Genomic DNA, 45,027 nt, shown 5'->3' with positions numbered 1-45,027 from the left:
CTCTCCAACCGCGTCTTCATCGACTACGACGATATCGTCGCCCATTGCTGCGAGGCCTGGAACAAGCTCGTCAATCAGCCCTGGAAAATCATCTCCATCGGCATGCGAGACTGGGCACATCGGTTCTGATCAGTGCCCGTTGGTATCAGATCATAAAGATAGATCCTCAAACGCTAAGAATTTGTCGCAAAACAAACAGTATTTTACACTCCTCAAAGATACAACTTCCAAGTAAAAAATCTTCCGAAAAGTTACATCTCGCAGCCTTCGGCAGAGCGGTCGGGGGGACGCGAAATCCTCTTCGCGCTGTCGATGGTTTGAAAAAGTGTCACGAACGCCACATTTGACAGGCATGGGCATGAGGAGAACCGAATCGCCCGGCCCTTTGCGCTGACGACGGGAGGCTTGCGCCCTCCCCGAAAAGCGGCGAAGCGACAGGGCACGACCGAAGAGCTCGGGTGGTGCGCCTCCCGTCGAACGCAGATCATGGAGTTGAGATTTCATGCCGACGATTGCGCTGGTGGATGACGACCGGAACATCCTGACGTCGGTCTCGATCGCGCTCGAGAACGAGGGCTACCGGGTCGAGACCTACACCGACGGCGCGTCGGCGCTGGAGGGCCTCTCGGCGCATCCCCCGCATCTGGCGATCTTCGACATCAAGATGCCGCGCATGGACGGCATGGAGCTTCTGCGCCGCCTGCGCCAGAAGTCGGATCTGCCGGTGATCTTCCTCACTTCGAAGGACGAGGAGATCGACGAGTTGTTCGGCCTCAAGATGGGTGCCGACGATTATATTCGAAAGCCTTTCTCGCAGCGCCTTCTGGTGGAGCGGGTGCGCGCCATTCTGCGGCGGGGCCAGCCGCGCGACGCATCCGCCCCCGGCGCCGCGGGCAAGACCGGCCCCTCGCCCGAATCCTCGCTGGAGCGCGGCCAGCTCGTGATGGATCAGGAGCGCCACACCTGCACCTGGATGGGCCAGCCGGTGACGCTGACCGTCACCGAATTCCTGATCCTGCATTCGCTGGCGCAGCGGCCGGGCGTCGTGAAAAGCCGCGACGCGCTGATGGACGCGGCCTATGACGAGCAGGTCTATGTCGACGATCGCACGATCGACAGCCACATCAAGCGTCTGCGCAAGAAGTTCAAAGCCATCGACGACGATTTCGACATGATCGAAACGCTCTACGGCGTCGGCTATCGCTTCCGCGAAGCCTGAGCGACAGTGTAGCGGGAGCCTTCTTGGCCGACAGCACGACAGACACCCAGGACGAGAGCCCGCCCGCGCGGCGGGTCGCCTCGTCGCGCCCGCGCTGGCGGCGCGTGCCCTTCGTGCGCCGCAGCCTGATCCGGCTGCGCTGGCTGCTTGGCCATTCCATCTTCTCGTCGCTGACGCGGCGCATCGTCTTTCTCAATCTGGTCGCGCTGATCGTCCTCGTTTCGGGCATTCTCTATCTCAACCAATTCCGCGCCGGGCTGATCGACGCGCGCGTGGAAAGCCTGCTGACGCAGGGCGAAATCATCGCCGGGGCCATCGCCTCCTCGGCCACGGTGGATACCAATTCCATCACGCTCGACCCGGAGCGGCTTCTGGAAATGCAGGCGGGCTCGACGCTTCAGCCCAACCCCGACCTGTCGGAATCTCTTGATTTTCCGATCAACCCGGAGCGCGTGGCCCCGCTTCTGCGCCGCCTGATCTCGCCGACGCGCACCCGCGCCCGGCTCTACGACCGGGACGCCAATCTCATTCTCGACTCGCGCCATCTCTACTCGCGCGGCCAGATCCTGCGCTACAGCCTGCCGCCGGTCGAGAAGGAGGACGAGGACTTTTTCGAATGGCTGGGCTCGCGCACCGCCCGCCTGTTCGGCCATGGCGACCTGCCGATCTACAAGGAAACGCCGGGCGGCTCCGGCGCGACCTATCCCGAGGTCATGAGCGCCCTGACGGGCGGTCCCTCGACGGTCGTGCGCTCCACCGAGAATGGCGAGTTGATCGTCTCCGTCGCCGTGCCGATCCAGCGGTTCCGCGCCGTGCTCGGCGTTCTGCTCCTGTCCACGCAGGGCGGCGACATCGACAAGATCGTGCAGGCCGAGCGCATGGCGATCGTGCGCACCTTCGCGGTCGCAGCCCTCGTCACCGTGGTCCTGTCGATCCTTCTTGCCTCCACCATCGCGACGCCGCTGCGCCGCTTGTCGGCCGCCGCGATCCGCGTGCGCCGGGGCGTCAACGCGCGCGAGGAGATTCCCGATTTCGGCGACCGCGCCGACGAGGTCGGCCATCTCGCCTCCGCCATCCGCGACATGACCAACGCGCTCTATGCCCGCATGGACGCGATCGAGAGCTTCGCGGCCGATGTCAGCCACGAGTTGAAGAACCCGCTGACCTCGCTGCGCTCGGCCGTCGAGACGCTGCCGCTGGCGCGCAACGAGAATTCGCGTGAGCGACTGCTCGCCGTGATCCAGCACGATGTGAAGCGCCTCGACCGGCTCATCACCGATATTGCCGACGCTTCGCGGCTCGACGCGGAACTCGCGCGCGAAGTCGCCGGGCGCGTCGATCTCTCACCGCTGATCGGCTCGGTGGTGGACGGCGCGCGCGCGCATCTGAAGGCCGGGCGCGACACGCGGATCGAGTATCACGTGGCGGCCCTGCCGCCGGGCAAGAGCTACAAGACCGCCGGGCACGATCTGCGCCTCAGCCAGGTCTTCACCAATCTGATCGACAATGCCCGCTCCTTCGTGCCGGAAACGGGCGGTGAGATCACCATTCGGCTGCGCCGCCAGAACCGGCGCATTATCACCACGGTCGAGGACAATGGGCCGGGCATCCAGGCCGAGAAGATCGACCGCATTTTCGAGCGCTTCTACACGGACCGACCGGGCGCGGAATCCTTCGGCCAGAATTCGGGCCTCGGCCTGTCCATCTCGCGCCAGATCGTCGAAGCGCATGGCGGCGAGATTTCGGCCGAGAACCTGACGCGTCCAGACGGCACGCTCGCGGGCGCGCGCTTCACCGTGTCGCTTCCGGCCGAAGACTGATGCCGGCCCATCTCCACGCCACGCTGGTGGTGATCGACGGCGCCGGCATCCTGATCCGGGGCGCATCGGGCGGCGGCAAGTCCTCGCTCGCCATATCGCTCCTGCGTCGGGCGGAGGCCGCCGGCCACCATGCAAGGCTCGTCGCGGACGATCAGGTCTTCGTGGAAGCGCGCGGGGAGGATGTGTTCGGCCACGCCCCGCCCGCCATCGCCGGCCTCATCGAAATCCGGGGCGTCGGCATCCTCCAGCAGCCCTTCGCGGGCGAAGCGCGCGTGGCGCTCGTGGTGGACCTCTCTGGTCGCGAGGCGCTGGAGCGCCTGCCCGAGCCCTCCTTCGTGCCGATCGCCGGCCTTTCCGTGCGCCGCATCCATCTGCCCGAGCGCGATCCGGCCTTCGGCGCGGACGTGGTGCTGACCGTTCTTGCGGCCTCCCTCCAACGCGAAAAGGGCGAGCCGAAGGTTTGATCCCTCGGCCCACCCCTTGGCCGGCGGTCCCGATCCGCCGGGCGCTATCGTTCCCTCCAGATCAGATGTTGCGCTCGATCGCGCCTTCGATGCTGCCGAGCACGCCCGTCGTGCCGGATTTCGAGGTCTGGGCCACCTGCGCGCCGCCATCGGGCCGCGCGGGGGCGAGCGACGGCTTGCCGCCCATGGGCTCGGAGCGCATGGCGGTGAACTCGCCCTTGCCGTCCATCGACGGGCCGGCCGTCCAGCGGCCTTCCGGGATGGAGCCGTCCACCATGTGGCCGAAATAGGCATAGGAGTATGTCTGGTTTTCCTTCTCCTGCGGGAAGGAATTGGGGATCGGCAGGTTCATTTCGTCTCCGCCCATGTCTTCCAGCGCGGCCAGCCATTGCTGCTGGTGCATCGTGTCGCGCGCGATCATGAAGGCCAGCATCTCCTTCATGCCGGGATCGTCGGTCATGTTGTAGAGCCGCACCGCGAGCGCCCGGCCCGTCGATTCCGCGCAGACATTGGAATACATGTCGGCCGCCAGATTGCCCGAAGCGTAGATATGCGACATGTCGAAAGGCACGCCATTGGCGTCCACCGGCATGGCCGCGAGACCGGCCGAGAGGACATGGCGCATGTCCATGCCGTTCAGGACGGCGCCGGCCGCCGTATCGGCCGAGATGTCCTCCTGTATCGACAGCGGGGCCTTTTCGAGATTGAGCGCGACGGCCGTCGCCAGCATCTCGATATGGCCGAGTTCTTCGGTCGCCGTGTTCAGCAGCATGTCGCGATATTTGGCCGGCCCGCGCGCTCCGAAGGCCTGAAACATATATTGCATGGCGACGCGAATCTCGCCTTCGACGCCGCCGATCGCCTGTTGCAGAGCCTTGGCGAACAGCGGATTGGGCCGTTCGACTCGAACCGGAAACTGAAGTTTTCCGTCGGTATAGAACATGCTCTCGCCCTCTTCGATTTGGATGAAATCTCCAAGAGAGGAAGAAATTCTGGAGCGCGCCGTTCCGGTTCAGAACAATACTTTTCAAGAGACGCGAAACGTTGCCAAACTATTGTTAGCTCGACAAAAAACTCGCCCGTTCTCGCAGAACGGACGGGCTGTCTTTCGAACGCAGCGTGATGGATCAGGCGGCTTCCGGGCGGGCGTAGTCGAGTTGGTCGGCAATGGCCGTCAGCTTCTCGTCGGTCGCCTTTTCCTCCTGGAGCGTCTCGTCCAGGAGCTTGGCGGCGTCGTCATAGCCGAGCTTGGTCGCCCAGGTCTTGAGCAGGCCGTACCGCGCGATCTCGTAATGCTCGATCGCTTGCGCACAGCCGATCAGCACCTGATCGGCGGCGTCGGTCTGGCCGAAATCCTCCAGATCCTCCTCCATCTCGGAGGTCAGGCCCTGCATGGCCTCGCAGGTCTTGGCGCGCGCGCTGCGGCCGATCATCTCGAAGACCTGCTGCAAGCGCTCCACCTGCCCCTGGCTTTCCTCGGCATGGGCCTCGAAGGCCTCGCGCAGCTCCTCGGCCTGCGCCGACTTGGCGGACTTCTTGAGCGCGCGCACCGACTGCTTCTCGGCGTAGTACACGTCCTTCAGGGTCTCGTAGAAAGCGTCTTCGAGGGTCTTGGGCTTGGCCATCTTGGGTCACGTCCTTTTCCGGTCGAAACGGGCCGCGCAGCCGTGCCGCCCCGTCTGTTACGATCGCACCAGCAATCGCCGCGCCGCCGGGCCGTTCCCGGAAATGACGGTAGCGCCCTAAGCACAGCCGGCTGACCATGCCGCCGTCCGTGGGGCGCCGGCCTTACGCGATCAGGATCGCTCGGATGTCGTTGACATTGGTCAGCGTCGGGCCGGTGCGCAGGAGATCGCCCAGCCGGTCGAACAGCGTGTAGCTGTCATGGCCGGCAAGAAACGCGGCCGGGTCGAGCCCTATGCCGTGAGCCCGCGCCAGCGTGTCGGGCGCGACGAAGGCCCCTGCCGCGTCCTCCGTGCCGTCGATCCCGTCCGTGTCGCCGGCCAAGGCGTAGATACCGGCTTCCCCCTTCAGCGCCACGGCGAGCGACAGGAGAAACTCCGTGTTGCGCCCGCCCCGGCCGGGTTTGCCGGCACCGATCGTCACCGTCGTCTCACCACCCGACAAGAGAAGGAGCGGGGCGGGCGCGGGGTGACCGTGGCGGCGGACCGAGCGCGCGATGCAGGCCATGAGGATGCCGGCCTCGCGCGCTTCGCCCTCCAGCGCATCGCCCAGAAGAAGCGGCGTGACGCCGGCTTTGCGCGCGTGCGAGGCGGCCGCTTCCAGCGCCATCTGCGGGGTCGCGATCAGGCGATAGTCGGCTTCGAAGGGTTCCGATGCCGGCTGTGGACTCGTTAGAAGCCGGCGCGCGGCCTCGGGCAGATCGGGGCCAAGACGCCGGGCGAGGTCGCTGAGATCGTCGGCCGCTTCCGGGTCGAACACGGTCGGCCCCGAGGCGATGGCGCGCGGATCGTCGCCCGGCACGTCGGAGATCGCGAGCGTCACGAGGCGCGCCGGCCGCGCCGCCAGCGCCAGCCGCCCGCCCTTGATCGCCGACAGGCGACGGCGCACGCGGTTCATGTCGTTGATGCCCGCGCCCGAGGCGAGAAGCAGGCGGTTCACGATCATCTTATCCGCGAGCGTCAGCCCGTCCGCCGGCAGGGCGAGCAGCGCCGAGCCCCCGCCCGAGATCAGCGCTAGAACGAGATCGTCCGGCGTCAACCCGTGGAGGCGCGCGAGGATGCGCCGCGCCGCCTGCTCGCTCGCCGCGTCCGGCACGGGATGGGCCGCTTCCAGCACCTCGATCCGCCGGGTCGGCACGCTGTGGCCGTAGCGCGTGACGACCGTGCCTTCGAGCGGGACATCGGGCCAGGCGTCCTCCAAAGCCGCCGCCATCAGGGCCGCCGCCTTGCCAGCGCCCACCACGACGCAGCGCCCCTTCGGCTTTTCAGGTAGGAAACCTTCGAGAACACTGCGCGGATCGGCGCTCCGCACCGCCGCGCCGAACATGTCTGTCAAAAAGCTCTTGGCTCCGTCTCGCGTCCCGTCGAACATGCCTTCTGGCATCACAACCTCCCCTGTTCCCGCCCTTCATAACAGGCCGGAGCCTGCGTCAAAGAGGCATGAAATCGCTCACGAGCCTCTTCCCTTCCCCAGCGGATACGCCATCCTCCCACCATGGGAACCGAGATCGAACGCAAGTTTCTCTTGAGCGGCGACGGATGGCGCGCTGCGGCCGACGAGGGAACCGACATCCGCCAGTTCTATCTGGCGATTCGCGAGGGGCTAACGGTTCGCGCGCGCATCAAGGGCGAGGCAAAAGCCCTTCTGACGATCAAGAGCGGCGTGGGCATGACGCGCGGCGAATATGAATACGAGATCCCGCTGGCCGATGCGCGGGAGCTTGAGGCCGTGCGCGTCGGCTCGCTCATCGCCAAGCGCCGCTTTCGCGTGCCGCTGGGCGCGCTGGTGGTGGAAGTGGACTGTTTCTCCGACGATCTCGCCCCGCTCGTCCTGGCCGAGATCGAACTGCCGGCGGAAGATCACGCCGTCGATCTGCCGGACTGGCTGGGCGAGGAGGTGACGGAGGACGGCCGCTACACCAACGCCGCGCTCGCCATGGTCGGGCGGCCGCCGCCCCGCTGACGCGGCCCGCCTTGCAACCTGTTTCACCCTCGCGCGCTTCCCCCGACGCCACCTCAACCGACAAAAGGGCACGAGCAGACCCCGATGGCCTATCGCTTCAATCCCCGCCACCTTCTCGACGCCAATCTGCGCCGCATCGCGGGCGAGCAGATCGAGAAGGCGATCCGCGACCTGACCGACCGGGAAGGCGATCGGCACGAGGGCATTCACGAGGCGCGCAAGCGCCTCAAGAAGCTGCGCGGCTTGTTGCGGCTGGTGCGCACGGGCGCGCCGGCTTTCGCGCGAAACGAGAATGTCCGCTACCGCGACGCCGCGCGCCATCTCTCGGGCGTGCGCGACCGCACGGCGCTGATCGAGGCGCTGGACGGCTTGCAGGAGCGCTTCCACGACGAGGTGGAAACGCAGTCCTTCGCCGTGGTGCGCACCGCGCTGGAGCTGAAGCGCGAAGCCGCGCAGGAGGCTTTGGGCGACGGGACCGATCACCTGTCGCAGACGCTCTCGGCACTGGAAGAGGCCAAGGGCGCGGCCGAGGCGTTCCGGCTGCCGGCCAAGCGGCAGGACGCCATTCTGCGCCGGGGGCTTCGGGCCAATTACGCGCGCGCCGTCGCCGATCTGGACACGGCGCTCTCGACCGGCGAGTCGGAGGCGTTTCACGATCTGCGCAAGCGGGTCAAATATCTCTCCATGCATTTCAAGCTTCTGGAGCCGGCCTGGCCCGAGGCTCTGGCCCCCTTGCGCGAGGAGGCCGAACAGGCCGCCGAGGAACTGGGCCGCGATCACGATTATGCGGTGCTCCGCGCGGAAATGGCCGCCGAGCCCGAAAGCTTCGGTGCGCGGGCCGATCTCGACGTGGTTCTGGCGCTTCTCGACCGGCATCAGAGCGAGCTGCGCGCCAGCGCCATCCGCCGCTGCGAGCGTCTTCTGGCGGAAAGCCCCAAGGCCTTCGCCAAGCGCATCCAGTCGCTTCTGGCCCTGAGCGCCGACGAGCCGAACGGCGCCGCGCCTCCCGAACCGCCCGAAGCCGAGCGCCGCCGCGCGGAGGTGTAAAAACGGACAGGTGGCAAGAACTGGCACGGTGGGCCTCGCCGCGCTACGAAGCCTCATGTCGCTGATTCGCAGCCTTTCATGAAGCGCCCTCGCTCGCCCCAGGCCGCCTCGCCCAGCCCCTCTCGTCCGCCCAAACCGGCGGCGAAGGTCGGACACGGGCTGGCGCGGGTTCTATCCAAGCTCGGCTATTGCTCGCGCAGCCAGGGCGAGGCGCTGGTGCGCGAGGGGCGCGTCTGCGTGGACGGGCGCGTCATCCGCGACCCCGAACACCGCACCGACGCCGCCACGATGAGGCTGACCGTGGACGGGCACCCCGTTCTGGCGGAGCGACACGTCGTGCTGATGCTCAACAAGCCGCGCGGGCTCGTGACGACGCGGGACGACCCGGAAGGCCGCGACACGGTGTTTCGCTGCCTCGAAGGGCTGGACCTGCCCCACATCTCGCCGGTCGGCCGGCTCGACAAGGCGAGCGAGGGGCTGCTTCTCTTCACCAACGACACGACCTTCGCGCAGGCGCTTCTCGACCCCGGCCAGCACGCGCCCAAGACCTATCACGTGCAGGTGGACGGCCTGCCCGACGAGGCGCTTCTCACGCGCATCGCGGGCGGCGTGGAAGATCGCGGCGAATGGCTCGGCACGCTCTCGGTTCGCCTCCTGCGGCAGGGCGACAAGACGGCCTGGCTGGAGATCGTGCTCGGCGAAGGGCGCAACCGCCATATTCGCCGGCTTCTCGCCGCCTTCGGGCTGGAAACGCTGCGCCTCGTGCGCGTGGCGATCGGCGGTCTCGAACTCGGCGACCTCGCCAAGGGCCAAACGCGGGAACTCTCCGCAGATGAAATCCGCCGCCTCGCCATCCGCAGGGATTGAGGGCATCGGCGCGCGGCCTTCCGGGATTGGCTCCAGGATGGTGGCCCGACCTCCAGCCTTTACCGCCCGGCCCGCCATGGTCCTCGTGTCGAAGCGCTCGTGCCAAGCCCCGCCCCCAGCGTGCCGCTCGGAGCTATACCCAGCGGCATCGATGCGGGCGAATGCACTCGCCCGCATCCTGCGGAACAGGATTTCGCCGTCACTCTGATGGACGATCACCGCGACCCATTTGCAATCGAATGTTGGAACGGCGTTCTTTGCCGGGTCGAAACCGGAAGCTTAGCTTACGAATAACGATCCGTCCCCTATCCCAAAGGAGGCCCGGCATGAGCCGCGCACTCTCCGCTCCCGCCCTGCCCGCACCGAAAATCCAGCCTCCGGCACTTCTGGCGGCTCTTGCGCTCCTTCTCGGCACGGGGGCGATCGGGGCTGCCGTCAGTCCGAGACAGGGCGCGCTGTTTCTTCTGGGCGGCGCTCTCGGCCTTGTTCTCTACCATGCCTCCTTCGGCTTCACCTCCGCCTGGCGCGTCTTCATCGCGGAAGGACGCGGCCGGGGGCTGCGCGCGCAGATGGTGATGCTGGCGCTCGCCGTTCTCCTGTTCTTTCCGGTTCTCGCCTCCGGCGCGCTGTTCGGCATGCCGGTGAAGGGCTCGCTCGCGCCACTCTCCACCGGCGTCGTGTTCGGCGCCTTCATCTTCGGCATTGGGATGCAGATGGGGGGCGGCTGCGCCTCCGGCACGCTCTTTACGGCGGGCGGCGGCAATGCGCGCATGTTGGTGACGCTTCTGTTCTTCGTCATCGGCTCGGTGCTCGGCACCGTCCATTTCGACTGGTGGCTGTCGCTGCCCGCGCTCCCGCCCGTTTCGCTGGTGCAAAGCTTCGGTGCGGCCGGCGGCATCGCCCTGTCGCTGGCACTGTTCGCCGCCATTGCCGCGATCACCGTTTGGGTCGAGCGACGCCGCCATGGCGCGCTGGAGCGCGAGGCTCCCTCGCCCACGCAAGGGTTCGCCCGTTTCGCGCGCGGCCCCTGGCCGGTGGTGGCGGGCGCCATCGCTCTGGCCCTCCTGAACTTCGTCACCCTCGCGCTCGCCGGCCGCCCCTGGGGTATCACCTCCGCCTTCGCGCTCTGGGGCGCCAAGGGTGCCGCCGCTCTCGGCTTCGATCCGACCTCCTGGAGCTATTGGCAGACGCCGGCCAATGCGCAGGCACTCTCGAGCAGCGTGTTCACCGACGTCACCTCGGTGATGAATTTCGGCATCATCGCCGGGGCGATGCTGGCGGCAGGACTGGCCGGGCGATTCGCACCGAGCCTGCGAATTCCCTTGCGATCTTTGGTCGCGGCGGTGATCGGCGGCCTTTTGCTCGGCTATGGTGCGCGCATTGCCTATGGCTGCAATATCGGAGCCTATTTTTCCGGAATTTCGTCTGGAAGTCTCCATGGTTGGCTCTGGCTGGTCGCCGCCTTTGCCGGCAATGTCGCGGGCGTTCGGCTGCGCCCCCTCTTCTTCCGCTGAGATAGGCACCTCAGGAATCGTTGACCGGCCATTAATCCGTACTGGGCTTAATATCTGCAGTTGCAGCCATTGCGTGCCGCAGATCGTTTTTCAACCCAGGCGGTATCTCACCGTGTCCCTCGACAGCACGACGCTCCATGTCTGCAATGCCCTTTTGAGCGCCACCTATGGGCTCATGTTCCTGGGCGCATGGAGCGTTCAACGAAGCGAACGGCATTTCCTGTTCTGGGCCGCCAGCCTTCTCGTGAACGCGATCTGCGTCGCCGGGTTCGCCTATGCACCGCGCGCTTATCCAGGCGTCGTCAGCCTGCTGATCCTGGGCGTTGTCGTGGCCATTCAATGTCTTTGGATGGGGATGCGCAGCTTCGATGGCCGCCGACCGTTCAAGCCGCCCCTTTTGTGGCTGCCTCTGATAAGCTTCCCGGCCCATCTTCTGGTCATCGAGACGCTGCCGGCCAATCTGGCCGCGGCCTTCGGGTTTCTGGCTTTGACGCTGATGGCCGGCGGGGCATCGCTCTATACGCTGCGACGCGGCGAAGATCGCCGCTCCCTGCCCCGTCGCACCTGCGGGCTCGCGCTCTTCGCCTATGTCCCGGTCTATGCGATCTCCGCGATCGATTCGGTGGCCGGTCGTTTCGACAACGCCACGTTCCTGCTTCTGTCCGATCAGGTGATCTGCAGCATCCTCGTCGTCTCGCTCTTTTCGGTGACTTTGAAGCGCTCACGCCGGGCGCTGGAGGCGCAGGCGCTTCAGGACGGTTTGACCGGCGCTCTGAACCGCACCGGGCTCGAATATCAGCTCGCGCGCGGCGGCCGCCTTGCCGGGCGCACGGTGCTGGCCGTCGATCTCGACCATTTCAAGCTGATCAACGATCGCTTCGGCCATGCCGCCGGCGACGAGGTGCTGCAGCGTTTCGCAGCGCTCGCCCGGCGCCAGTTGGGTCCGGGCGACCTCTTGGCCCGCACGGGCGGCGAGGAGTTCGTGCTGGTGCTGGCGGGTGAGCGAGGCGGCCGCAGCCCGGACCAGCGCGCCGAAGACCTGCGCCGGCTCTTTGCCGAAACGCCGACGCCCTGGCGCGGCGGCCTCATCCCGGCCACCGTCTCGATCGGCCTGGCGGACGTCTCCCCCGGCACCAGCTTCTGCGACAGCATGGAGGCCGCCGACCGCGCGCTTTACAGGGTCAAACAGGCCGGCCGAAACCGTGTGATGTCGGCCCACGCGATTTCATTTCCGGTTTCGGCTTAAATTCAATATATGCGGGCGTCATGAGCCAGACGCCTCTTTCCCGCATCCGCAACTTCTCCATCGTCGCCCATATCGACCATGGCAAATCCACCCTTGCCGATCGGCTGATCCAGCTGACGGGCGGTCTCGACGCGCGCGAGATGGCCGGCAAGGAGCAGGTTCTCGATAATATGGACATCGAGAAGGAACGCGGGATCACCATCAAGGCGCAGACCGTGCGCCTGACCTATCCCGCCAAGGATGGGCATACCTATGTCCTGAACCTCATCGACACGCCGGGACACGTCGATTTCGCCTACGAGGTCTCGCGCTCACTCTCCGCCTGCGAGGGCGCGCTGCTGGTGGTGGACGCCGCGCAAGGCGTCGAGGCGCAGACGCTCGCCAATGTCTATCTGGCGCTCGACAACAATCTCGAGATCGTGCCGGTCCTCAACAAGATCGACCTGCCGGCGGCCGAGCCCGACAAGGTGAAGGAGCAGATCGAGGAGGTCATCGGCATCGACTCCTCCGAGGCCGTCCTGATCTCGGCGAAATCCGGTATCGGCATCGAGGACGTGCTCGAAGCCATCGTCACGCGCCTACCCGCCCCCAAGACCGGCGACCGATCCGCGCCGCTGAAAGCGATGCTGGTGGACTCCTGGTACGACGCCTATCTGGGCGTCGTCGTCCTCGTGCGCATCATCGACGGCGAGCTGAAGAAGGGCCAGGTCATCCGCATGATGGGCACGGACGCCAAGTACCCGGTGGACCGGGTCGGCGTCTTCACGCCCAAGATGGTCAACATGGACTCGCTCGGCCCCGGCGAGCTCGGCTTCATCACCGCCTCCATCAAGGAAGTCGCCGATACGCGCGTCGGCGATACGATCACCGAGGACAAGCGCCAGACGGCCGAGATGCTGCCGGGCTTCCAGCCCGCCCAGCCCGTGGTCTTCTGCGGCCTGTTCCCGACCGACGCCGCCGCGTTCGACGACCTGCGCGCCGCCATGGGCAAGCTGCGCCTCAACGACGCGAGCTTCTCGTTCGAGATGGAAAGCTCGGCCGCGCTCGGCTTCGGCTTCCGCTGCGGCTTCCTCGGCCTGCTGCACCTGGAGATCATCCAGGAGCGTCTGAGCCGTGAGTTCGACCTCGACCTCATCGCGACGGCGCCCTCGGTCGTTTACGACCTGAAGCTCACCAACGGCACGACGATCCCGCTGCACAACCCGGCCGACATGCCCGATACGATGCAGATCGAATCGATCTTCGAGCCCTGGATCAAGGCGACGATCCTGACGCCGGACGACTATCTCGGCAATATCCTGACGCTATGCCAGGAGCGGCGCGGCATTCAGGTCGATCTGTCCTATGTCGGCAAGCGCGCCATGGTGACCTACGAGCTGCCGCTGAACGAGGTGGTCTTCGACTTCTACGACCGCCTGAAGTCGATTTCCAAGGGCTATGCGTCCTTCGATTACCAGCTCGCGGACTATCGCGAGGGCGATCTCGTGAAGCTCTCGGTGCTCGTCAATGCCGAGCCGGTGGACGCGCTCTCGATGCTGGTGCACCGCACGCAGGCCGAGAAGCGCGGCCGCGCCATGTGCGAGAAGCTGAAGGAGCTGATCCCGAACCACCTGTTCAAGATTCCGATTCAGGCGGCGATCGGCGGCAAGGTGATCGCGCGCGAAACCATCTCGGCGCTCCGCAAGGACGTGACGGCCAAGTGCTATGGCGGCGACGCCTCGCGCAAGCGCAAGCTCCTCGACAAGCAGAAAGAGGGCAAGAAGCGCATGCGCCAGTTCGGCAAGGTGGACATTCCACAAGAGGCCTTCATCGCCGCCCTGAAGATGGACAGCTGACCGCCGGTCTTTCGCGACTGGGCTTCAGAACGCCGCCGTCCCGCAAGGGAGGCGGCGTTTTTCGTGGGGCGCCCGGCACAGAGATCGCGTCCGCCCTCCAGCGCTTCGGCCCGCGAAGGCGACACGGGGCGCTCGGCCCCCGCCTCGTCCGGGCGCTCAAACGAAAAGGCCGGGCGCTCGCGCACCCGGCCTTTTCAGTGTTTTCCCACGTGTCTCGTATCAGGCGACGAAGGTGAAGTCCGACGCCGACAGATCGGACAGGCTGACGCCGGTGAGCGTCAGCGTGTCGTTGGCGTCGAGCGTGATGACCACCGAAGTGCCGACCTGCTCGGCATTGGCCAGAACATCGGCCGCGTCCGCGAAGGTGCCCGCGCGGAAGACAATCGTGTCTTCGCTCGCGTTGAAGTCCGAGATGCGGTCGTTGCCGAAGCCGGCCGAGAATTCGAACGTGTCGCTGCCCGCGCCGCCGACCAGGAGATCGTCGCCCGCGCCACCCTTCAGGAGGTCGTTGCCATCACCGCCGAAGAGGCTGTCATTGCCCTGACCGCCGCTGATCGTGTCGTTGCCGGCATCGCCATAGAGCTTGTCGTCGCCCGTATAGCCCTCGATCCGGTCGTCGCCGATGCCGCCGCTGACCGTATCGTTGCCGGCGTCGCCGAAGAGCTGGTCGTTGCCTTCGCCGCCATTGAGAACGTCGTCGCCGTCGCCGCCCTGCAGCTTGTCGTCGCCCGCGCCGCCCAGCATCGTGTCGTTGCCGGCATCGCCGATCAGCACGTCGTTGCCCGCATCGCCCTGGAGGAAGTCATCGCCGATGCCGCCATGAAGCACGTCGTTGCCGGCGCCGCCGACCAAACGGTCATTGCCCGCATCGCCATACAGCGTGTCGTTGCCGTCGCCGCCGTCGAGCGTGTCGTTTCCGGCGCCGCCCGAGAGGATGTCGTTGTCGCCGTTGCCGTAGAGCTGGTCGTTGCCGTCGCCGCCCGAAAGCAGGTCGTCGCCGGCACCGCCGTTCAGCGTGTCGTTGCCGATCCCGCCGATCACCGTGTCGTTGCCCGAGCCGCCGAAGAGCACGTCATTGCCGGCATCGCCTTGCAGCATGTCGTTGCCGAGGCCGCCCTGAAGGTTGTCGTCGCCGTCGCCGCCCACGAGCACGTCGTTGCCCGCGTCGCCATAAAGCGTGTCGTTGCCGGCATCGCCGTAGATCTTGTCGTCGCCCAGGCCGCCATGCAGCTCGTCATTGCCGAGACCACCGAACACGGTGTCGTTGCCGTCGCCGCCGTAGAGCGTGTCCTGGCCTTCGCCGCCGTTCAGCATGTCATTGCCGGCATCGCCGTAGATCAGATCGTTGTCCGCGCCGCCATAGAGCATGTCGTCGCCCGCGCCGCCGTAGATCTTGTCGTCGCCGGCGCCGCCGTAGATCGTATCGTTGCCGCCGCCGCCGAAGAGCAGATCGATGCCGATGCCCCCGTTGAGCAGATCATTGTCGTTGCCACCGGTGATGGAGTCGGCACCGGCGCCGCCGTAAAGCAGGTTCTCGCCGCCGAAACCGGAAATGGTGTCGTCGCCCTCGAGACCCTGGATCAGGTCCGCCACTGCTGTTCCATTGAGGATTTCGCCGGCCGCAGTGCCGGTGATCGTATTCACGGTCGCCATGGATGTCCTTATATGTCTATCTTATAGATGTATTGGCGCACAAACCTTGCGTTTGCGGCAGCGCAATGCGTTCCGAGCCGACGAGGCGATCAGCTCAACTTACGTGATCTATCGACCGTCCCGCACATGAACGAACGTGTGCCGGACCAACTGACCTACCGTAACGGAAGACGAGACCTTTCTTCTCCTGATGGAAAAGAACCAATCCTTCGCCTCCGCCCCAACCTTCTCAGCCCTGTATCCGCGTTCCCCTTCGCGAAGCGGACAATTCATCGAGAAACATTAACTCTCTGTTAGGTGGGATTTTTTGTACTTCCCTGCCGCAAAGTCAAGGCATCCCCCAATCAATAGTGCGAACCGTCGCCTTGAATTATTGAAGAGTCGCGGGAGCTGGGGCGAAAGCGCCACTCTTTTGAGGGAAGTACCCCGTTCGGCCGCATCTTGAGCACATGGGAGATGGCGTAAAACGCCATGCGAACCCAGTTGGATGTGGTTCTCAGGTGGTGCGGCATCTTCGAAGCGGGCACCAAGAGCTTTCTTGCAAGGGTGTTCGCGTTTTTTGCGACGCAATCGGTCCTGCCCGATGATTCTCGCCGCCGCCGCACGCTGCGACAGACAGACCGCGCCTCGAAGCGATGCGTAACCTTGACGCAGAGCCGCAGGACGGTTAAGGCACACGCGTCTCAAGGTGCGCCCCTATCGCGCCCGGGGGCATCCCAAGAACCAAAAGAAGACGGTCGGGCGCTTCGAAGCGCCGAGAGCCGGACCGAAAGGTTGACCATGTTTGCAGTGATCAAGACCGGTGGCAAGCAGTACCGCGTTGCCGCCAACGACGAATTCGAGATCGAGCGTCTGCCGGGCAATGCCGGCGACACCATCTCCTTCACCGAAGTTCTGATGATCGACACCACGATCGGCGCGCCCTTCGTGGCCGGCGCCAGCGTGACCGCTGAGATCGTCGAGCAGACGCGCGGCCCGAAGGTCATCTCCTTCAAGAAGCGCCGTCGCCAGAACTCCAAGCGCACGCGCGGCCACCGTCAGGATCTGACCCTGGTGCGCATCTCCGAGATCCTCACCGGCGCGGCCTCGTAAGTCGAGGCTCGATCCCCGGCGCTGCCGCTGCGGCCCTTTGAGGGCTTGCGCCGGCGGCTCCGAACGACAAGATGTGAACCCAACGCGGCGCGTTGCGTGATCGCTTCCAGCGGTCCCCCGTCGCGGCAGACGAATTCAGGAGACTTCCCATGGCACACAAAAAGGCTGGCGGTTCTTCCCGCAACGGTCGCGATTCCGAGTCCAAGCGCCTTGGCGTGAAGAAGTTCGGCGGCGAGAACGTCGTTTCGGGCAACATTCTCGTGCGTCAGCGCGGCACGCGCTGGCATCCGGGCACCAATGTCGGCATCGGCCGCGACCACACGCTCTTCGCCACCAGCAATGGCACCGTCGTTTTCCAGGCGAAGGCCCAGGGCCGAACCTACGTGTCCGTCATGCCGAAAGCAGAAGCCGCCGAGTGACCGGTTGCTTCAGAGCGCCGGCGTCCCAACGACCCGGCCTCTGACCCGCTCCGACGGGACAGGATGCGAAACGGGGAGATGGGGTGCCATCTCCCCGTTTTCCGTTTCCACCCGAAGGGCCGGTCCCATGATGTCATCGGAGATTCCACCCGAGGAAGACGAAAGTCGACTCGAGACGCTGCGGCTCGTCCTGCGCCTGGCGCGCATGGCCGACGCGCCCGCCATCGCGCGCCATGCCAACGACCGGCAGATCGCGGAGATGACCTCGCGCATTCCCCATCCCTACAGCCTCGGCCATGCCGAGAGCTTCCTGGCTTCGGTGGACGGCGAGCTGATCTTTGCGATCACCACGCGAGACGAGGGCGAGTTTCTGGGACTCTGCAGCCTGCAGGCGACGGAGCGCGAGAACACGGCCGAACTCGGCTATTGGATCGGCCGTTCCTTCTGGGGCAAGGGCTATGCGACCGAGGCCGCGCAGGCCATGATCGACTATGCCTTTCGCGCTTTGGAGCTGACGACGGTGGAGGTGCGCTGCCGCGTGATCAACGGGGCCTCGCGCCGGGTGATCCAGAAATGCGGCTTCGGCTATCGCGGCACGGGCTTGTCCACCTCGCTGGTGGCGGGGCGCGTCGCCAGCGAAACCTATGCGATGGACCGGCGGACATGGGAATCCCTGAAGGCCTGGGGCGGGCGCGGCTGGTGCTGACCTTGGCAAGAAGCCTGCCAACGCTGGCCCTTATCGCGGCCATGGGTTTCGTAGGGCCAGCCCGCGCGGACAATCTGTTCGATCTGGCGAGCTTCTTTGCCGGTCAAAGCGTCAGCGCCGGCGAGGTGCGCACGCTCCTCGTTTCGCGCGAAGCCTTCACGGCGCGCTTTACCGGGCAGACGTCGGGTCAGACGCTTCGTCTCGACGAGCGGTTTCGCTTTCCCGATGGCGAGCGGCTGCAACGCTGGGTGCTGCGGTTCGACGGGCCTCTGATCCAGGGCACGGTGGAAACGGAAGGCTCGGACGGCGCGCTCCATGCGCCCGTGCCGGTGGAGGGCGAGCGCGATGATGCCCATATCGTGCTTCGCTACACAGGCTTCGCGCCGGGCGGCGGTTCGCTGACACTGCGGTTTCGGCACGAGATCCGACCGAACGGCGACGGAACGCTGAGCAATGACGTGACGGTGCGTCTTCTCGGCTTGCCGCTGGCGCATTCCGACGTCACCTTCGCCAAGACGCAAGGCGATCTCGCGCGCCATCTTGCCAGAGAGCGGCGTCCATAGGATCACTCCCGCTGACGGCGGGCCAACGAGACCCATCGAGCGGACGACCCCGTTCGACCCTATTCGATCCGGCCGATGGCCGGCAGCAGGACCCGAAAGACGAAGCGATGAAATTTCTGGACCGAGTCAAAGTCTATGTGCGCTCGGGCGACGGCGGTGCCGGCGCCGTGTCCTTCCGCCGCGAGAAGTTCATCGAGTTCGGCGGGCCGGATGGCGGCGATGGCGGACGCGGCGGCGATGTCTTCATCGAGGCCGTGTCGGGCCTCAACACGCTGATCGACTATCGCTACCAGCAGCATTTCCGGGCCAAGACCGGAATGCACGGCATGGGCCGCAACCGCACGGGCGCCAAGGGCGACGACGTGACCTTGAAGGTGCCTGTCGGCACGCAGGTCTATGCCGAGGACGAGGAGTCGCTGCTGGCCGACCTCACCGAGATCGGTCAGAAGGTGCGCATCGCCGCCGGCGGCAATGGCGGCTTCGGCAATTGGCAGTTCAAGTCCTCGGTCAATCAGGCGCCCTATCGCGCCAATCCCGGCCTTGAAGGCGAAGAGTTGACGCTCTGGTTCCAGCTGAAGCTGATCGCCGATGCCGGCTTGGTCGGCCTGCCCAATGCCGGCAAGTCCACCTTCCTCGCCAGTTGCACCGCCGCGCGGCCGAAGATCGCCGATTATCCGTTCACGACGCTCTATCCCAATCTGGGTGTCGCGACCGTCGATGGGCATGAATTCGTGATCGCCGACATTCCCGGCCTGATCGAGGGCGCGCATGAGGGCGTGGGCATCGGCGACCGGTTCCTGGGCCATGTCGAGCGCACGCGCGTCCTTCTCCATCTGGTGTCGGCCGTGGAAGAGGATGTTGCCAAGGCCTACGAGACCGTCCGCCGCGAGCTGGAGCTTTACGACCCCGGGCTGATCGAGAAGCCGGAGATCGTCGCGCTCAGCCAGGTGGACACGGTGGACGACGAAACGCGCCGCGATAAGCTGGAGCAGCTGGAAGCCGTGGCCGGCGTCAAGCCCATCGTGCTTTCGGCCGTGACGCGCCACGGAATGCCCGAGGCGTTGCGTCGCCTGCGCCGCGAGATCGCCGATTTCGACGGCAAGGCGGCGGAGGATCAGGCCAAGGACGACCGCCGCCGCTTCGGCGCCACCCTGTCCGACGAGGACTGGCGGGGATGAGCGACGCGCTGCAAGGTTACGGCCGCATCGTCGTCAAGATCGGCTCGGCCCTTCTGGTGGATCGCGAGCGGGGGCTGAAGCTCGACTGGCTGCGCTCGCTGACCGACGACGTGGCGGCGCTCGCCCGCGAAGGGCGCGAGGTGCTGCTGGTGTCGTCGGGCGCGATCGCGCTTGGCCGCGCCATCATGAAGCTGCCGCCCGGCGCCTTGAAGCTCGAAGAAGCGCAGGCGGCCGCCGCCGTCGGGCAGATCGCCCTGGCGCGCGCCTATAGCGAAGCGCTTGGCCGCCATGCGCTGGAAGCCGGCCAGATCCTGCTGACGCTGCGCGACACCGAGGAGCGCCGGCCCTACTTGAACGCGCGGGCCACGATCGGCACGCTGCTTCAGTTCGGCGCGGTTCCCGTGATCAACGAGAACGACACGGTGGCGACCGCCGAAATTCGCTATGGCGACAATGACCGCCTCGCCGCGCGCGTCGCGACCATGATGTCGGCCGACCTTTTGATTCTTCTGTCCGACATCGACGGGCTCTACACCGCGCCCCCGGCTCAGGATCCGAACGCCCGGCACATTTCCGTGGTGGAGAGCATCACGCCGCAGATCGAGGCGATGGCGGGGGGCGCCGCCTCCATCTTCTCGCGCGGCGGCATGAAGACCAAGATCGACGCCGGCAAGATCGCGACCCATGCCGGCACGGCCATGATCATCACGCTTGGCAATCGCGAGAACCCGCTCGACGCGATCCGCCGGGGCGAGCGTCAGACGCTCTTTCGCGCCGGCACCGACCCGGTGCGCTCGCGCAAGCGGTGGATCGCCGGCCATCTCAACGCGACCGGCCGCCTGACAGTGGATGCGGGCGCGGTGCGCGCGCTCCAGGCCGGCAAGAGCCTCCTGCCGGCGGGCGTCAAGCGGGTGGACGGCGAGTTCCGGCGCGGCGATACGATCCTGGTGCTCGACGAAGCCGGGGCGGAAGTCGCGCGCGGGCTGGTGGCCTATGATTCGGGCGATGCGCGGCTGATCGCCGGCCTGCGCTCGTCCGAGGTCGAAGAGCGGCTGGGCGAGATTTCCCGCACGGCGATGATCCACCGCGACGACCTCGTGATGGGCCGCACGGGCCAGGACGAAACCGTGGAGGGAAGCGACCATGCTGGATAAGAACCGGGGACAGAACCATTCGGCGAAGGGCGATCGAGGGATTGTTTCTGCCGGCGAGACGCCGGGCGCAGGCCATGCAGCGCATGGACGAGCACCGGCAACGATGTCCGGCGGGAACAAGACCCGGTCGGCCGACCCGAAGGGTTCTGTCCCCGGTTCTGAGACCGATGTCGCCGCGCTGATGCAGGACATGGGTGCGCGGGCGCGCGGCGCCGCGCGGGTTCTGGCGCTGGCCCCGGCCGAGCAAAAGAGCGCCGCCCTCCTCGCCATGGCGGACGTCGTGGAGCGCGCGACCCCTGAGATCATCGAGGCCAACGCGACCGATCTCGCCAAAGCCGAAGAGGCCGGCATGGCCGCCTCGTTCCGCGATCGGCTGCGGCTGGACGAAGGGCGCATCCGTGCCATCGCCGGCAGCCTTCGCGAGATCGCCGCCCTCTCCGATCCGGTCGGCTCCATCGTGTCGGAGTGGACGCGGCCGAACGGGCTACTGATCCGGCGCGTGCGCACGCCCATCGGCACGATCGGCGTCATCTATGAAAGCCGCCCCAATGTGACGGCGGATGCCGGCGCGCTGTGCCTCAAGGCCGGCAATGCCGTGATCCTGCGTGGCGGCTCGGATTCGGCGGCGTCCTCGGGGGCGATCCACCGCGCGCTTCAGGCCGGGCTCGAACAGGCGGGTCTGCCGGCGGACGCGATCCAGCTCGTGCCGGTGACGGATCGCGCGGCGGTGGGCGAAATGCTGAAGGGTCTGAACGGGGCGATCGACGTGATCGTGCCGCGCGGCGGGCGCTCGCTGGTAGAGCGCGTGCAATCGGAAGCGCGCGTGCCGGTCTTCGCCCATCTCGAAGGGCTCTGCCATCTCTATATCGACCGCGCGGCGGACCTTGCCATGGCGCGGGGCATCGCCGTCAACGCCAAGATGCGGCGCACCGGCATCTGCGGCGCGGCCGAGACACTGCTGGTGGACGAGGCGGTCGCGACAACCCATCTCGTGCCGATCCTCGACGCGCTGCGCGAGGCCGGCTGCGAGGTGCGGGGCACTGAGGATGTGCGCCGGCTCGACCCGAAGGCGCTGCCGGCCAGCGACGAGGATTTCCGCACCGAATATCTCGACGCGATCATTTCCGTCGCGCTGGTCGATGGCGTGGACGGGGCGATCGAGCATATCGCGCGCTACTCCTCGCACCACACGGAAGCGATCGTGAGCGAGGACGCCGAGGCCGTGGAGCGGTTCTTCCGCTCGGTGGATTCGGCCATTCTCCTGCACAATGCCTCGACCCAGTTCGCCGATGGCGGCGAGTTCGGCTTCGGCGGCGAAATCGGCATCGCAACGGGCAAGATGCACGCGCGCGGCCCGGTCGGGGTCGAGCAGCTGACGACCTTCAACTATCGCGTTTCCGGCTCGGGCCAGATTCGTCCGTGAGTTCCCCCCGGTTCGGAACGGAGGGGCTGACCAAGGCCGAGCTGTCCATCCCCCCCGTCGTGCCGGGCCTTCGCATCGGGCTCTTCGGCGGTTCGTTCAATCCTGCGCATGAGGGCCATCTTCTTGTCGCCGAAACGGCGCTGCGACGGCTCGAACTCGACCGCATCTGGTGGATGGTCTCGCCCGGCAATCCGCTGAAGGACCATCGCAATCTGCGCCCCCTCGCGGAGCGCATCGAACAGTCCCGCGCTTTGGCGGAGGACCCGCGCATCGTGGTCACCGCCTTCGAGGCGGCGCACCAGATCCGCTACAGCGCCGATACGGTTCGTCTCGTGAAGCGTCGCTGTACGGGCGCGCGCTTCGTCTGGGTCATGGGCGCGGACAGTCTGGCCGGCTTCCACCGCTGGCAGGACTGGCGCGCCATCGCGAGCGCCATGCCGATCGCGGTGGTGGATCGGCCGGGCTCGACGCTGGCCCCGCTTTCGTCCCGCGCGGGGCGGGCGCTATCGCGTTATCGACTGCCCGAAGGGGAAGCCCAGCGCCTCGCCTTCAAACCGCCGCCGGCCTGGGTGTTCCTGCACGGACCCCGCTCCCGGCTTTCGTCCACGCTTCTGCGGGCAAGTGCTTCGTCTTGAAAGAGACAGCATTCCTTGCCATTTTTAATGCGATCCGTGGGGTTTCACCCCCGATCGCGACCCTCGAAGGAGAAATTCGCTGACTTCTGCCGCTGAACTGAAGGACGGTCTTGCCGCTCCTTCCGACGTCACCGCCGCCGACACGTCCACGGCCCGGTCCGTCCTCGACGTCGTGACCGCGAGCCTTGACGATTCCAAGGCCGAAGACGTGGTTGCGATCAACCTTGCGGGCCGCTCCGCGCTGGCCGACCATATGGTCATCGCCTCCGGCCGCTCGCACCGCCACGTTTCCGCCGTCGCAGACCATCTCCTGCGCGATCTGAAGGAAGGCGGCTTCGGCCAGGCCAAGGTCGAAGGTATCGAGAACGGCGATTGGGTTCTGATCGATACGGGCGACATCATCGTCCATATCTTCCGCCCCGAAGTGCGCAGCTTCTACAATATCGAGAAGATGTGGAGCGTGGCCGAAGGCAGCGAGTCGAAGCTGCATTGAGCCGACGCCGCTTCCCATGCGTTGCCGGGTGGCCTTGCCGCCCGGCCGTGAAGCCTGATCCATGCGCCTGACGCTGGCCGCCATCGGCAAGATGAAGGCCGGACCAGAGCAGGAACTAGCGGCACGCTATCTCGACCGCCTGCGCAAGGCCGGGCCGCCGCTGGGGCTCGACTTCGCGGGCGTCGTGGAGCTGCCCGAATCCCGCTTCTCAACCGTCATGGAGCGGAAGCGCGACGAAGCGTCGCGCCTGCAAGCCGCGCTGCCCGAGGGCTGCCGCTTCATCGTTCTGGACGAGACCGGCAAGACACCGTCGTCGGAAGACTTTGCCGCCGATCTCGCCACGATCCGCGACGAAGGGTTGCGCGATCTCGCGCTGGTGATCGGCGGCCCGGACGGGCTGTCGGACGAGATGCGCAAGAGCGCCCTGCGGGTGCTCGCCTTCGGTCGCCTGACCTTCCCGCATCAGATCGTGCGCATTCTCTTGGCCGAGCAGCTTTACCGCGCGGCGACCATCCTGGCGGGCCACCCCTATCATCGCTCGTAAGCGATGGGCATTCTCGGCTGGATCGCAAAGGGATGCTGGCGCACCCGCATGGTTGATGAAATGTTAAGCTTCCCCGTCTAGCGTTCAACACTCGCATGGGGATGCCAAAGGCGGATTGCGTTTGAAGCGCGAACATTCGAAGCGCGACCAGATGAGACCGAGAGGGAGCGCGCATCGCTTTGTCCGCGAGCGGGCCTCCGGCTTGGCTCTGGTCGCGCTCCTGTCGCTCGCGTCTGCCCAGCCCGCCCTATCGAGGGACGACCGAGACCTCGACCCCGCGCCCGTCGGCTCGATCGTCCTGTCGCGTGCCGCCGACGGCGAAATCGCGGCGACGACGGAAGCCAGCCCGAACCGCTCGCGCGCCGAAGCGCTCGCCGCCGAGCGAGCGCGCACCGAAGCCGATCTCAAACGCATCAGCGCGGAAATCTCGCTGTCCAAGGAAGCCGCCCAGCGGATCGACCGCGAGGTCGCCGCCATCAAGGCCGATCGCGACCGCATTCGGTCCGCCCTGATCGAGTCGGCCGCCGAGCAAAAGCGGCTGTCGGGCGAGTTGACCAAGAGCGAGGACCGCATCGCGGGTCTGGGCCAGGAGGAAGGCCGCATCAAGCTGTCGCTGCGCGAGCGGCGGGGCGTTCTGGCCGAGGTTCTGGCCGCGCTCCAGCGCATGGGCCGCAAGCCGCCGCCCGCCCTTCTCGTGCGCCCCGACGATGCCTTGGGCTCGGTGCGCAGCGCCATTCTCCTGGGGGCCGTCGTGCCCGAGATCCGCGCGCAGACCGAGGCGCTGAAGACGGATCTGGAGCGGCTGGTGGCCGTTCGCGCGCAGCTCTCCGACGAAAAGACACGCTTTGCCGATGCGCTCGCCAAGAGCCGCGAAGAGGAAGAGCGTCTGTCTCGTCTGATGGACGAGAAGCAGAAGCTCGAAGCCGAAGGCCGGGGCCGGATCGGCGAGGAAACGCGCCGCGCCGCCGAACTGGGCGCGCAGGCCACCAGCCTGCAGGAACTCGTCGCCTCGCTGGAGCAGGAAACGCAGCGCGCCAAAGAGGTGGAAGAGCGCGAGCGGCTTGCCGCCGAACTCGCGCGCCGCGCGGCGGAAGAAGCGCGCCGCCAAGCCGAGGACAAGGCCAAGGCTTCCGGGCAGCCGCCCCCCAGCGAAGACGCGAGCCCCACCGCCCCGGCCCGCAAAGCCTACGACATCGCCGAGCTCAGGCGCAAAATGACGCGGCTTGCGCCCACTGCCGCATTTTCGACAATGAAATCGCGCCTCGTCAAACCGGTCGCGGGCCGGGAAACGGGTCGGTTCGGGCAGGATGATGGAACCGGGCGTCTGGCTTTGGGCGACACTTTCGCGGCGCGTGTCGGCGACGTGGTGACCGCTCCTGCCGATGCCACGGTTCTTTACTCGGCTCCATTCCGTTCCTATGGCCAGCTCTTGATCCTCGACGCGGGCGACGGCTATCATATCGTTCTGGCCGGCATGGGCCGTATCGACGTGGCGGTCGGACAGTCCGTGCTTGCGGGCGAGCCGCTGGCTACCATGGGCGCGATGCGGGTGGCGAGCGCCGCGAAAACGGACATGTCGAGTGCCGAACCCTCGCTCTACGTGGAATTTCGCAAGGACGGGAAACCGGTCGATCCGAATCCCTGGTGGACGGATGGATCATCTGGAAGGACGAGGAATGATACGTAAGCTCTCCATTCTCTTCGCGGGAGCGCTTCTGGGTGCCACCGCCATGACCGCGTTCGTCGGCCCGCACAGCGGCGTCGCCAATGCGGCGGGTTCGGACACCTATCGTCAGCTGGCGATCTTCGGTGATGTGTTCGAGCGCGTGCGCGCGCAATATGTCGATGTGCCGGACGATCAGAAGCTGATCGAGACCGCCATCAACGGCATGCTCACCTCGCTCGACCCCCATTCCAGCTACATGAACGCCAAGGAAGCGGCGGACATGCGCACGGAAACGCGCGGCGAGTTCGGCGGCCTCGGCATCGAGGTCACGATGGAGAACGAGCTGGTCAAGGTCATCTCGCCCTTCGAAGGCACCCCGGCCGACAAGGCGGGCGTCCTGGCGGGCGATCTGATCGCCGAGATCAACGGCGAGCAGGTGCGCGGCCTCAACCTCGCGCAGGCCGTCGAGAAGATGAAGGGCGAGATCGGCACCAAGGTCGAACTCACCATCGTTCGCGAAGGCGCGGCCCAGCCCGTGCGCCTGACGCTGGAGCGCGCCGAAATCAAGGTTCCCTCCGTGCGCCACACGGTCGAGAACGATGTCGGCTATATCAAGCTCCTGCGTTTCAACGAGCAGACCACGACCGGCCTCGAAGAATCGATCAAGGACATCAAGGCCAAGATCCCGGCCGACAAGCTCAAGGGCTATGTGCTGGACCTCCGTCGTAATCCGGGCGGCCTTCTGGACGAAGCCGTCAGCGTGTCCGACGCCTTCCTCAACAGCGGCGAGATCGTCTCGACGCGCGGCCGCAACGCCGAGGAAACGCGCCGCTATAACGCCCGTCCGGGCGACGACATCGACGGCAAGCCGCTGATCGTGCTGGTCAACGGCGGCTCGGCCTCGGCCTCGGAAATCGTCGCAGGCGCCTTGCAGGATCAGCGCCGCGCCACGGTGCTCGGCACGCGGTCCTTCGGCAAGGGCTCGGTTCAGACCATCATTCCGCTGGGTGCCAACGGCGCGCTGCGTCTGACGACCGCGCTCTACTACACGCCGTCGGGCTCCTCCATTCAGGGTCGCGGCATCCGCCCGGACATCGTGGTGGAACAGCCCCTGCCTGAGGAAATCAAGGCGCAGATGGGCCTTGGCGCGGACGAAGACCTGAAGATGGGCGAGTCGTCGCTGCGCGGCCATATCCAGGGCAAGGAAGAGGACAAGGAAGGCTCCGGCTCGCTCGATTACGTTCCGCCGGACGCCAAGGACGACATCCAGCTTCAGACCGCACTGGAACTCCTGCGCGGCTCCAAGACGGACCCGGCCTTCCCGCCCAAGCAGGATTCGGCCGCCGTGCCGAAGCAGAACGCGGCCGCCGTCGCGAACTGAGCCAAGCTCCAACAGCGATCGAAAGGCCTCGGCGTCCGCGCCGGGGCCTTTTTCATTGGTATCGATCTTGGGAACGCACGCGGCCCGCCACGATACCCGAGCGCCTGAAAGCTCCAATCCAGCCTGAGATCCTAGAAGAGCTTATGCGCGAAGAGCTGTATCGCCCTTTGGGGCTGGACCGGACGGTGACCAAGGATGCGTCGAAGGCGCGGCGTATCCGTTCGCGTGTGCTTTTGGGCCTGTCCGGCGCGGCGCTCCTCGGCGGCTCCCTCGCCAGCGTGCTTCTCCAACCCGATTTCGCTCCGCCCCTCGCGCCGGCCCCCGTAGCGATCGTCGCGAAAGTGGAAGCGCCCGCTGCCCCCAAGGGTCCGACGATCGTTCGTCCCAGCGAAGGCGGCGGCGTGACGATCGCCGACGGCGACGGCGTCATCCGCCAGAGCGAGGGGCTGGATAGTGTCCAGACCGGCTCGGTGCGCGTTCTCGAACCGGGATCGCTGCGCCAGTCGCCGTCCTTCGCCCATCTGCCCGAAGACGCCCTGCTCGAAGGCAGCGCCTTCGGTCGCCTGCCCGTGCGGGCCGGTGACGGGCGCCGCCCGCTCGACGTCTATGCCGGCGCACCCGCACGAGCAGGCGGCACGCGGGTAGCCATCGTCGTGGGCGGCCTCGGCATCAGCCAGACGGGTACGCAGAAGGCGGTCCAGAACCTGCCGCCCGGCGTCACCCTCGCCTTCGCGGCGGCGGGCAACAGCCTCGATCGCTGGATGCAGGCGGCACGCCGCAACGGGCACGAGCTTCTTCTGCAAGCGCCGATGGAGCCCTTCGGCTATCCGCAGGTCTCGCCGGGCGAACACACGCAGACGGTGGCGAGCGCCGAGAGCGGAAATTTCGACGCGCTGCACTGGGCTATGGGTCGCCTCACCAATTACGTGGGCGTCATGAACTTCATGGGCGCGCGCTTCAATTCCGACCCGCGTGCGCTGGAGCCCTTCCTCGGAGAGCTGTCGCGGCGCGGGCTTCTCTATCTCGATGACGGCACGTCGCCGCGATCGGTCAGCCGCGATGTTGCGGTCGCTGGCAGCACGCCCTTCGCCTCGTCCGATCTGGTGCTGGACGAGGACCGCACGTCCGATGCTATCGCGCGCCAGCTCGACACGCTGGAGCGAATCGCGCGCGCCAAGGGCACGGCGATCGGCGTGGCCAGCGCGTTTGACACGACGATCGCCTCCATCGCGCGTTGGGCCAAGGAGGCCGAGGCGCGCGGGATTGAGATCGTACCTATCTCAGCGCTCGCCTATGACCCCGAGACGCGAGGCTGACGGCCGCCGGCGCTTCGCCGATGGCCGGATGGTCGGTGGGAAACAGGCCGGACCGCCTTCAGAAACCATTAACCATCTCCCGATTCCTACCGCATTGCGGTAGCTTGGCGCACCCGTCTGATTCGAGAGGTGCTGCGTGACCGTCGATCCCGAAACTCTTCCCTATCGCCCCTGTGTGGGCGTCATGGTGCTGAACCGGGAGAACAAGATCTTCCTGGGCCGGCGCATCGCGGAACCCCAAGGCGAGATGGACGGGGCGTCGAAGCTCTGGCAGATGCCGCAGGGCGGAATCGATGAGGACGAGAACCCGCGCCTTGCCGCCGAGCGCGAACTGTTCGAGGAAACCGGCATTCGCTCCGTGTCGCTCCTGGCGCAGACTTCGGACTGGCTGACCTACGAATTGCCACCCGAACTCGTCGGCATCGCGCTGAAGGGCAAGTTCCGGGGCCAGAAGCAAATGTGGTTCGCCTTCCGCTTTCTCGGCGAGGACAGCGAAGTGCAGATCAACCCGCCCCCCGGTGGTCACACCGCCGAGTTCGATGAGTGGGGTTGGAAGACGATGGACGAGGCGCTGGAGCTCGTCGTGCCGTTCAAGCGCGGGGTCTATGAGGCCATGATCGCCGAGTTCCGACACCTCGAAAGCGCCGAGTGATGGCTTTCTCCTCGCAGGGTCCCGTCGTTTACCGCGACATGCAGGATGGGGAATTGGCCGCGATCGAAACGATCCATGCTAGCGCCTTCGGACGCGACGAGGAAGCGCGTCTGCCTCAGGCCATCATCAATGACGGGCACGAGATTCTCTCCGTCGTCGCCGCCAAGGGAGATTATCTCGTCGCCCATGCGCTGTTTTCGGCGCTGCGCGGCGCGGATCGCGCGCTGGCCCTCGGCCCCGTGGCGGTGGTGCCCGATCAGCAGGGTTCGGGCATTGGCAGCCATCTGATTCGCTATGGGCTCGACCGCGCTCGGGAAGCGGGCTGGCGCTCCGTCTTCGTGCTCGGCGATCCCGCCTTCTACGGCCGCCTCGGCTTCGAAGCGCGGCTGGCGCGGGGCGCGGCCGTGCCTTGGGCTGGACCGCACTTCCAAGCTCTCGAACTCGTGCCTCAGGCCCTCGATGGCTGGAGCGGCATCCTGCGGTATCCGAGCGCCTTTGGCGGCGAAGACATTATCTGAGATTCACGGGCGGCGTTGGCAACGCGCCAGCGCCGTTCCGCGCGACAGTCGACGCAAGCGCTGGCGATTCCCGCGTTTGACGCCCGCTTCCTCACGCTTGAGACGAGGCTTCCAGCACAGACCGGCACCAGACACCGCAAAGATTATGTTGGGGTCCTGAACGACAAAAGCCCAGCCGAAAGGCTGGGCTTTTTCAGGAGTCCGACAGTGAGCTTCTCAGAACTCGACGCGCGCGTTGCGCAGGTCAGCCAGACGCTGCTCCGTGCGCGCGCGGGCATCGTCATTGTCCGCAACGGTCGAGAGCGTCGTCTCGAGTTCGGTGATCTGACGATCGAACTCGCCCGACTTCATCTCCTCGGCCGGGGTCGCGTGCTCGGCCAGAAGCGTGAAGCTGTCCGGGCCGATGTCGGCGAAGCCACCCTGCACGTAGATGCGCTTGGTGCCGCCCGAGGCCAGCTGCGCGTCCACCATGCCAGGCTTCAGCGTCGTCATCAGCGGCGCGTGGCCGGCCATGAAGGTGAAATAGCCTTCGACGCCGGGGGCGCGAACCGATGTGACCTGCTCCGACAGGAGCAGACGCTCGGGGGACACCAGTTCGAACTTGAAACCGCTAGCCACGATGGTCCTGCCTTCCACGCTCCCGCAGAGGGGGCAACTGGGTGGCGCCGACCCGAACGAAGGCGCCGTCTATCCGATAAAGGGTTCGCGCCATCACATGGACGCGAAGCTCAAAGCCATGCCGTTGAAACGGCTTTGCTTCGATTGGCAGCGGCGGACCCAAATCCGCCGTGCCTTGGCATCATATGCAGCCAGAGCCGATCTGGGCTCAGGCCTGAGCGGCGAGCTTCTGGGCCTTCTCGATCGCCTGATCGATGGAGCCGACCATGTAGAAGGCGGCTTCCGGCAGGTGGTCGTATTCGCCTTCCACGAGACCCTTGAACGAGCGGATCGTGTCTTCCAGCGGAACGAGCTGGCCGGGCGAGCCGGTGAACACCTCAGCGACGAAGAAGGGCTGCGACAGGAAGCGCTCGATCTTGCGGGCGCGCGCCACCGTCAGCTTGTCCTCTTCGGACAGCTCGTCCATGCCGAGAATGGCGATGATGTCCTGCAGCGACTTGTACTTCTGCAGGATCTGCTGGACCTTGCGAGCCGTGTCGTAATGCACCTCACCGATGATCATCGGCGAAAGCATACGCGACGTCGAGTCCAGCGGGTCCACCGCCGGGTAGATGCCCTTTTCGGAAATGGCGCGGTTGAGAACCGTCGTCGCGTCCAAGTGGGCGAAGGAGGTGGCCGGCGCCGGGTCGGTCAAGTCGTCGGCGGGCACGTAGATGGCCTGCACCGAGGTGATCGAACCCTTGGTGGTCGTGGTAATGCGCTCCTGCATGGCGCCCATGTCGGTCGCCAGCGTCGGCTGATAGCCCACCGCCGAAGGAATACGGCCGAGAAGCGCCGACACTTCCGAACCCGCCTGGGTGAAGCGGAAGATGTTGTCGACGAAGAACAGCACGTCCTGGCCCTGGTCGCGGAAGTTTTCCGCAATGGTGAGGCCCGTCAGTGCGACGCGGGCGCGCGCGCCAGGAGGCTCGTTCATCTGGCCGTAAACGAGGGCCGCCTTGGAGCCGGCGGTGGAGCCGCCATTCTCATGCGGGTCCTTGTTCACGCCGGACTCGATCATCTCGTGATAGAGATCGTTGCCCTCGCGGGTGCGCTCGCCGACGCCGGCGAACACGGAGTAACCGCCGTGCGCCTTCGCGACGTTGTTGATCAGTTCCTGAATGAGAACCGTCTTGCCGACGCCGGCGCCGCCGAACAGGCCGATCTTACCACCGCGAGCGTAGGGGGCGAGAAGGTCGATGACCTTGATGCCCGTCACGAGGATCTGCGACTCGGGATTCTGTTCGACATAGGGAGGAGCCGGCTGGTGAATGCCGCGCTTCTGCGTGTATTCGATCGGGCCGACTTCGTCGATCGGCTCGCCGATGACGTTCATGATGCGGCCGAGCGTGCCGTCGCCGACCGGAACCTGGATCGGGCCGCCGGTGTCGGTCACAGGCTGGCCGCGCACCAGACCTTCGGTCAGGTCCATAGCGATGGTGCGGACGGTGTTCTCGCCCAGATGCTGCGCGACTTCGAGGACGAGGCGGTTGCCGTTATTGTCCGTCTCGAGCGCGTTCAGGATTTCCGGCAGATTGCCGTCGAACTCGACGTCGACGACGGCGCCGATGACCTGGGCAACCCGGCCCATCGAGCCGTTCCGATCCAATGTGTCAGCCATCACGGCCTCCTCTCGAATTTGGGTGTCGGCGCGTCCGGCGTCTTCGCCTCCCGCGTCCGTCGTCTGATGAGATTGGTCGGCTCCGCCAGCGGAACCGACCGAAATCGATTAAAGCGCTTCGGCGCCCGCGATGATCTCGATGAGTTCCGTCGTGATCTGCGCCTGACGCTGACGGTTGTACGAGATCGAAAGCTTGTTGATCATGTCGCCGGCATTGCGCGTGGCGTTGTCCATCGCGCTCATGCGCGCCCCCTGTTCGGATGCCGCGTTCTCCAGAAGAGCGCGGAAGATCTGAACCTTGATGTTGCGCGGAATGAGATCGGCGAGGATCGCCTCGGGCTCCGGCTCGTACTCATAGAGCGCGCCGCCCTTGGCAGCCGGGGCCGCATCCTCGGCCGTCTCGACATCGGCGGGAATGATGCGCTGGGCGGTCGGGCGCTGCGTGATGACGTTCTCGAAGGCCGAGAAGAAGATCGTCGCGACGTCGAACTCGCCCTTGGCGAACATGTCCGAGACCATGTCGGCCACGGCCTCGGCCTCGGCGAAATTCGCCGTGCGATGGCCGCTATGGTCGAGACGCGCCACGATCTTCGAGCCGAAGTCACGGCGCATGATGTCCGTGCCCTTCTTGCCGACGGAGATGATCTTCACCACCTTGCCGGCCGCCTCGAGACGGCGAACATGCTCACGCACCAGACGCACGATCTGGGCGTTGAAGCCGCCGCACAGGCCGCGATCGCTCGTGAAGACGACGAGCAGATGCGTGTCGTCCTTGCCGGTGCCGGCCATCAGCGGCGAGACGTTCTCGCCGCCTTCCATCGCGCCCGCGATGTTGCGCATCACCGACGCGATCCGCTCGGAATAGGGACGCGCCGCCTCGGCCGCATCCTGGGCGCGGCGGAGCTTGGCCGCCGCGACCATCTGCATGGCCTTGGTGATCTTCTGCGTCGCCTTCACCGAGGCGATGCGGTTTCTCAGATCCTTGAGCGAAGCCATGGGTCTGGTGCGTCTCCTATCCGGCTTTGGCCGATCTCAGGCGAGAATCCCTCGCCTCAGGCGAAGGACTTCGCGTACTGTTCCAGAGCGGCCTTGAGCTTGCCGCGCGTGTCGTCGGACAGCTGCTTCTCGGTCGCGATCGTGTCGAGGATCGACTTGTGTTCGGTGCGCAGCATCGAGAGGAGGCCCTCTTCGAAGCGACCGACATCCGTCACCTTGAGCTTGTCGAGGAAGCCCTGCGTGCCGGCGAAGATCACCGCGACCTGCTCTTCCGTCTTCAGCGGCGAGAATTGCGGTTGCTTCAGGAGTTCGGTCAGGCGCGCGCCACGGTTCAGGAGGCGCTGCGTCGCGGCGTCGAGATCGGAGCCGAACTGCGCAAAGGCCGCCATTTCGCGATACTGGGCGAGCTCGCCCTTGATCGAGCCGGCCACCTGCTTCATCGCCTTGATCTGCGCGGCGGAGCCGACGCGCGACACGGACAGACCGACGTTCACCGCCGGGCGAATGCCCTGGTAGAACAGGTTGGTCTCGAGGAAGATCTGGCCGTCGGTGATCGAGATCACGTTGGTCGGGATATAGGCCGAGACGTCGTTGGCCTGCGTCTCGATGACCGGGAGAGCGGTCAAGGAACCCGCGCCCATGTCGTCGTTCAGCTTGGCCGCGCGCTCCAGAAGGCGCGAGTGCAGGTAGAAAACGTCGCCCGGATAGGCTTCACGGCCCGGCGGACGGCGCAGAAGCAGCGACATCTGGCGGTAGGACACGGCCTGCTTGGACAGATCGTCATAGGCGATCACGGCATGCATGCCGTTGTCGCGGAAATATTCGCCCATGGCGCAGCCCGCGAAGGGCGCGATATACTGCATCGGAGCCGGGTCCGAAGCGGTCGCGGCGACGACGATCGAATACTGCATAGCGCCGCGCTCTTCGAGCGTGCGGACGAACTGCGCCACGGTCGAGCGCTTCTGGCCGATCGCGACGTAGATGCAGTAGAGACGATCCTTCTCGTTGCCCGCGTCATGCGCCGGCTTCTGATTCAGGAACGTGTCGAGCAGAATGGCGGTCTTGCCGGTCTGACGATCGCCGATGACGAGCTCGCGCTGGCCACGGCCGATCGGGATCAGCGCGTCGATGGCCTTGAGGCCGGTCGACATGGGCTCGTGCACCGACTTGCGCGGGATGATGCCGGGGGCCTTCACGTCGACGCGACGACGCTCGAAGCCATCGATCGGACCCTTGCCGTCGATCGGATTGCCGAGACCATCCACGACGCGGCCGAGCAGGCCCTTACCGACGGGAACGTCCACGATCGCGCCGGTGCGGCGAACGGTGTCGCCTTCCTTGATGTCGCGGTCGGAGCCGAAGATCACGACGCCGACATTGTCGGACTCGAGGTTCAGCGCCATGCCACGCACGCCGCCGGGGAACTCGACCATCTCGCCGGCCTGGCACTTGTCGAGGCCGTAGACGCGAGCGATACCGTCACCGACGGACAGAACCGTACCGACCTCGGAGACTTCCGCCTCACTGCCGAAGTTCTTGATCTGGTTCTTGAGGATTGCGGAAATTTCCGCGGCCCGGATGTCCATCAGCCGACCTCTTTCAGCGCAAGCTTAAGGGATGAGAGTTTGGTGCGAAGCGAGGTGTCGATCTGACGCGAACCGATGCGGACCACAAGGCCGCCAAGCAACGCGGGATCGACGCTCTCGCGCATCGTCACCGTCTTTTGGGTATAGGCACCGAGCGCGCTCGCCAGTTCGCGGCGCTGCTCGTCGTTCAGGGCGTGGGCGCTGACCACTTCGGCCTCGACCTCGCCGCGATGGGCGGCGGCCATCTGCCGGAAGCCCCGGACGATGGACGGGAGAGCGAAGAGGCGACGATTGCTCGCCACAACCTTCAGGAAATTTCCAACCAGTACGCTGGGTCCGACAGCGGCGACGATCGCGCCGATCGCGCGCAGCTGCTCGTCCGAAGTGAAAGCCGGGCTTTCGACCAGACGGCGGAAGTCCGCATTCTCATCGATCAAGGACTGGAACTGAACCAGTTCCTGTTCGGTCGTCTCGAGCGAACCCTCGTCGCGCGCGAGCTCGAAGAGGGACTGGGCGTAGCGTTCTGCGACCCCGGAAACCGGGGAGGATGATGTGGCCACGGACGAGCGCTTCTCTTCACGTCTGGTTCGAGGCGCCTCGCGGGAAGAGCCGAGCGCGACACCTGGAAACGGGTCAAAAAAATGGCGACGGATGGGAACAAAGACCCCGCCGCGCCGGAATGAAGGTCGTCTAACACAGCGATCCGGGGACGACAATGGAGCTTTCGCGCCCATTTTCTGATGTTGTTAAGCGGCTTGCCTCCGGGTGCTCAGGCCGAGACGAGGCCGAGCGCGGGCGCCAGACACAGGAAGGCCAGCGCGAGGTTGAACAGGAACAGCGTCCAGTTCAGGAGCGTCGCGCCCTGATCCGAGAGAATCGACACGAGCCGCCCGAAGGCGACGAAGAGCCAGGCCGCGCCCAGAGCCATCTGGATCAACGTCTGGTAGGAGCCGAGCGTCAGGAGCGCCACGCCCAGGCCCAGCGGAAAGCCGGCAATCGTGCCCCGCACCTCGGCCAGCCCCGTGCGCCTCGCCTCGCTGGTTTCCAGCCCATGCGCACGCAGAAAGAGGCGGGGCGCGAACATGGCGAAGAGCCCATAAAGCACGGAAACGCAGGCCGCGATAAAGGGCAGAAGGTCCGGCAGGGTGGTCGGAAGCTCGAGGGACATGGGCAAAGGCTCGCGAAAAGGTGATCAATGGGAGGAGCGTTGTCTAACGCAAGGAGGCGAGACGGTCCGAAAGGTCAAGGTGCCCTATGGCTTCCCCTGCCTCGCGTCTGCCGCTGTTACGGGGCGCAGGAGCCGATGATGTCGATCGTCTCGCGCCCCTCGCCGCGCGTGGTCGCCAGCGTGCCGGTGAAACGGTTGCGGCCCTTTTCGGAGCCGGCGGGCCGCAGGGTCATGGTGATGTTGAGGCGGGGCTCGCCGACTGAGCGCCAGACCGTGACAGTCGCGCCCTCGCCATCCGGCCCGCTGCGCAGCTTTTCCAGTTCACGGAGCAAGCCGTCCTTCATGACATAGCCGCGCTCGGTCGGCTCGGCTGATTCGCCGGGCTTGGCCGCTGCCATGGTCATGAGACGAAAGCGCCAGGTGGCGGGATCGTCCGCCCGGAAGGCGGTCTGCTCGTCCGGCGTGAAGAAGAGGCAGCGCGCGGGCGGCTGAGGCCAAAGGATTGTATCGGAAGGCGGGGTATCGAGCCCGGCGGCCTGCACGGGGCCGAGACAGGCCCAGCCCAACGCGATCGTCCAGCCCGCGCGCCGCACATGCCCCTTCCGTGCCCGCATCATCCGCCTCCCCTTTCGCGTCGAACTCTCTGCGCTCTCATAGGAAGCTTTGCGGATCGATGTCGATCTGGATCTGCACCGAGCCGCGCGGGCGCGGAGCGCTCGCCACCATGGCTCGGACGAAGCTCTGGATTGGCGCACGCCGCCCTCCTTGAATCAGGAGCCGAAAGCGATGGCGCCCGCGCACGAGGCCGAGCGGCGCTTCGGCGGGGCCGAGCACTTCGAGATCGCCGTCCTCGGGCGCAGCCTTGCGCAAGAGGCGACCATATTCCTCCGCCTCGCGCCGCGAATCGGCCGAGACGATGATCGCCGCCAATCGTCCGAACGGGGGCAGGCCGGCGCGCTCGCGCTCGGCCGTCTCGCGCTCGTAGAAGCGTTCCGGATCACCGGCCGCGATCGCCTGCATGACGGCATGTTCGGGCGCGAAGGTCTGGATCAGGCCCCGACTCGGCAGGCCGGAGCGGCCGGCGCGGCCCGTCACCTGATGCAGAAGCTGGAACGTGCGCTCGGCCGCGCGCGGATCGCCATTGTTGAGGCCGAGATCGGCATCCACCGCGCCGACCAGCGTCATCAGGGGGAAGTGGTGCCCCTTGGCGACGAGTTGCGTGCCGATCACGATATCGGCCTCGCCCTCGGCCACGGCGTCCAGCTCGCGCCGCAACCGCCGCGCGCCGCCCGGCAGGTCGGAGGAGAGAAGGATGGTGCGCGCTTCCGGAAAGGCGTGGAGCATTTCCTCGGCCACACGCTCCACCCCCGGCCCGCAGGCGACGAGATGATCCAGCGTGCCGCAGCTCGGGCAGGCCTCGGGCCGGCGTTCGGAATGGCCGCAATGGTGGCACTGGAGCACGCCGCGCAGGCGGTGGTCCACCAGCCAGGAGGAGCATTGCCGGCACTGGAAGCGATGGCCGCAAGCGCGGCAGAGCGTCAGCGGCGCATAGCCGCGCCGGTTGAGGAAGAGCAGCGCCTGCTCGCCGCGCGCGATCGTTTCCTCGATCGCCGTGTGGAGAACAGGCGAGATGAAGCGCCCCTTGGCGGGCGGGTGGCGGCGCAGATCCACCAGTTGCAGGCTCGGCAGCGCGGCGGCCTGAAAGCGCCCGGTGAGCGGCACATGGCGATAGCGCCCGGAGCGGGCGTTGACGCGCGTTTCGAGCGAGGGCGTCGCGGACGCCAGAATCACGGCGCACTCGCCGATATGCCCTCGCACCACCGCCATGTCGCGCGCATGGTAGAAGGTGCGATCCTCCTGCTTGTAGGCGGGGTCGTGCTCCTCGTCGACGATGATGAGGCCGAGATCCCGGAAAGGCAGGAACAGCGCCGAGCGCGCGCCGGCCACGACCCGCACGCGCCCTTCCGCCACCTGCCGCCAGACGCGCTCGCGGTTGCGCGGCGGCACGTCGGAATGCCACTGCGCCGGCTCGGTGCCGAAGCGCGCGTGAAACCGGTCGATGAAGCTCTGCGTCAGCGCGATCTCGGGCAGCAGGATCAGGACCTGCCGCCCCGCTTCCAGCGCCTTGGCGACCGCTTCGAAATAGACCTCGGTCTTGCCTGATCCGGTGACGCCCTCCAGGAGCGAGACGGAAAAGCCCCCCTCCCCCACCGCTTCGCACAGCCGGTCGGCCGCCTCGCGCTGTGTGTCGCTCAAGTCCGCGCGGCCATAGCTCGTGTCGGGCGGAAAAACGATCGGGTGCGGCGGCAGTTTCACCGTCTCGAACGACCCGGCCTTCACCAGCCCGTCCAGCACGGAGGCCGAAACGCCGCTTGCGTGGAGGAGACCCGGCCGCGTCCATTCGAGCCCGGCCGTTGCGGTTTCCAGAAGCTTCTGGCGCGCGGGCGTCAGGCGTTCGGGGCGCTGGTCGGTGAGTCGCAGCCCGTCCACGAAGGGCTCGGGATCGAAGGCGACGGGCACGCGCAACACCATGCGCGCGACGAGGCCGGGCGGGGAGAGCGTGTACTCGGCCACCCAGTCGATGAAGCGGCGCATGGCGTCGGGCAACGGCGGGCAGTCGAAAGCGTGGGTGATCGCCTTCAGCTTCTTGGGGTCCACCGCGTCCGTTTCGCCGTCCCAGACGACGCCAGCCACCTGACGCGGACCCAGCGGCACCTGCACGATGGAGCCCGGCTGCACGGCCATCCCATCCGGCACGACATAGCTATAGGGCCGCTCGGCGGGCATGGGCACCAGCACCGGAACGGTTCGGGCCGGGAAAAGGTCTCCGAGAAGGGACAAGGCGGATCGGCTCAGCTGCGGAACGGCGGATGGCCCCGGAATGGCAGGCTGGTGTCATGGAGGCAAGCGCTGCACCAGGGGCATGGGGCTCAGATGGCGACGCTTCGCGGCCGGAGCAAGGCCGCCCCCAGCCTTCATCCGTGCGAGACGGCCTCGGCGTAGGCCTGAAGCAGCATCGGAAACTCCGCCTCGTCGGGGAATTTCGGAAAACTCCGATGCGCGCCGGTCTCAGCGAAGGGCAGTTTCTCGCTCGTATAGGTCTCGATGAAGGGCGCGAACCACGTGGTCTCGTCGAGCATGGTCGGGCGGATGTTCACGAGCCCGTCCATCCCCTCCCAGCGCGTGAAAAGCCAGCTCATGCAGTCCGGGCAGAAGACATGATGGATGCCACCCTGTTTCAGGCACCGCGCACCGGCTCACCCGAGAGGATCTCGAATCCGTCAGACGGCACCATGGCGCTCAGCGAATAGGCGCTGGAACTCATCCGCTGGCAGCCCGTGCAATGGCAGACGAAGGTGGCGAGCGGTGCTGCCGAGAGGCGCAAACGAATGCGGCCGCAGCGGCAGCCGCCTTCGAGCGGGAGGTCCGGGTGTCTCATCTCTCAAACGGCCTCCTGTCGGGAGCCTATTGTGCGGCGGCGTGTTCGCCCGAGCAAGGACGCGATGGCCTCGACCCATGCTCGAAACGCGAAAAAGGCGCCCTCGCGGACGCCTTCTCGATGGGCCAGAGGAAAGCTCTCTCAGGCGCGCTGGAAATGGCTTTCGAGGAAATACAGCGACTTGTCGATCGCGCGGCCGACTTCGGTGAAAAGGTCGGCGGTGAGGTCGTCGCCTGCCTCGTCGGCCTCTTCCACGGCCTCGCGCAGCGCGCCGCCCCATTTAGCATAGGAGTCGGCCAGACGCTTGAGATGGTCCATCGAGTCGACGAGGTCGAGCGGATAAGGATCGAGCAGCGTCGCTTCGGCCGAGGCATGAACCGTGCCGCGCGCCTGCCCACCCAGCGCCGTCAGACGCTCGGCGATCGTGTCCACATAGCCTTCCGCTTCTTCATGAAGGCGGTCGAACATGAGGTGGACGCCGATGAAGTTGGAGCCCTTGACGTTCCAGTGGGCCTGCTTGGCCTGGTAGCTGAGGTCGATCGAGGAGGCCAGGTGCTTCTGCAGAAGCTCGATCATCGAGGCCCGCAGGTTCTCGTTCATCGAGTTCTTGGTGGGATGGATGGGGGTCTTGCCCGCCTTGGACATCGAACGCTCCTGCGATCATTCACACGCAAGCCGGCGCGCGTCATGGCGCCGGCGTCTTGTGCAGGAAAAGAGCGCAGCGTCGTTTCGGTTCCACCTCAGCATAGATTTTTCGCGCGCGAGATGTCGCAGCCTCAACCGTGCGCCGGCTTCAGGCCCATCTGCGCCTTGTCGCCCCAGACGGCGCGCACCGCCCGGTCCCGCCCGCAGCCCATGCGATAGGCGTTGTAATGGCCGGGATTCTTGCGAGCGAAGTCCTGATGGTACTCCTCGGCCGGATAGAAGGTTGCCGTCGGCAGAATCTTCGTGGCGATGTCCTGCTTCAGATCGGCCGCCACCTGCCTCTCGCTCGCCTCGGCCGCCTTTCGCTGGGCGTCATCGAGCGGGAAGATCGCGGTGCGATAGGACGGGCCACGGTCGCAGAACTGGCCGCCCGCATCCGTCGGGTCGATCGAATGGAAATAGGCCGAAAGAAGCTTCTCATAGGAAATTTTGGCCGGGTCGTAGGTCACCTTTACCGCCTCGTAATGGCCGGTGCGCTCGGTGATGACGTCCTGATAGGTCGGGTTGGGCAGCGTGCCGCCGATATAGCCCGAGGTCGTGGAGGTGACTCCCTCCACCCGGTCGAGATCGGTTTCCATCGACCAGAAGCAGCCGCCGGCAAAGATCGCCTCTTCGGCCTGCGCGGCCACGGGCGCAAGGCTCGCCAGAAGGGCGAGGGCGACCACGCCCGGCCGCACGAAGTTCGAACGCATCATGAAAAAGCTCCGCCGTCTCGTTCGCTCCAGATACGGCGCGTGCAAGACGGCGGATGCAAGGCGGGTGCGAAAATGGATCGCGCGAGACGCGTCAGACGCGGCGCTCGACCATCATCTTCTTGATTTCGGCAATGGCCTTGGCCGGGTTCAGGCCCTTGGGGCAGGCCTGCGTGCAATTCATGATCGTGTGGCAGCGATAGAGCTTGAACGGGTCTTCGAGTTCGTCCAGCCGGTCGCCCGTTGCCTCGTCGCGACTATCGATCAGCCAGCGATAGGCCTGGAGCAGCACGGCGGGGCCGAGATAGCGCTCGCCGTTCCACCAGTAGCTCGGGCACGAGGTCTGGCAGCAGAAGCAGAGAATGCACTCGTAGAGCCCGTCGAGCTTCTCACGGTCCTCATGGCTCTGGCGCCATTCCTTCTCGGGCTCGGGCGTCTCGGTCTTGAGCCAGGGCTCGATCGAGCGGAGCTGCGCGTAAGGCACGGTGAGATCGGGCACCAGATCCTTGATGACCGGCATGTGCGGCAGCGGATAGACCTTCACCGCGCCCGACACTTCGTCCATGCCCTTGGTGCAGGCGAGCGTGTTGGAGCCGTCGATATTCATGGCGCAGGAGCCGCAGATGCCTTCGCGGCAGGAGCGGCGCAGCGTCAGGGTCGAGTCGACATTGTTCTTGATCCAGAGCAGCGCGTCGAGAACCATCGGGCCGCAATCGTCGGTATCGACATAGAACGTGTCGACGCGCGGGTTCTGGCCGTCATCGGGCGACCAGCGATAGATGCCGAACTCGCGCACATTCGAGGCGCCAGCCGGCTTCGGCCAGGTCTTGCCCTTGCCGACGACGGAGTTCTTGGGAAGGCTGAGTTCCACCATGGGGCGTGTTCCGCTGCGACGTCAGTTCTTTAGAATGGGGCTAAACACGAATAGCGCGGCGGTGCAACAAGGCCGATGCACGCAGCGCCGCTTTAAACGATTGTAGCCGCGCGCAGCTTTCGGAATCTTTTCGAGGCTGGCCAAAGCCTGCCATCAGGGCTGCACGATCAGAGGAAAACGGCCGAAACGGCTGGGCTTGCCCTCCTCGGCCGCGATCTCGGCGAGAACCGCGTTCTCGGTTCCGGGCGCGATCAGCCCCGCTCCTTCCGCCTGCCGCGCGGCGTCGGCCAGCGTGCGCCCCAGCGTCGTCGGAACGCCCGCCGCCTCGATACGCCGCAGCGCCGCCTTTACGGTTTCCATGGGTGAGCCAGCGGGCAGGACATCGTGAATATGAACCGCCAGAACCCGGCCGGGATGGCGCTCCACCGCGCTGGCATAGACCGAGGCGTCCTTCTGCCCGCTGTCGCCGATCAGGATGAAGGGCAGCGTCGGGTTGGCCGCCATCACCGCGTCGATCATCCGGTCCTTATGGCCATGGTGGCGGCGCAGGAGCCAGCCGAGCGCGTCGGACGAAAGCGAGCGCAGGAGCATGGGCCCGACCGGAATGCTGCGCAGCGCCATGAAGCGCTCGAAAATGTCGGCGAGGTTCCAGGGGCTGGACGAAACATAGAAGACCGGATTGGTCTCCGCTCCCGCCGCGCCCTCGCAAAGCGCGCGGTAGAAGCGCGACACGCCGGGAAAGGGCAGACGCGCTTCCGGCGAATTGGCCGTGACGATGCGCCAATGCCGCAGCATCTTGAAGGCACCGGTATGGATGATCGTGTCGTCGATATCGGAGATGATGGCAAAGCGCGCCTTGGGCGAGACAACCCGCGCCCGCGCTTCCACGCTCATCGGCGCGAAATCATAGCCGCGCGCCTTTTGCAGCGTCACGCGGATCCGCGCCCAGGGCGCGTCGCCCTCGGGCATGGTGAGCCCTTCCGCCTCAATGCGGAAATAACCGTCGCGCTGGCTCACCACTTCGCCCGATTGGCCGAGCCCCTCCCACTGGAGGCGCGCGCCGCCAATCTCGTCGGTCTCGTAGCGCTTGAAGGTGAGATAGAGATTGCGGAAGGTCGAGTTCGAATGCGCCGCGCCGAAGACGCCCTCGTCTTCCAAGACACGCCCAAGCAGCGTCAGACGCCCGCCGGTGAGATGACCGGGATAGACCACGAGTGTCGGCTGGTCGGTCAGCCGCAGGCGCTGCTTCACCGCAAAGCGTACGATCCGGCTTCGCCGCAGCAGATGTTCACCGATCGCGCGCAGCGCCCTGACACTCATTCCAGCCGAAATAGCGAAGTCACCCCGCATCGGAAAGGTGGCGTGCCGCCCGGCTTAGCAAAAAGGCCGCCCCGAAAGGCGGCCTTTGATGATGCGGTGATGATCCGCCGATCAGTAAACGCGCTTCTTGGGCGCGATATACTCGATCTGGTTGGACATGGTGTAGGTGTGCACCGGACGATCGTCGAGGCGCACCGTCTTGTTCTGCGTATCGCAGAAGGAGAGCGTGTGCTTCATCCAGTTGGCGTCGTCGCGATCGGGGAAGTCCTCGCGGGCGTGGGCGCCGCGCGATTCCTGGCGGGCGAGAGCCGAGTCCATTGTCACGACCGCCTGCGAGATCAGGTTGTCGTATTCCAGCGTCTCGATCAGGTCCGTGTTCCAGATCAGCGAACGGTCGGTGACGCGCACGTCATCGGACGACTGCCAGACCTGATGGATCTTCTCGTGGCCCTCTTCCAGAACCTCGCCCGTGCGGAACACGGCGCAGTTGGACTGCATCGTGCGCTGCATGTTGTCGCGAAGCTCGGCCGTCGAGGTCGAACCCTGGGCGTAGCGGAAGCGGTCGAGGCGCGCGAGGGAGTTCTCGCCGGCATCCTTGGGCAGCGGCGCATGGCCCTCGCCCGGCGTCACCGTCTCGGCGCAGCGCAGCGCGGCCGCGCGGCCGAACACGACGAGATCGATCAGCGAGTTGGAGCCCAGGCGATTGGCGCCGTGGACGGACACGCAGGCTGCCTCGCCGACGGCCATCAGGCCCGGCACGACGGTGTCGGCATTGCCGTCCTTCTTGGTCAGCACTTCGCCGTGATAGTTCGTCGGGATGCCGCCCATGTTGTAATGGACGGTCGGCAAAACCGGGATCGGCTCCTTGGTCACGTCCACACCCGCGAAGATGCGCGCCGACTCCGAAATGCCCGGCAGGCGCTCGTGCAGGATCTTCGGGTCGAGATGGTCGAGATGAAGGAAGATGTGGTCCTTGTTCTTGCCGACGCCGCGCCCTTCGCGGATTTCCATCGTCATCGAACGGGACACGACGTCACGTGACGCCAGATCCTTGGCCGAGGGGGCATAGCGCTCCATGAAGCGCTCGCCTTCCGAGTTCGTCAGATAGCCGCCCTCGCCGCGCGCGCCTTCCGTGATGAGGCAGCCCGCGCCGTAGATGCCGGTCGGGTGGAATTGCACGAACTCCATGTCCTGCAAGGGCAGGCCGGCGCGCAGCACCATGGCGTTGCCGTCGCCCGTGCAGGTATGGGCCGAGGTCGCCGAGAAATAGGCACGGCCATAACCACCGGTCGCCAGAATCGTCTTCTTGGCGGTGAAGCGGTGGATCGAGCCGTCATCCATGTTGAGCGCGACGACGCCGCGGCAGGCGCCGTCCTCGTCCATGATCAGGTCGATCGCGAAATACTCGATGAAGAATTCCGACGAGTAGCGCAGCGACTGGCCGTAGAGCGTGTGCAGGATGGCGTGGCCGGTGCGGTCGGCGGCGGCGCAGGTGCGCTGAGCCGGCGGGCCGTTGCCGAAATCGGTGGTCATGCCGCCGAAGGGGCGCTGATAAATCTTGCCGTCCTGCGTGCGCGAGAAGGGCACGCCGAAATGCTCCAGTTCGTAGACGGCGGCGGGCGCGTTGCGCACGAGATATTCGATGGCATCCTGATCGCCCAGCCAGTCCGACCCCTTGACGGTGTCGTACATGTGCCAGCGCCAGTTGTCCTCGCCCATATTGCCGAGCGAGGCGGCGACACCGCCTTGGGCTGCGACGGTGTGCGAGCGGGTCGGGAAGACCTTGGTGATACAGGCGGTCTTCAGGCCGGCCTGGGCGGCGCCCAGCGTGGCGCGAAGGCCCGCGCCGCCGGCGCCCACGACCACGACGTCGAAGACGTGATCGACGAACTCATAGGCCTTGCCGTTCTGGCCCGGCGCGGCGGTGCGATGCGGCTGTGCTGTGGCCATATCAGGCTCCGAAGCTCATCTTGATGATCGCGAACACGGCGGCGGCGCCGACCAGGAACGCGAAGAAGGTGTTGAGGATGATCAGCGGCAGCTTCAGCGCGCCGTGGAAATAATCCTCGATGATCGTCTGCATGCCAAGGCGCATATGGATGCAGGGCACCACCACCACAAGCGCCATCACGAGGCCGACGATCGGGTTGGCGAGCGCCGCGCGCACCGTGTCGTAGCCCTCGTCGTGCAGCGAGATCAGCAGCACGATGAAGAAGGCGATCAGAAAGAGGTTGGCGACGGCGGTGAGGCGCTGAAGCCAGAAATGGCCGGTGCCTTCGCCGGTCGCGCCGGAGCCGCGCACGCGCTTCAGGGGCGTTCTCATATCCATGGCGCTGATCCTTAGAAGATGGCGACGACGAGCCACAGGAGAACCGTCCCGACGAGCGAGGCGACCAGCGTGGCGATGGCGAAACGGGTGGACTCCTCGCGGCCGAGGCCGGTGCCGGTGTCCCAGATCAGGTGGCGGATGCCGCCGGCGGCATGGTGCAGGAGCGCCCAGGTGTAGCCGAACAGGATGAGACGGCCGAAGATCGAGCCGAAGAAGCCCGAGGCATGGTGGAACGAGGCTTCACCGCTCGCCGCCGCCATCAGCCACCAGACCACGAGCACGGTGCCGAAATAGAGCGCGCCGCCGGTAATACGGTGGAGGATCGACATCGCCATGGTCGGGCGGAAACGATACACCGACAGGTGCGGCGACAATGGCCGTTGGGATTGGATCTTGGACAAGAACGGCTCCTGAAGCAGTCGCTGATGGGTTGCGGTCGTGAATCGGTTCGGCCGCGGCCGGCCAAAGACCGTCCCCAGCATCTGGAGAATTTCTAAAAGCCCCTTCGCAGCGCGAAATCAAGCCGCAGAATCGAGGTTTCAGGCCCGCGCACGATCCAAACCGATTATATCGCCGCGTCTGCGACGCGC

At 66.1% G+C, this 45,027-nt stretch carries 43 protein-coding genes and 2 pseudogenes; 25 read left to right on the top strand and 20 right to left on the bottom strand.

Translation table 11 applies throughout. The annotated features are described in order from the left end of the window. The 4 genes and pseudogenes from AUL36_RS24595 to AUL36_RS09995 form a co-directional block, all read left to right on the top strand. Positions 1–129, top strand: a pseudogene (locus AUL36_RS24595) (IS630 family transposase); the annotation flags it as partial. Between the two features lie 373 nt (positions 130–502). Beyond that, positions 503–1,219, top strand: a complete 717-nt coding sequence (locus tag AUL36_RS10005) for a response regulator transcription factor (RefSeq protein WP_058635795.1) — start codon at positions 503–505, stop codon at positions 1,217–1,219. Positions 1,220–1,242: 23 nt separating this feature from the next. Continuing rightward, a complete protein-coding gene (locus tag AUL36_RS10000; RefSeq protein WP_058599502.1) occupies positions 1,243–3,039 on the top strand; it encodes a sensor histidine kinase in 1,797 nt (598 codons plus the stop codon). Next, positions 3,039–3,503, top strand: a complete 465-nt coding sequence (locus tag AUL36_RS09995; RefSeq protein WP_062220138.1) for an HPr kinase/phosphorylase — start codon at positions 3,039–3,041, stop codon at positions 3,501–3,503. Before AUL36_RS10000 ends, AUL36_RS09995 begins: the two co-directional genes overlap by 1 nt. A gap of 61 nt (positions 3,504–3,564) precedes the next feature. On the opposite strand, the gene AUL36_RS09990 is transcribed toward AUL36_RS09995, so the two are convergent. The 3 genes from AUL36_RS09990 to AUL36_RS09980 all read right to left on the bottom strand — a co-directional run bounded on the left by AUL36_RS09990 (position 3,565) and on the right by AUL36_RS09980 (position 6,569). Continuing rightward, a complete protein-coding gene (locus tag AUL36_RS09990) occupies positions 3,565–4,446 on the bottom strand; it encodes a manganese catalase family protein (RefSeq protein WP_062220136.1) in 882 nt (293 codons plus the stop codon). A gap of 184 nt (positions 4,447–4,630) precedes the next feature. Then, on the bottom strand, positions 4,631–5,128 hold the full coding sequence (locus AUL36_RS09985; RefSeq protein WP_058635792.1) for a YciE/YciF ferroxidase family protein: 498 nt from the start codon (positions 5,126–5,128) through the stop codon (positions 4,631–4,633). Positions 5,129–5,291: 163 nt separating this feature from the next. Further along, positions 5,292–6,569 carry a glycerate kinase type-2 family protein gene (locus AUL36_RS09980; protein ID WP_244497093.1) on the bottom strand — a complete coding sequence of 426 codons (1,278 nt, stop codon included), beginning with the start codon at positions 6,567–6,569 and terminating at the stop codon, positions 5,292–5,294. 111 nt (positions 6,570–6,680) lie between these two features. On the opposite strand from AUL36_RS09980, the gene AUL36_RS09975 reads away from it, so the two are divergent. The 6 genes from AUL36_RS09975 (at position 6,681) to lepA (ending at position 13,657) form a co-directional block, all read left to right on the top strand. Beyond that, on the top strand, positions 6,681–7,148 hold the full coding sequence (locus AUL36_RS09975; RefSeq protein WP_062220134.1) for a CYTH domain-containing protein: 468 nt from the start codon (positions 6,681–6,683) through the stop codon (positions 7,146–7,148). Between the two features lie 84 nt (positions 7,149–7,232). Further along, positions 7,233–8,195: a CHAD domain-containing protein gene (locus AUL36_RS09970; RefSeq protein ID WP_062220132.1), complete on the top strand. Its 963-nt coding sequence runs from the start codon at positions 7,233–7,235 to the stop codon at positions 8,193–8,195. 78 nt (positions 8,196–8,273) lie between these two features. Further along, on the top strand, positions 8,274–9,062 hold the full coding sequence (locus AUL36_RS09965; RefSeq protein ID WP_062220130.1) for a pseudouridine synthase: 789 nt from the start codon (positions 8,274–8,276) through the stop codon (positions 9,060–9,062). A gap of 326 nt (positions 9,063–9,388) precedes the next feature. Continuing rightward, positions 9,389–10,576 carry a YeeE/YedE family protein gene (locus tag AUL36_RS09960; RefSeq protein WP_062220128.1) on the top strand — a complete coding sequence of 396 codons (1,188 nt, stop codon included), beginning with the start codon at positions 9,389–9,391 and terminating at the stop codon, positions 10,574–10,576. A gap of 112 nt (positions 10,577–10,688) precedes the next feature. Then, positions 10,689–11,822, top strand: a complete 1,134-nt coding sequence (locus AUL36_RS09955; protein WP_062220126.1) for a GGDEF domain-containing protein — start codon at positions 10,689–10,691, stop codon at positions 11,820–11,822. A gap of 20 nt (positions 11,823–11,842) precedes the next feature. After that, positions 11,843–13,657 (top strand): translation elongation factor 4, encoded by a 1,815-nt coding sequence (gene lepA, locus AUL36_RS09950; protein WP_062220124.1) that lies wholly within the window; start codon positions 11,843–11,845, stop codon positions 13,655–13,657. 219 nt (positions 13,658–13,876) lie between these two features. On the opposite strand, the gene AUL36_RS09945 is transcribed toward lepA, so the two are convergent. Beyond that, on the bottom strand, positions 13,877–15,310 hold the full coding sequence (locus AUL36_RS09945) for a calcium-binding protein (RefSeq protein WP_062220122.1): 1,434 nt from the start codon (positions 15,308–15,310) through the stop codon (positions 13,877–13,879). A 780-nt stretch (positions 15,311–16,090) separates the two neighbouring features. On the opposite strand from AUL36_RS09945, the gene rplU reads away from it, so the two are divergent. The 15 genes from rplU to AUL36_RS09870 all read left to right on the top strand — a co-directional run bounded on the left by rplU (position 16,091) and on the right by AUL36_RS09870 (position 29,050). Beyond that, positions 16,091–16,402 (top strand): 50S ribosomal protein L21, encoded by a 312-nt coding sequence (gene rplU / locus AUL36_RS09940; RefSeq protein WP_082655748.1) that lies wholly within the window; start codon positions 16,091–16,093, stop codon positions 16,400–16,402. A gap of 149 nt (positions 16,403–16,551) precedes the next feature. Then, positions 16,552–16,821: a 50S ribosomal protein L27 gene (gene rpmA / locus AUL36_RS09935; RefSeq protein ID WP_058599489.1), complete on the top strand. Its 270-nt coding sequence runs from the start codon at positions 16,552–16,554 to the stop codon at positions 16,819–16,821. A 127-nt stretch (positions 16,822–16,948) separates the two neighbouring features. Then, on the top strand, positions 16,949–17,527 hold the full coding sequence (locus AUL36_RS09930) for a GNAT family N-acetyltransferase (protein ID WP_058599488.1): 579 nt from the start codon (positions 16,949–16,951) through the stop codon (positions 17,525–17,527). Then, entirely contained in the window at positions 17,485–18,090 is a 606-nt protein-coding gene (locus tag AUL36_RS09925) for a DUF3833 family protein (protein ID WP_062220120.1), read from the top strand. The genes AUL36_RS09930 and AUL36_RS09925 overlap by 43 nt, the downstream gene beginning before the upstream one ends. 107 nt (positions 18,091–18,197) lie before the next feature. Further along, entirely contained in the window at positions 18,198–19,268 is a 1,071-nt protein-coding gene (gene obgE / locus AUL36_RS09920) for a GTPase ObgE (protein ID WP_062220118.1), read from the top strand. Further along, positions 19,265–20,422: a glutamate 5-kinase gene (gene proB / locus AUL36_RS09915; protein WP_062220116.1), complete on the top strand. Its 1,158-nt coding sequence runs from the start codon at positions 19,265–19,267 to the stop codon at positions 20,420–20,422. The genes obgE and proB overlap by 4 nt, the downstream gene beginning before the upstream one ends. Positions 20,423–20,603: 181 nt before the next feature. Continuing rightward, positions 20,604–21,845 (top strand): glutamate-5-semialdehyde dehydrogenase, encoded by a 1,242-nt coding sequence (locus tag AUL36_RS09910; protein ID WP_062220171.1) that lies wholly within the window; start codon positions 20,604–20,606, stop codon positions 21,843–21,845. Further along, on the top strand, positions 21,842–22,480 hold the full coding sequence (locus tag AUL36_RS09905) for a nicotinate-nucleotide adenylyltransferase (RefSeq protein WP_082655747.1): 639 nt from the start codon (positions 21,842–21,844) through the stop codon (positions 22,478–22,480). The genes AUL36_RS09910 and AUL36_RS09905 overlap by 4 nt, the downstream gene beginning before the upstream one ends. 97 nt (positions 22,481–22,577) lie before the next feature. Continuing rightward, positions 22,578–22,973, top strand: coding sequence for a ribosome silencing factor (gene rsfS, locus AUL36_RS09900; RefSeq protein ID WP_374700757.1), 396 nt, complete (start codon positions 22,578–22,580; stop codon positions 22,971–22,973). A gap of 61 nt (positions 22,974–23,034) precedes the next feature. Next, positions 23,035–23,517, top strand: coding sequence for a 23S rRNA (pseudouridine(1915)-N(3))-methyltransferase RlmH (rlmH, locus tag AUL36_RS09895; protein WP_062220114.1), 483 nt, complete (start codon positions 23,035–23,037; stop codon positions 23,515–23,517). Positions 23,518–23,668: 151 nt separating this feature from the next. Further along, positions 23,669–25,204 carry a murein hydrolase activator EnvC family protein gene (locus AUL36_RS09890; RefSeq protein WP_156418326.1) on the top strand — a complete coding sequence of 512 codons (1,536 nt, stop codon included), beginning with the start codon at positions 23,669–23,671 and terminating at the stop codon, positions 25,202–25,204. Continuing rightward, entirely contained in the window at positions 25,194–26,564 is a 1,371-nt protein-coding gene (locus AUL36_RS09885) for a S41 family peptidase (RefSeq protein WP_058599481.1), read from the top strand. Before AUL36_RS09890 ends, AUL36_RS09885 begins: the two co-directional genes overlap by 11 nt. Before the next feature lie 143 nt (positions 26,565–26,707). Next, entirely contained in the window at positions 26,708–27,880 is a 1,173-nt protein-coding gene (locus AUL36_RS09880; RefSeq protein ID WP_062220110.1) for a divergent polysaccharide deacetylase family protein, read from the top strand. 136 nt (positions 27,881–28,016) lie between these two features. Then, complete coding sequence (locus AUL36_RS09875; protein ID WP_062220109.1) at positions 28,017–28,532, top strand: RNA pyrophosphohydrolase; 516 nt, start codon at positions 28,017–28,019, stop codon at positions 28,530–28,532. Beyond that, a complete protein-coding gene (locus AUL36_RS09870; protein ID WP_062220107.1) occupies positions 28,532–29,050 on the top strand; it encodes a GNAT family N-acetyltransferase in 519 nt (172 codons plus the stop codon). The genes AUL36_RS09875 and AUL36_RS09870 overlap by 1 nt, the downstream gene beginning before the upstream one ends. 216 nt (positions 29,051–29,266) lie before the next feature. Here AUL36_RS09870 and AUL36_RS09865 read toward each other — a convergent pair whose 3' ends face one another. From AUL36_RS09865 to sdhC, 16 genes and pseudogenes are all read right to left on the bottom strand, one after another. After that, a complete protein-coding gene (locus AUL36_RS09865; RefSeq protein WP_062220105.1) occupies positions 29,267–29,668 on the bottom strand; it encodes a F0F1 ATP synthase subunit epsilon in 402 nt (133 codons plus the stop codon). A 208-nt stretch (positions 29,669–29,876) separates the two neighbouring features. After that, on the bottom strand, positions 29,877–31,328 hold the full coding sequence (gene atpD, locus AUL36_RS09860; RefSeq protein ID WP_058636687.1) for a F0F1 ATP synthase subunit beta: 1,452 nt from the start codon (positions 31,326–31,328) through the stop codon (positions 29,877–29,879). A 108-nt stretch (positions 31,329–31,436) separates the two neighbouring features. Further along, complete coding sequence (locus AUL36_RS09855; protein WP_058599477.1) at positions 31,437–32,324, bottom strand: F0F1 ATP synthase subunit gamma; 888 nt, start codon at positions 32,322–32,324, stop codon at positions 31,437–31,439. Between the two features lie 56 nt (positions 32,325–32,380). Then, positions 32,381–33,910 carry a F0F1 ATP synthase subunit alpha gene (atpA, locus tag AUL36_RS09850; protein WP_058599476.1) on the bottom strand — a complete coding sequence of 510 codons (1,530 nt, stop codon included), beginning with the start codon at positions 33,908–33,910 and terminating at the stop codon, positions 32,381–32,383. Beyond that, positions 33,910–34,470, bottom strand: coding sequence for a F0F1 ATP synthase subunit delta (locus tag AUL36_RS09845; RefSeq protein ID WP_058599475.1), 561 nt, complete (start codon positions 34,468–34,470; stop codon positions 33,910–33,912). Before AUL36_RS09845 ends, atpA begins: the two co-directional genes overlap by 1 nt. Positions 34,471–34,679: 209 nt before the next feature. Next, positions 34,680–35,078: an AGROH133_08824 family phage infection protein gene (locus AUL36_RS09840; RefSeq protein ID WP_062220104.1), complete on the bottom strand. Its 399-nt coding sequence runs from the start codon at positions 35,076–35,078 to the stop codon at positions 34,680–34,682. A 116-nt stretch (positions 35,079–35,194) separates the two neighbouring features. Next, the gene (locus AUL36_RS09835) at positions 35,195–35,692 is read right to left on the bottom strand and encodes a hypothetical protein (RefSeq protein ID WP_156418325.1); all 498 of its coding nucleotides are present in this window, start codon (positions 35,690–35,692) and stop codon (positions 35,195–35,197) included. Between the two features lie 37 nt (positions 35,693–35,729). Then, positions 35,730–37,919 carry a primosomal protein N' gene (locus tag AUL36_RS09830; RefSeq protein ID WP_192843813.1) on the bottom strand — a complete coding sequence of 730 codons (2,190 nt, stop codon included), beginning with the start codon at positions 37,917–37,919 and terminating at the stop codon, positions 35,730–35,732. A gap of 134 nt (positions 37,920–38,053) precedes the next feature. After that, a pseudogene (locus AUL36_RS09825) lies at positions 38,054–38,517 on the bottom strand (GFA family protein). A 141-nt stretch (positions 38,518–38,658) separates the two neighbouring features. Next, positions 38,659–39,162, bottom strand: a complete 504-nt coding sequence (gene dps, locus AUL36_RS09820; protein ID WP_058599471.1) for a DNA starvation/stationary phase protection protein Dps — start codon at positions 39,160–39,162, stop codon at positions 38,659–38,661. A 131-nt stretch (positions 39,163–39,293) separates the two neighbouring features. Beyond that, positions 39,294–39,917, bottom strand: a complete 624-nt coding sequence (gene msrA / locus AUL36_RS09815; protein WP_062220100.1) for a peptide-methionine (S)-S-oxide reductase MsrA — start codon at positions 39,915–39,917, stop codon at positions 39,294–39,296. A gap of 91 nt (positions 39,918–40,008) precedes the next feature. Next, a complete protein-coding gene (locus AUL36_RS09810; RefSeq protein WP_058599470.1) occupies positions 40,009–40,788 on the bottom strand; it encodes a succinate dehydrogenase iron-sulfur subunit in 780 nt (259 codons plus the stop codon). Positions 40,789–40,941: 153 nt separating this feature from the next. Further along, complete coding sequence (locus AUL36_RS09805; protein WP_062220097.1) at positions 40,942–42,108, bottom strand: App1 family protein; 1,167 nt, start codon at positions 42,106–42,108, stop codon at positions 40,942–40,944. A 111-nt stretch (positions 42,109–42,219) separates the two neighbouring features. Continuing rightward, a complete protein-coding gene (sdhA, locus tag AUL36_RS09800) occupies positions 42,220–44,058 on the bottom strand; it encodes a succinate dehydrogenase flavoprotein subunit (RefSeq protein WP_058636681.1) in 1,839 nt (612 codons plus the stop codon). Between the two features lies 1 nt (position 44,059). Then, positions 44,060–44,437: a succinate dehydrogenase, hydrophobic membrane anchor protein gene (gene sdhD / locus AUL36_RS09795; protein WP_058599467.1), complete on the bottom strand. Its 378-nt coding sequence runs from the start codon at positions 44,435–44,437 to the stop codon at positions 44,060–44,062. An 11-nt stretch (positions 44,438–44,448) separates the two neighbouring features. After that, positions 44,449–44,838 (bottom strand): succinate dehydrogenase, cytochrome b556 subunit, encoded by a 390-nt coding sequence (gene sdhC / locus AUL36_RS09790; protein WP_062220167.1) that lies wholly within the window; start codon positions 44,836–44,838, stop codon positions 44,449–44,451. Positions 44,839–45,027: the final 189 nt, after the last annotated feature.

Source organism: Aureimonas sp. D3 (assembly GCF_001463805.1).
Lineage (GTDB): Bacteria > Pseudomonadota > Alphaproteobacteria > Rhizobiales > Rhizobiaceae > Aureimonas > Aureimonas ureilytica_A.
This window is presented reverse-complemented; position numbering and strand designations above follow the sequence as displayed.

Coding starts and splice junctions, on each gene's coding strand:
- AUL36_RS09805 (WP_062220097.1), bottom strand. CDS start 42,108: ATGAGTGTCAGGGCGCTGCGCGCGATCGGTGAACATCTGCTGCGGCGA.
- AUL36_RS09930 (WP_058599488.1), top strand. CDS start 16,949: ATGATGTCATCGGAGATTCCACCCGAGGAAGACGAAAGTCGACTCGAG.
- AUL36_RS09970 (WP_062220132.1), top strand. CDS start 7,233: ATGGCCTATCGCTTCAATCCCCGCCACCTTCTCGACGCCAATCTGCGC.
- AUL36_RS09945 (WP_062220122.1), bottom strand. CDS start 15,310: ATGGCGACCGTGAATACGATCACCGGCACTGCGGCCGGCGAAATCCTC.
- AUL36_RS09960 (WP_062220128.1), top strand. CDS start 9,389: ATGAGCCGCGCACTCTCCGCTCCCGCCCTGCCCGCACCGAAAATCCAG.
- AUL36_RS09880 (WP_062220110.1), top strand. CDS start 26,708: ATGCGCGAAGAGCTGTATCGCCCTTTGGGGCTGGACCGGACGGTGACC.
- AUL36_RS09990 (WP_062220136.1), bottom strand. CDS start 4,446: ATGTTCTATACCGACGGAAAACTTCAGTTTCCGGTTCGAGTCGAACGG.
- AUL36_RS09995 (WP_062220138.1), top strand. CDS start 3,039: ATGCCGGCCCATCTCCACGCCACGCTGGTGGTGATCGACGGCGCCGGC.
- msrA (WP_062220100.1), bottom strand. CDS start 39,917: ATGATGCGTTCGAACTTCGTGCGGCCGGGCGTGGTCGCCCTCGCCCTT.
- AUL36_RS09965 (WP_062220130.1), top strand. CDS start 8,274: ATGAAGCGCCCTCGCTCGCCCCAGGCCGCCTCGCCCAGCCCCTCTCGT.
- obgE (WP_062220118.1), top strand. CDS start 18,198: ATGAAATTTCTGGACCGAGTCAAAGTCTATGTGCGCTCGGGCGACGGC.
- AUL36_RS09890 (WP_156418326.1), top strand. CDS start 23,669: ATGAGACCGAGAGGGAGCGCGCATCGCTTTGTCCGCGAGCGGGCCTCC.
- rplU (WP_082655748.1), top strand. CDS start 16,091: ATGTTTGCAGTGATCAAGACCGGTGGCAAGCAGTACCGCGTTGCCGCC.
- AUL36_RS09975 (WP_062220134.1), top strand. CDS start 6,681: ATGGGAACCGAGATCGAACGCAAGTTTCTCTTGAGCGGCGACGGATGG.
- proB (WP_062220116.1), top strand. CDS start 19,265: ATGAGCGACGCGCTGCAAGGTTACGGCCGCATCGTCGTCAAGATCGGC.
- AUL36_RS09870 (WP_062220107.1), top strand. CDS start 28,532: ATGGCTTTCTCCTCGCAGGGTCCCGTCGTTTACCGCGACATGCAGGAT.
- sdhD (WP_058599467.1), bottom strand. CDS start 44,437: ATGGATATGAGAACGCCCCTGAAGCGCGTGCGCGGCTCCGGCGCGACC.
- AUL36_RS10005 (WP_058635795.1), top strand. CDS start 503: ATGCCGACGATTGCGCTGGTGGATGACGACCGGAACATCCTGACGTCG.
- AUL36_RS09810 (WP_058599470.1), bottom strand. CDS start 40,788: ATGGTGGAACTCAGCCTTCCCAAGAACTCCGTCGTCGGCAAGGGCAAG.
- lepA (WP_062220124.1), top strand. CDS start 11,843: ATGAGCCAGACGCCTCTTTCCCGCATCCGCAACTTCTCCATCGTCGCC.
- AUL36_RS09885 (WP_058599481.1), top strand. CDS start 25,194: ATGATACGTAAGCTCTCCATTCTCTTCGCGGGAGCGCTTCTGGGTGCC.
- rlmH (WP_062220114.1), top strand. CDS start 23,035: ATGCGCCTGACGCTGGCCGCCATCGGCAAGATGAAGGCCGGACCAGAG.
- atpA (WP_058599476.1), bottom strand. CDS start 33,910: ATGGACATCCGGGCCGCGGAAATTTCCGCAATCCTCAAGAACCAGATC.
- AUL36_RS09910 (WP_062220171.1), top strand. CDS start 20,604: ATGCAGGACATGGGTGCGCGGGCGCGCGGCGCCGCGCGGGTTCTGGCG.
- AUL36_RS09855 (WP_058599477.1), bottom strand. CDS start 32,324: ATGGCTTCGCTCAAGGATCTGAGAAACCGCATCGCCTCGGTGAAGGCG.
- dps (WP_058599471.1), bottom strand. CDS start 39,162: ATGTCCAAGGCGGGCAAGACCCCCATCCATCCCACCAAGAACTCGATG.
- AUL36_RS09840 (WP_062220104.1), bottom strand. CDS start 35,078: ATGTCCCTCGAGCTTCCGACCACCCTGCCGGACCTTCTGCCCTTTATC.
- AUL36_RS09985 (WP_058635792.1), bottom strand. CDS start 5,128: ATGGCCAAGCCCAAGACCCTCGAAGACGCTTTCTACGAGACCCTGAAG.
- rpmA (WP_058599489.1), top strand. CDS start 16,552: ATGGCACACAAAAAGGCTGGCGGTTCTTCCCGCAACGGTCGCGATTCC.
- sdhA (WP_058636681.1), bottom strand. CDS start 44,058: ATGGCCACAGCACAGCCGCATCGCACCGCCGCGCCGGGCCAGAACGGC.
- AUL36_RS09835 (WP_156418325.1), bottom strand. CDS start 35,692: ATGCGGGCACGGAAGGGGCATGTGCGGCGCGCGGGCTGGACGATCGCG.
- AUL36_RS09980 (WP_244497093.1), bottom strand. CDS start 6,569: ATGCCAGAAGGCATGTTCGACGGGACGCGAGACGGAGCCAAGAGCTTT.
- AUL36_RS09925 (WP_062220120.1), top strand. CDS start 17,485: ATGGGAATCCCTGAAGGCCTGGGGCGGGCGCGGCTGGTGCTGACCTTG.
- atpD (WP_058636687.1), bottom strand. CDS start 31,328: ATGGCTGACACATTGGATCGGAACGGCTCGATGGGCCGGGTTGCCCAG.